The organism is Polyangium sp. y55x31 (assembly GCF_029946505.1).
Taxonomy (GTDB): Bacteria; Myxococcota_A; Polyangia; order Polyangiales; family Polyangiaceae; genus Polyangium.
Genome location: NZ_JARZHG010000001.1, coordinates 288358 through 345836 on the forward strand (window position 1 = coordinate 288358; position 57479 = coordinate 345836).

The 57479-nt window shown below is 68.6% G+C and carries 46 protein-coding genes (1 of these 46 running past the window's edge); 24 read left to right on the forward strand and 22 right to left on the reverse strand.

All coding sequences use genetic code 11. The features are described 5' to 3' along the window. Positions 1 to 184 precede the first annotated feature (184 nt). The gene (locus QHF84_RS00820) at positions 185 to 1396 is read left to right on the forward strand and encodes an HNH endonuclease (protein ID WP_281311190.1); all 1212 of its coding nucleotides are present in this window, start codon (positions 185 to 187) and stop codon (positions 1394 to 1396) included. On the opposite strand, the gene QHF84_RS00825 is transcribed toward QHF84_RS00820, so the two are convergent. The 5 genes from QHF84_RS00825 to QHF84_RS00845 form a co-directional block, all read right to left on the reverse strand. Further along, a complete protein-coding gene (locus QHF84_RS00825) occupies positions 1371 to 1868 on the reverse strand; it encodes a DUF4262 domain-containing protein (RefSeq protein WP_281311191.1) in 498 nt (165 codons plus the stop codon). The genes QHF84_RS00820 and QHF84_RS00825 overlap by 26 nt on opposite strands. Before the next feature lie 50 nt (positions 1869 to 1918). Continuing rightward, positions 1919 to 2458: an RNA polymerase sigma factor gene (locus QHF84_RS00830; protein WP_281311192.1), complete on the reverse strand. Its 540-nt coding sequence runs from the start codon at positions 2456 to 2458 to the stop codon at positions 1919 to 1921. 1141 nt (positions 2459 to 3599) lie between these two features. Further along, the gene (locus QHF84_RS00835; protein WP_281311193.1) at positions 3600 to 6674 is read right to left on the reverse strand and encodes a hypothetical protein; all 3075 of its coding nucleotides are present in this window, start codon (positions 6672 to 6674) and stop codon (positions 3600 to 3602) included. 320 nt (positions 6675 to 6994) lie between these two features. Then, positions 6995 to 9760, reverse strand: a complete 2766-nt coding sequence (locus tag QHF84_RS00840) for a hypothetical protein (protein WP_281311194.1) — start codon at positions 9758 to 9760, stop codon at positions 6995 to 6997. A 276-nt stretch (positions 9761 to 10036) separates the two neighbouring features. Beyond that, on the reverse strand, positions 10037 to 10600 hold the full coding sequence (locus QHF84_RS00845; RefSeq protein WP_281311195.1) for a dihydrofolate reductase family protein: 564 nt from the start codon (positions 10598 to 10600) through the stop codon (positions 10037 to 10039). A 349-nt stretch (positions 10601 to 10949) separates the two neighbouring features. Between QHF84_RS00845 and QHF84_RS00850 the strand changes: the two genes are divergently transcribed. Together QHF84_RS00850 and QHF84_RS00855 are read left to right on the forward strand one after the other, a co-directional pair. Continuing rightward, a complete protein-coding gene (locus QHF84_RS00850; RefSeq protein WP_281311196.1) occupies positions 10950 to 11585 on the forward strand; it encodes a hypothetical protein in 636 nt (211 codons plus the stop codon). Positions 11586 to 11702: 117 nt separating this feature from the next. Beyond that, a complete protein-coding gene (locus tag QHF84_RS00855) occupies positions 11703 to 12830 on the forward strand; it encodes a glycoside hydrolase family 5 protein (RefSeq protein WP_281311197.1) in 1128 nt (375 codons plus the stop codon). A gap of 63 nt (positions 12831 to 12893) precedes the next feature. Here the strand turns inward: QHF84_RS00855 and QHF84_RS00860 are convergent, their stop codons facing one another. Continuing rightward, the gene (locus tag QHF84_RS00860; protein WP_281311198.1) at positions 12894 to 14504 is read right to left on the reverse strand and encodes a kelch repeat-containing protein; all 1611 of its coding nucleotides are present in this window, start codon (positions 14502 to 14504) and stop codon (positions 12894 to 12896) included. A gap of 156 nt (positions 14505 to 14660) precedes the next feature. On the opposite strand from QHF84_RS00860, the gene QHF84_RS00865 reads away from it, so the two are divergent. Next, positions 14661 to 15410 (forward strand): metallophosphoesterase family protein, encoded by a 750-nt coding sequence (locus tag QHF84_RS00865; RefSeq protein ID WP_281311199.1) that lies wholly within the window; start codon positions 14661 to 14663, stop codon positions 15408 to 15410. Position 15411: 1 nt separating this feature from the next. On the opposite strand, the gene QHF84_RS00870 is transcribed toward QHF84_RS00865, so the two are convergent. Beyond that, on the reverse strand, positions 15412 to 17103 hold the full coding sequence (locus QHF84_RS00870) for a carboxylesterase family protein (RefSeq protein WP_281311200.1): 1692 nt from the start codon (positions 17101 to 17103) through the stop codon (positions 15412 to 15414). A 17-nt stretch (positions 17104 to 17120) separates the two neighbouring features. Further along, positions 17121 to 18449, reverse strand: a complete 1329-nt coding sequence (locus tag QHF84_RS00875; RefSeq protein ID WP_281311201.1) for a peptidylglycine alpha-amidating monooxygenase — start codon at positions 18447 to 18449, stop codon at positions 17121 to 17123. A 125-nt stretch (positions 18450 to 18574) separates the two neighbouring features. On the opposite strand from QHF84_RS00875, the gene QHF84_RS00880 reads away from it, so the two are divergent. The 6 genes from QHF84_RS00880 (at position 18575) to QHF84_RS00905 (ending at position 26486) form a co-directional block, all read left to right on the forward strand. After that, entirely contained in the window at positions 18575 to 20509 is a 1935-nt protein-coding gene (locus tag QHF84_RS00880; RefSeq protein ID WP_281311202.1) for an acyl-CoA dehydrogenase family protein, read from the forward strand. Further along, complete coding sequence (locus QHF84_RS00885) at positions 20506 to 21081, forward strand: hypothetical protein (protein ID WP_281311203.1); 576 nt, start codon at positions 20506 to 20508, stop codon at positions 21079 to 21081. The genes QHF84_RS00880 and QHF84_RS00885 overlap by 4 nt, the downstream gene beginning before the upstream one ends. Before the next feature lie 61 nt (positions 21082 to 21142). Beyond that, complete coding sequence (locus QHF84_RS00890) at positions 21143 to 23095, forward strand: LodA/GoxA family CTQ-dependent oxidase (RefSeq protein WP_281311204.1); 1953 nt, start codon at positions 21143 to 21145, stop codon at positions 23093 to 23095. 198 nt (positions 23096 to 23293) lie between these two features. Beyond that, positions 23294 to 24793: a GAF domain-containing sensor histidine kinase gene (locus QHF84_RS00895; RefSeq protein WP_281311205.1), complete on the forward strand. Its 1500-nt coding sequence runs from the start codon at positions 23294 to 23296 to the stop codon at positions 24791 to 24793. Beyond that, positions 24793 to 25704, forward strand: coding sequence for a pirin family protein (locus tag QHF84_RS00900; RefSeq protein WP_281311206.1), 912 nt, complete (start codon positions 24793 to 24795; stop codon positions 25702 to 25704). The genes QHF84_RS00895 and QHF84_RS00900 overlap by 1 nt, the downstream gene beginning before the upstream one ends. Next, on the forward strand, positions 25701 to 26486 hold the full coding sequence (locus tag QHF84_RS00905; protein WP_281311207.1) for a hypothetical protein: 786 nt from the start codon (positions 25701 to 25703) through the stop codon (positions 26484 to 26486). The genes QHF84_RS00900 and QHF84_RS00905 overlap by 4 nt, the downstream gene beginning before the upstream one ends. A gap of 9 nt (positions 26487 to 26495) precedes the next feature. Here QHF84_RS00905 and QHF84_RS00910 read toward each other — a convergent pair whose 3' ends face one another. After that, positions 26496 to 29207, reverse strand: coding sequence for a DUF2961 domain-containing protein (locus tag QHF84_RS00910; protein WP_281311208.1), 2712 nt, complete (start codon positions 29205 to 29207; stop codon positions 26496 to 26498). 80 nt (positions 29208 to 29287) lie between these two features. Between QHF84_RS00910 and QHF84_RS00915 the strand changes: the two genes are divergently transcribed. Beyond that, the gene (locus QHF84_RS00915; protein WP_281311209.1) at positions 29288 to 30571 is read left to right on the forward strand and encodes a DUF418 domain-containing protein; all 1284 of its coding nucleotides are present in this window, start codon (positions 29288 to 29290) and stop codon (positions 30569 to 30571) included. Here QHF84_RS00915 and QHF84_RS00920 read toward each other — a convergent pair. Continuing rightward, positions 30542 to 30964, reverse strand: a complete 423-nt coding sequence (locus QHF84_RS00920) for a DoxX family protein (RefSeq protein ID WP_281311210.1) — start codon at positions 30962 to 30964, stop codon at positions 30542 to 30544. The two genes, QHF84_RS00915 and QHF84_RS00920, sit on opposite strands and share 30 nt — an antisense overlap. Positions 30965 to 31308: 344 nt before the next feature. Between QHF84_RS00920 and QHF84_RS00925 the strand changes: the two genes are divergently transcribed. The 4 genes from QHF84_RS00925 to QHF84_RS00940 all read left to right on the forward strand — a co-directional run bounded on the left by QHF84_RS00925 (position 31309) and on the right by QHF84_RS00940 (position 35366). Then, positions 31309 to 32973 carry a thiamine pyrophosphate-dependent enzyme gene (locus QHF84_RS00925; RefSeq protein WP_281311211.1) on the forward strand — a complete coding sequence of 555 codons (1665 nt, stop codon included), beginning with the start codon at positions 31309 to 31311 and terminating at the stop codon, positions 32971 to 32973. Then, entirely contained in the window at positions 32970 to 34073 is a 1104-nt protein-coding gene (locus QHF84_RS00930) for a 3-oxoacyl-[acyl-carrier-protein] synthase III C-terminal domain-containing protein (RefSeq protein ID WP_281311212.1), read from the forward strand. Before QHF84_RS00925 ends, QHF84_RS00930 begins: the two co-directional genes overlap by 4 nt. 78 nt (positions 34074 to 34151) lie before the next feature. After that, positions 34152 to 34628 carry a hypothetical protein gene (locus tag QHF84_RS00935; protein ID WP_281311213.1) on the forward strand — a complete coding sequence of 159 codons (477 nt, stop codon included), beginning with the start codon at positions 34152 to 34154 and terminating at the stop codon, positions 34626 to 34628. A 57-nt stretch (positions 34629 to 34685) separates the two neighbouring features. Next, positions 34686 to 35366, forward strand: a complete 681-nt coding sequence (locus QHF84_RS00940) for a hypothetical protein (protein WP_281311214.1) — start codon at positions 34686 to 34688, stop codon at positions 35364 to 35366. 6 nt (positions 35367 to 35372) lie between these two features. On the opposite strand, the gene QHF84_RS00945 is transcribed toward QHF84_RS00940, so the two are convergent. Continuing rightward, positions 35373 to 36917, reverse strand: a complete 1545-nt coding sequence (locus QHF84_RS00945; protein ID WP_281311215.1) for a hypothetical protein — start codon at positions 36915 to 36917, stop codon at positions 35373 to 35375. Between the two features lie 196 nt (positions 36918 to 37113). Between QHF84_RS00945 and QHF84_RS00950 the strand changes: the two genes are divergently transcribed. Then, positions 37114 to 37992, forward strand: a complete 879-nt coding sequence (locus tag QHF84_RS00950; protein ID WP_281311216.1) for a lysophospholipid acyltransferase family protein — start codon at positions 37114 to 37116, stop codon at positions 37990 to 37992. Then, on the forward strand, positions 37989 to 38915 hold the full coding sequence (locus tag QHF84_RS00955; protein ID WP_281311217.1) for an SDR family oxidoreductase: 927 nt from the start codon (positions 37989 to 37991) through the stop codon (positions 38913 to 38915). The genes QHF84_RS00950 and QHF84_RS00955 overlap by 4 nt, the downstream gene beginning before the upstream one ends. A 44-nt stretch (positions 38916 to 38959) precedes the next feature. Here QHF84_RS00955 and QHF84_RS00960 read toward each other — a convergent pair whose 3' ends face one another. From QHF84_RS00960 to QHF84_RS00980, 5 genes are all read right to left on the reverse strand, one after another. Next, the gene (locus QHF84_RS00960) at positions 38960 to 39652 is read right to left on the reverse strand and encodes a DUF4215 domain-containing protein (RefSeq protein WP_281311218.1); all 693 of its coding nucleotides are present in this window, start codon (positions 39650 to 39652) and stop codon (positions 38960 to 38962) included. Between the two features lie 44 nt (positions 39653 to 39696). After that, positions 39697 to 40179: a hypothetical protein gene (locus QHF84_RS00965; RefSeq protein WP_281311219.1), complete on the reverse strand. Its 483-nt coding sequence runs from the start codon at positions 40177 to 40179 to the stop codon at positions 39697 to 39699. A 204-nt stretch (positions 40180 to 40383) separates the two neighbouring features. Further along, entirely contained in the window at positions 40384 to 41991 is a 1608-nt protein-coding gene (locus tag QHF84_RS00970; protein ID WP_281311220.1) for an FAD-binding oxidoreductase, read from the reverse strand. Next, the gene (locus QHF84_RS00975) at positions 41984 to 43129 is read right to left on the reverse strand and encodes an AI-2E family transporter (RefSeq protein WP_281311221.1); all 1146 of its coding nucleotides are present in this window, start codon (positions 43127 to 43129) and stop codon (positions 41984 to 41986) included. The genes QHF84_RS00970 and QHF84_RS00975 overlap by 8 nt, the downstream gene beginning before the upstream one ends. A 355-nt stretch (positions 43130 to 43484) precedes the next feature. After that, positions 43485 to 44279, reverse strand: a complete 795-nt coding sequence (locus tag QHF84_RS00980; protein ID WP_281311222.1) for a MopE-related protein — start codon at positions 44277 to 44279, stop codon at positions 43485 to 43487. Positions 44280 to 44509: 230 nt separating this feature from the next. On the opposite strand from QHF84_RS00980, the gene QHF84_RS00985 reads away from it, so the two are divergent. Further along, entirely contained in the window at positions 44510 to 45676 is a 1167-nt protein-coding gene (locus tag QHF84_RS00985) for a hypothetical protein (protein ID WP_281311223.1), read from the forward strand. A 133-nt stretch (positions 45677 to 45809) separates the two neighbouring features. Here QHF84_RS00985 and QHF84_RS00990 read toward each other — a convergent pair whose 3' ends face one another. Together QHF84_RS00990 and QHF84_RS00995 are read right to left on the reverse strand one after the other, a co-directional pair. After that, a complete protein-coding gene (locus QHF84_RS00990; protein WP_281311224.1) occupies positions 45810 to 46925 on the reverse strand; it encodes a hypothetical protein in 1116 nt (371 codons plus the stop codon). A 34-nt stretch (positions 46926 to 46959) separates the two neighbouring features. After that, the gene (locus tag QHF84_RS00995) at positions 46960 to 48141 is read right to left on the reverse strand and encodes a saccharopine dehydrogenase NADP-binding domain-containing protein (protein ID WP_281311225.1); all 1182 of its coding nucleotides are present in this window, start codon (positions 48139 to 48141) and stop codon (positions 46960 to 46962) included. A gap of 60 nt (positions 48142 to 48201) precedes the next feature. On the opposite strand from QHF84_RS00995, the gene QHF84_RS01000 reads away from it, so the two are divergent. Together QHF84_RS01000 and QHF84_RS01005 are read left to right on the forward strand one after the other, a co-directional pair. Then, positions 48202 to 48969, forward strand: coding sequence for an NAD-dependent deacylase (locus QHF84_RS01000; RefSeq protein WP_281311226.1), 768 nt, complete (start codon positions 48202 to 48204; stop codon positions 48967 to 48969). Between the two features lie 186 nt (positions 48970 to 49155). Beyond that, positions 49156 to 49956 (forward strand): hypothetical protein, encoded by an 801-nt coding sequence (locus QHF84_RS01005; protein WP_281311227.1) that lies wholly within the window; start codon positions 49156 to 49158, stop codon positions 49954 to 49956. A 353-nt stretch (positions 49957 to 50309) separates the two neighbouring features. On the opposite strand, the gene QHF84_RS01010 is transcribed toward QHF84_RS01005, so the two are convergent. The 3 genes from QHF84_RS01010 to QHF84_RS01020 form a co-directional block, all read right to left on the reverse strand. After that, the gene (locus QHF84_RS01010) at positions 50310 to 51971 is read right to left on the reverse strand and encodes a protein kinase (protein WP_281311228.1); all 1662 of its coding nucleotides are present in this window, start codon (positions 51969 to 51971) and stop codon (positions 50310 to 50312) included. Between the two features lie 85 nt (positions 51972 to 52056). Then, positions 52057 to 52761 (reverse strand): NAD(P)H-dependent oxidoreductase, encoded by a 705-nt coding sequence (locus QHF84_RS01015; RefSeq protein WP_281311229.1) that lies wholly within the window; start codon positions 52759 to 52761, stop codon positions 52057 to 52059. Between the two features lie 59 nt (positions 52762 to 52820). Continuing rightward, positions 52821 to 53789 carry an ornithine cyclodeaminase family protein gene (locus QHF84_RS01020; protein WP_348652830.1) on the reverse strand — a complete coding sequence of 323 codons (969 nt, stop codon included), beginning with the start codon at positions 53787 to 53789 and terminating at the stop codon, positions 52821 to 52823. Positions 53790 to 53899: 110 nt separating this feature from the next. Between QHF84_RS01020 and QHF84_RS01025 the strand changes: the two genes are divergently transcribed. The 4 genes from QHF84_RS01025 (at position 53900) to QHF84_RS01040 (ending at position 57448) form a co-directional block, all read left to right on the forward strand. Continuing rightward, on the forward strand, positions 53900 to 55243 hold the full coding sequence (locus QHF84_RS01025) for a hypothetical protein (RefSeq protein WP_281311231.1): 1344 nt from the start codon (positions 53900 to 53902) through the stop codon (positions 55241 to 55243). A gap of 452 nt (positions 55244 to 55695) precedes the next feature. Then, entirely contained in the window at positions 55696 to 56625 is a 930-nt protein-coding gene (locus tag QHF84_RS01030; RefSeq protein WP_281311232.1) for a tetratricopeptide repeat protein, read from the forward strand. Then, positions 56622 to 56858: a hypothetical protein gene (locus QHF84_RS01035; RefSeq protein ID WP_281311233.1), complete on the forward strand. Its 237-nt coding sequence runs from the start codon at positions 56622 to 56624 to the stop codon at positions 56856 to 56858. The genes QHF84_RS01030 and QHF84_RS01035 overlap by 4 nt, the downstream gene beginning before the upstream one ends. 311 nt (positions 56859 to 57169) lie before the next feature. Continuing rightward, on the forward strand, positions 57170 to 57448 hold the full coding sequence (locus tag QHF84_RS01040; RefSeq protein ID WP_281311234.1) for a hypothetical protein: 279 nt from the start codon (positions 57170 to 57172) through the stop codon (positions 57446 to 57448). 16 nt (positions 57449 to 57464) lie between these two features. On the opposite strand, the gene QHF84_RS01045 is transcribed toward QHF84_RS01040, so the two are convergent. Beyond that, positions 57465 to 57479 carry the 3' end of a hypothetical protein gene (locus QHF84_RS01045; RefSeq protein WP_281311235.1) on the reverse strand. 129 nt of this gene lie beyond the right edge of the window, so 15 of the gene's 144 nt are visible here — the last part of the coding sequence; its start codon lies off the right edge, out of view; it ends in the stop codon at positions 57465 to 57467.

Sequence of the window (57479 nt, forward strand, 5' to 3'; positions counted from 1 at the left end):
GAACGCGATCGGGGACACGCGAGACGGACGCTTCGTCCACTGACAGGGAATGTCCCACCGCAAGAGGAATCTCTTGCGCAGTTCCTACCTCGCCATGCACAAGGATCGTCAGGAACAACGCAGGCTCGCGCACAGCGCCGCGGGGGTGGCTCGGTGTGGCCTGCGACGACGGGAGGGTCCTTCCATGGCCTGGCTTCCATCGATCCGTCCGATGAGCGGAAAGCTCTCGGTATTTCTCGCTTTCGCAGCGGCATTGATCGCGCTCCTCTCCGGCTGCACACAGCCGCCGCCGCGGCATCCAGAGATCCACGTCTGCGCGCGCCCGCCGGAGATCCCGGAGGGCGTCGCGACCTGGTCCATTTCGGGCTCCGGGACGCTCCTGTGGACGCAGCGGGAGCTCGCAATGGGGAGGGCCCATGACAGCCCGCTGTACGTCCTGGATCTCGATGCGCCTGCGAGCAGCGTCAAGTTATTACCCATTCCCTACAACCACCTGAAATGCCCCCGGAGGCCTTTGCCGCCGCCCCGGCTCCCGGCGGCGAAGAAGCCCGTGGTGGCGCGGAAGGTGGAGGCCCCCAAGAAGGAAGCCCAGAAGTCGACCGTGGCGGTGAAGGCGCGGCCGCAGCCGATCCAGAGAGCGCCCGAGCCGGAGGAGGCGCATCGGACACGGACGCGGGTCGTGGTGCGACAAACGCGGGCGGCGGAGGCTCCGGCGACGGTCTCCCGGGTGGCGCACCGCGAGGCGAGGTGTCCGAACGATCCGGGGCAAGTCCGGCGGACGCGGAGCACGGGGGAAGCGTGCAGCGCTGCGGAGAAGTCGACGACGGTGAGGCCGCGGCCGGCGGTGCGCGCGGCGCGTGTCGGGGATGGCGAGGGGACGGAGGAGCCGGCGCCCATCGAGCCACCTCGCCCTGCCGATGGGCAGATCCGGGATTGGAACGTGCGGGAGCCGGAGGTCACGGGGCTACCGGCGGAGCGGGCGAAGGAGTGTCTTGCCAACCTGTGTCACGCGCGGCACCCTGGCTTCGTTCCGAAGGGGAAGGAGGGAAGCGGAAAGGCGGCGGGGCCGCGGGAGGGGCAGGCGTGGTCGAAAGGCGTACAGGATCCGCCGCGGGGTTCCGCGGGAGGACCGAATGCGGGAAAGCCGTTTACGCGGCGTCAGAAGGCCGAAACCCAGGGCGGGAATGCAGCAGTCAATGGCGGCCAGACGCGATGCACCACCTGCGGACAGCCGACGGTGCCTGCACAGCAGAGTCGGAAAGGGGTCGCGCCGCCCCGGAACGAATCACAGACGGATCACATCATACCGAAAGCAAAGGGCGGAAATACATCCCCCGAGAACAGGCAAGTGCTCTGCCGAGACTGCAATCTCAAGAAGGGGGATCGGTATCCATGAGCCCCAGGACAGTCTGAGTCGAATCATCGAGCACGCAATCCGGGTCCCACGGAAAGCGACCCGCCTGATCCGGCCAGACGACCTGAAGCACCGGGAACTCCTTTCCACGGTAGAACCAGATCGCACAACCCAGGTGCGCGCGGTACTCCTCCCATTTCATCGTGACGAACCGAACGTCACGCTCCTCGAGCACATTGGAATCGCACATCCCATGGTCGAACCGCTGCCCGGCCCTGATGCGGCTGCCCAGGCCGTTGATGATGGACTGGGCAGTGGAAAAAGGTAAACCCACGACGATGAGCTCGGGATGCCCGAACGTGTGGAATAACCCGATGGAATAGGACCAATCCGGACCTCCCGAATCGTCTTCGATGGTCCTTCCAACGTGGATGATGTGCCATCCATGCGTCTGCACATCGTGCAAAAGCTTGCGGTCGCCTTCGTCTTCAGGGGTAGGTAACGAGTCGCGCATCTTCCCGGTGCCGGGTCATATCACAGGCAGAGCGGGAGCGGGCACGGAGATCACGCGAGCGCGAGCGTCTTCAGGTGCTCCCGGGCGAGATGCAGGCGGGCGTAAGCGGTTTTCGTCTTGATGCCGAGCGCTTCGGCGATCTCCCGGATCGAACGGCCCTCCAGGTACGGCATCACCACCGCGCGGATGCGCGGGCCGATCTTCCAGAGGAACCGCTTCAGCCGGAACAGCCCATACATCGCCTGCAAGAGCGTGTCGGGCGACGATGGGAGTTCCTGCTCGGGATAGTCCTCCCCGAGCCCCACGAAGACCTCTCGCTCGTGACGCGAAAGCTTCCGATAATTCCTCGCGCGGTTGAGCCCGATCACCAGGAGCCACGGACGGGCCTGCTCCGGCGTGACGAGACATTCGAGGCGTCGCCAGGCCGCGAGGAAGACCTCTTGCACGACGTCGTCCACGTCGCGGGATGGGATGGCCTGGCCGAGAAGAAGGCGGCGCAGGAAATCGCGGTGTTCGAGGTAAAGGCGCCCGAGGAGGGCGTGTGCCGCCGTAAAGTTTGCCGGCGGCGGATGGAGCGGTATCGTGGTCATACTCATGACTCCGGTGTGTTCGGGGTTGTGGGGAGACGCCGGTCGGTGATGTGAGCGCCGGCTGGCGTCGCTTGTTTTGTCTCATGGGTTGGCGGGGAATGCAATGGGGAAGTGCGGGGAATGGTTTGGCTTGAAGGAACCTGGATCCGCAAGGGATTGCGAGGCGGGGCCGCGTGAATGAGAGGGAGATCTCGGCTGCCGCTGCCGCTGCCGCGACCGCTGCCGCGACCGCTGCCGCTGCCGCTGCCGCTGCCGCTGCCGTTGCCGTTGCCGTTGCCGTTGCCGGTGGAAGGCGTGCCGCCGTGGGGACGGCACGCCCGGGTCATTACCGGCGTGTGAGGCGGTGCAGGGTGGCTATGATACGGTCGATCGTATCGAGCAGGTTTTCGTCCACGTTTTCAAGGTAGCCGAGCGCTTCGGCTACCTCTAGGCTGCGCGTTCATGCAGCCCGAATGCCCGCTCTGCGTGGTTTCGCTGGGAGAGCATCCCTATCGAACTGCCCCCGACCGTACGTTCCGGCGCAAATGCGACAGGTGTGGGCTCGACTGGATCGAGGACACCCCGGACGAGTGGATCCGGCATTCCGACGCTGACGCGTATCCCGGACCGTCCGACCCCTCCCTCCCCATTGTCGTTCGTCCCGCGCTGGGCTGTTGGTTCCCGCTCTTCGGGCTTCTTGCGTTCGTCTGTGCGGCGCTCACTGTCACGTTCATCGTCGAAGCGATCTCTGGATCCCTCACGTGGTACCAATGGATCGCGCTCGTCGTCTGCGTACCCGTTTGCCTCGTGGTCACCGTGGCGACCCTGGGTGTATGTACCTCGACCCTTTTGCGGCTCGTCTTCCCCGCAAGGTTGGATCTATCCGGTGACGTCATCTGGATTCGCTTGGAATCCGGATGGGCCCGGAGGACCGATGCGCGCGTGAAGAAATCGGCCATTCGAACGGTCGAGCTTCGTGGCTGGCAGCACGGTCTGCGAGAGATATGGGTGACGCACGAGTCCGGCCTCGCGTTTCGCGCGTTCGGGCCCAGGATGCCAGAGGAAGCCGAGGAGCTTCGAGCACGGATCTCCCGATGGATCCGGGGCCCGCTCGTGTGATCGCTGCCGCTTCCCCCAGTCCCCGAAGCGAGTCATCCGTCGCTCACGGATTCTCGTCCTCAATCCACGCGCACGCGAGCTTCCGCACCGCACCTTTCGGCGCGTCGACCGCCCCGCCCTCGGCGCGGAGACCAGCCAGATCAGCGCGCACGAACCAACCCTCGGTATCGTCCTGCCCTTCGAGATGGACGCCGACGCGGCTGACGCAGGCGTTTTGCTCGGTCACCCGGACATCGAACGTCGCCGACTCGGTGGCGAGCTCCTTGCCCTCGAACAGCACGCGCAAGGGCGGCTCGTTCGCGTGCAGCGTGAACGTCATCCCCGCGGCGCCCGCCTTGCACGACGGCAACCGCTCCAGCACGAGCGGCGTGGGGAGCCGCTTCCACGCGACACCGTCGAGCAGCGGCGGAACCGCGGGGTTCCCCTTCGGGATCGGCACGAGCCCAAAACGCTGGAATGCGCCTGCGAGCACGAGCAACGGGACCCCCTTGGCGCTCGGCTCCCCGACGACCATCCGGGCGCGGTAATACAATTCGAAGTTGGGCAGTTGCGCGATCGGCACCATCGGCTTGCCCTCGAACCAGACGAAGAGCTGATGGGCCAGGATCCCGGCAATGGGCGCGCCGGGCCCGCCGCCAAAGGCCACCTCGCGCAGGGAGGACGTGTTCCCCGCCATGTGCCGATCGTCGAGGACCCTCGTGTTGTGCACGAGACCCGGCTCGACCGCGCGCATTCGCCGATAGCCCGGCCCCATCGCGCCCGGCGGCAAGGACGAGTCTCCCACGATGACGCGGAACACTTCGCCCTTGCCCGCCGCGCTCAGGCGCACGAGAGCGCCCGCGTAGCTGGAGAGGTTGCGCGTGTCCCCGTAGGCGTCTTGCGGGCCCTTGAAGACGGCGCGCGCGCCACTGGGGACGCCGCCTTCGTCGCTCGGCTCGCTGAAGACGCCGCTCACGTAGGCAATGGCCCGGCCGTCGCGCGAGGCGACGCCAGCGACGTGCGCCTCGTGGAGATCCACCCGCATCCGCACATTCTGCCCCGGCTTCGGGTGCATGAGCCGGAAGCGCTTCACGTGGTCGTCGAACGTGGGCGCGGCGCCTTGCCAGGTGCGGGGCCGGCTCCCGATCTCGTCGGGATCCAGCCAGCGGAGGAACCATCGGCGCGGCGGTTGGTCCCCCGGCGATTTCGGCTCGGGGGCGCCCTCCACGAACAGCGCCATCGCGCCCAGCGACTTCCCGACATCGGGAGGGCCGTCGTCCTCGCCCGAGCTGGCGACGGTGTCCTCACGGTGGATCACGCCGCCCTCCGGCGACAAGCCCGCAGGGAGTTTTACGTGGGTCAAGTCGGTCCACGTCTCATCGCGCGGGGACAAACTGCTCGGCGCTGCGCCCGCGTCCCGGCAGGAGAGCGCATATCGCTTGCCGAGCCGCGGAGGCGGCGCCTCGGCCGTGATCGGCGGCTCGGGCGCATCCACGGGAGACGCGGCCTCGGCGCCCCACCCGAGGCGCAGGTGATCGCCGAGGATCGCGCCGATCTCGCCCACGGCGAACGCTTTTTCGGGTTCATTGTTCCACCCCATCGACAGGCGCACCGCGCCCGCGTCGCCGCGGACGAAGCGGAGCGCCTTGGGCTCCGCGAGCATCGCGTGCACGCCTGCGGGCGCCGGAATCTCGCTCCAGGTCATTCCACTGTCGGTCGACGCGAGCACGCCTTGCTCCGTCAGCGCAATGCCTTTGCCACCATGAACGCGCGCCGCGAACGCGCCCGGGACGCGCACGACACGGGCCGCTCCGCCGCCGAGGGGCTGGGCGACGGCGAAAACCCCCTCCTTGTCCCGGGCGAGGAAATGGAGCACGTGCGCGGCGTCCTCCTCGATGGGGCCGAAGGCCGAGAGCACGGGCCCATCGAGGGGCGGGAGCGCTTCTTCTTCATTGGATCCCGGGGCCACCACGACCACGCGCGGCGGCTCCTGCCCGGATTCGGGGTTCTTCAGCATTGCGACACGCCCGTCCGCGAGAGGGCCTGCGCTCTCGGGCACGTGCGAGGCGTCGAGCGAAACGTTGCGCCATTCTCCGCTCGGCTGCCGCGCGGCGACGTCGGCCGTTTTGGAGCCGGGAGCAAAGGCCAGCACGCCGCCGCTCGACGAGACGCGCAGCTCGGTCGCCGAGGGAGGGACGGTCTCTCGGGGCCCGAGCGCGAGCTTGCCGTCCTCGACCTTCCCCCGGAAGACGGAAGTGAGCGCGCTGTGAAGCTGGTCGCGTGGCCTGCAGCCGACCCAGACATCGCGGCCCGCGGATCGGAGGTCGCACCAGGGGATGTGCGCGGGATCCACGCCGGGGATGGCGGCGACCACCGTCGCGGCCGCCGTGGCCAGATCGAGATGCAAGACGAGCCCGTTCCACGCGATCCACGCGCCGCCGTCGGGTGCCGCGACGCCCGCGAGCGCCGCGGTCGCCATCGGATCGTGGTCGAGGTCGACGAGCAGTTCGAGCGGGATCGAGCCGTCGGGCGCCGGCAGGGCCTTGGGCGCCTCGGTCGACGCCGGCGCGCGGGGCGTTTCGGTTTCCTCTTCCACCCCGTCGAGCTTGCCGGCCTTGATGTCGACTTCGAGCAAATCGCTGACATCGAGCACGACGCCCGGCGGACGCTTGCTCCGCGGCCGCTGCCAGGTCGCGCCTCCGTCCCGGGTCACCCAGGCGCCAGAAAGCACCAAGATGGCCGCGCCGTGGAGCTCGTCCTCGAAGGCGACGCTCGACAGGGGATAGTCGGGCAACGTCGGGGGCTGCGGCGTCTCTTTGCCATCCTCGACAGAGAAGAACCGGGTCGGGGCAAAGGGCATGTCGCTCGTGGCAACGACGACGAGCCCCGGCATGGCCTGGATGCTCGATACCGGCGTTCCAGGGGGCAGGAGCCGTCTCCCGGGGCCGAGGGGATCGTCGAAGCGATAAACGACGTCCCCTGCGCGTCCGACGAGGCGCGGCCCCTGCGCGGTCGGGACGACGAGGAGCTGAGCGAGCGGCATCGGCAACTCGGCGGTCTGCCAGCGGGGCGTGCCATCCGCGGCGAGCAAGAGGCGCCGTCCCCCGACGAGCCGGAGCGTCCCGCCGGCGACGGGCACGGATTGGTTTCGTTCCCCGGAGACGAGCCAGCGCCAAGGGGAAAGCGGAGGCGCAGGCGCAGGCGGCGTCTTCGCAACGATGCGGGGCGGAGGCGCGGGTGCAGGCGGCGCCGAGCACGCGGGGAGGACGGTCGCGTAAAGGATGGCCGCGGCTGAGAAGGAGCGGGCGCGCGATGGCATGAATGGGGGCACGGTAATCGAATCGCCCGGAAAAAGGGACGACGAAAGCGGACGCGGTCGCGGTCGCGGCAGCGGCAGCGGCAGCGGCAGCGGCAGCGGCAGCGGTCGCAGGACGGACGCTCAGGTACGTCGCTTAGATATCAACGTCGACGGCGGCGAAGAAGGAGGCCGATGCCGACGAGTGCGAGCCATCCGGCATTCCCCGAGGAGCGCGTGTCGACCGCGCATTGCACACCACCGCCACCGGGAGGGACATCCGCGCCGCCGCTTCCGCCGCCTATACCACCTGCACCACCTGCACCACCTGCACCGCCTGCGCCGCCCGCACCACCTGCTCCGCCAGCACCACCTGCTCCGCCAGCACCACCTGCTCCGCCAGCACCACCTGCTCCGCCCGCACCGCCTGCGCCGCCGCTTCCGCCTGCGCCTCCTACGCCGCCGCTTCCGCCTCCGCCGCCGCTTCCGCCGGCCCCACCCGCGCCGCCGCTGCCGCCGAGCGGATCCAAGAGCCTCGCATGGGCACGGCGCGCGCTGTACGGCGCCGGGGATACGTAGCGCGTGTACGCCACCAGCACCCTGCCCCCGCCCGGCGCGAGGGCCACGGCCCCCTCATGCTCCGGCGCCATCGACAGCGGGAAGCTCGCCCCCACGCTGCCCTGGGGATCGATCTTCGCGGCGTACAGATCGAGCGACCCGGGATCGGCCGCGTTCGTCAGCGCGTGCCAGGCGAGGACGTAATCCGTTCCGTCGAACGCCACCGCCGAGCTGTCGAAATCGGCGCCCATGCCGGCGACGAGGACGCCCTGCGGATCGAGGATCTGTCCCGCGGGGTCGACGCGCCCCGCCCGCACCTCGTTGCCCTGGTGCCAGACGACGAGGTGATTTCCAGCGCCCCCGCCGCTGACCTGCGCGGACCGAACGGAGTCGCCCCCCGAGACGATGGTGAGATCCGCGCTGTCGAGCAACGTGCCCAGGGTGTCGACACGGCGCCCCCACACGCCGTTGTCCTGGTGCCAGACGACGAGGTAGTTCGTCCCGTTGTAGGCGACCTGCGCCTGCTGGGGATAGTGATGCTGATCGGCCAGCCCCAGCACCGGCGCGACCGGGAGCAGGTCGTGGTCGAGCAGCACGCCGGAGAGGCCGATATTCTCGAGCTCGCAGCCGTTGGCGAAGACCAGCGTGCGAACGCCGTCGCTCGCGGCCGTCGCCCTCAGCCGGTTGAAACCCTGGCCGCAGAGCGGGATCTGCACCGGGGTCGCGTCGAGCAGGGCGCCCTGGGGGCTCACGCGCACGGCCTGATAGGGGTTATCGTTGTCGATGTACTTGCGCACGAAGATCACCACGAAGTTCGCGCCGTCGAAGACCACGGTGGCCTCGTCGAAGGGCAGGCCCGTGATCGCGATCGGCGTGGCGTCGAGGACCTGCCCCGAAGGCCCCACGCGCACCCCGTAGAGGCCTTGGCCGTCGATGTTCGGCTCGCGCGAATCGCTCCAGATGACGAAGGAGGTCTGCCCGTCCGAGGCCGCGCCGAGCACCTCCTGCGCGTTGCCGTGCGTCGAGAAGGTCCGGGACTGCGTGTCGATCGGCGGGGCCATGCCCGAGCCGAAACGCCTGCCCACGACCGGCGTGCTGCTGGTCTCCGACGTCCACGTGGCCAGCACGCCCGCGCCGTCCGAGGCGAGGGCCACGTCCACGCCCGTGTCGGGCAGGAGCTGCACAGGCACCGTGAGCGTGCCGTCCTGCGCGAGGCGTGCATGCTCGACGCGCGTCCAGAAGTTTCCGCCATCATCCGTGCCGTCGCGGCTCCACGCGATCCGCGTGCCCGCGCCGTCGGGGGCCACGTCGAGCCGGTTCATTTCTTCGAATTCGACGTACTCCGCCGCGACCATGATCCCGCTGGGATCAACGACGGTGCCCTGCGGCGAGACGCGCGTGGCGAAGATCTGCTCCTCGCCCACGTCCCAGTCGAGGTTGTACCAGGCGACGACGTGGTTCTGGCCGTCGAAGCTCGTGGCCAGGTGGGGGGAGCGGCAGTCGGTGGCCGGGAGGGAGCTCACCGCGATGCCCCCCGGATCAAGCACGGTGCCCTGGGGCGTGATGCGCGCGCCGCGCACCGTGGCGTCGCCCGAGGAGGCGGCCCAGACGACGAAATGGTTCGTCCCGTCGAAGGAGACGTCGACCGGGCTGCAGACGTCGGCGGGCACGTAGATCCCGCCCGGATCGAGGACCGTCGCGTCGGGCGCGACGCGCGCATAATAGAAGCCGCCCATGGGATCGCTCTGGATCGCCACGCGGCTCCAGGCGACGAAATAATGGGTCCCGTCGAAATCGACGGACGGAGGGCCCAAGAGCTCGAGCGGCATGCCTCCGATATCGAACCCGCCAGGGTCGAGCACGGCCCCGGCCTGGCTGACCCGCACGCCGCGGACCTTCCTGTTCTGCACGGTGACCACCAGGTAATTGGTCCCGTCGAAGGCGACCGCCGGGGAATACGGCCAGCCGCTGTAGGGATCGCCGTACCAGTCGTCGAGCAGCCGAATGCCATACGGATCGAGCACCGTGCCGTCCTGCGCGACGCGCGTGCCGTAGAGGATCGGGCGGGAGGTGCGCAGGTCCGACCAGGCGAGCAGCCATTGCCCACCGCCGAACGCGGCCTGCGCTCTCGATCCCGGCGCGGCCGTGAGGACGGGGGTCGTGTCGAGCGGAACCTCGGGGAGGAGAACGAAGTTCTGCGCATGGGTGGGTACACGCGGCGCGTCGAGGACGTCGTCGGAAAGACGCCCCGCCGAGGGCGTGGCGGAGTTCTCGGAGGAGCCGCAAGCCGTGAGCAGGCCGAGCAGGGGGACGAGGGCGCGGAGGTATACGGAGGACGCGCTTCGCGAGCGCCGGAGCCTAAGCAGGTTCATGGGCGCGACCCTACCAAGAATCGCTCTCCTGCTGAAAGAACCGGGCCCGCCGCATTCATGCTATGCCCCGGTGGACGCGAGGCGCGTGGTAGCACGGACGGGTCGCCGTGCTGGAGTGGTGTCGACGAAGCCGCCGAGCCGGCTGATGATCTTCTGCCAGATGCCCGGGTGTATGGTGGCTGATCGATGGTCTCTGGGCGGCCGAAGGTGTCGGCATCGTCGGCGGCGCGCCGAAGTGCTGCAAGACGTATTCCGGACAGACGGGCGCGACGGGGGCTAGTTCGACCGCACGCGATAGCGAAGGTGGACGACCCCGTTAGCGAATCGGTGTTCGTCGAGGAGCGCAAGGTCGATGCGCCCGTGGGTCGGCAGCGCCGGGTTACGCCCGCCGAGAATGACGGGCCAAACGATCAGATGGCACTCATCGACCAATCCGGCTTCGAGTGCCTGTGCCGCAAGGTTCGGCCCTCCGACGAGCACATCGCTGGGAGCAGCCGCCAACATGTCGCGCACGGCGCCCGGATCGAAGCGGCGTTCGAGCCGGGTCTTGGCCGTGGACACTGTGGTCATGCTCGTGGAGTAGACAACCTTGTCTGCCGCTTGCCAGACGCTCGCGAAGGCGCTCATGAGGTCCGACCGCGCCGCCAGCGAGGCGTCGGTTTCCCACACGGCCATCGTGTCGTACATGCGCCGCCCATAGAGGTAAGTGCCGGCCGACCGCATGAGGTCGGTCGTGAACGCGAATACCGCTTCGTCAAATTTGGCCCAGTCGAAGGCGCCGGTGTCATCCTCGGTGTAGCCGTCGAGTGACATGTTCGATGCGTAGATCAGCTTTGCCATGGCTCCCTGAATTTCCTAGCTCTCTACGATCAGGTCAAGCGTGAGTTCGGGATTGGCGCTCTGGATACGGCGGGCGCTCCGCAGGAAGACGCGCGGCCGATGAGACCAGCTCCCCGCGCGGCCGCTCTGCTCGTTTTCGGCTGCGCGTCCCCACCGGCACCTTCGTCGCCGACGCCACCGTCCACCGCAGCCGCGCCCGAAGTCCCCATCACGCCGACGCCGACGCCGACGCCGACGCCGACGTCGGCGCAGACGCCGCCCACCACAAGCGCGATGAAGGTCCCGACCACGCTCGGATGGCGCCGGCTGACCCCATCCGGGGTCGCGAGGCGATTGGAACTTCGACATCATGTACGGCCGTCTCGCGCGCCTGTCCTTCGAGGAGTACCGCGCCGTCGACAGGAAAACGCTGGGCGAAGCGTCACCGGACGCACACGAACACGAGCAAGCGATGCGCGACGTCGCCGCCCAGGCGCACGCGACGATGAACGATCTGACGCTCCTCTTCGGCAAGCCGAGCAGCGTTCGAGAGCTTTGCCCGCGTCCCCGGCGCGATCTCGCTGCCGGCGAGGACGGCCACGTCGATTGCGTTGCCATCGTCGAGCACGATCTGACTCCTGTCGATTTACCGGACGCCTTCGCTCCCCTGCACGTCGACAGTCTGGTGGGGGTCGGACTCTTCTTGTTGATAGGGATCTCCCTCGTCTTTGGCGGTGTGCAGTCCATCCGCGTCACGAAGACGAACGAAGAGGACGCGCTGCGATTGCAGCGCGCAGGCGTTCCGTGCTGGGGGCGCGTGGTGACCAGCCGGCTCGGCACCGTCGCGCGAAAAGTGGGCTTCCAGCGCTGGATCGACCCTATCACACGACGACCATGCAGGATTGCTGCATGCCCACCTGCGCCTGGAAGAACAACGTCAAGAGCCCGACCGTGGACGGTTATGACTCGTTCTATTCGTGCCGGAGCGACGGCAAACCGGTCGTGAAACAATAAACGAAGGACAACGGCGCCCGGCGGAGCACCACGGGTTCAGGGTGTTTCCGCGCGGTGTGTCTTGCAGCCCGCCGCGGATCAGGGCAGCGTGGCGGTCGGAGGCGATTCGATGCGCGCGCTGTGGCCTACGCTGTTGTGGATTCCCCTGGTTTCCGGCTGCATCCCGCGGGGCTCGGCCCGGGACATCACGCCGAACCCCGCCGGCGTCGCGCAGTCCGCGCCGTTCGAGGGCTTCCGGCGCGGCATCAACCTGGGCAACGCCCTCGACGCGCCGAACGAGGGCGCGTGGGGGGTGACGCTCGACGAGCGCCATTTCGAGATGGCGGCCGCCGCGGGCCTGGATCACATCCGGCTGCCGGTGCGCTTCAGCGCGCACGCCCAGGTGAGCGCGCCGTTCACCGTGGACGCGGCGTTCCTGGAGCGCGTCGACTGGGCGCTCGATCGGGCGGCGGCGCGGGGCCTGTCGGTGATCGTCGATTTCCACCACTACGAGGAGCTGATGAAGGAACCGGCCGCGCACACGGCGCGGTTCCTGGGGATCTGGACGCAGCTCGCCGAGCGCTACGCGAATCGCCCCCCCAGCGTGGTGTTCGAGCTGCTCAACGAGCCCAACGGAAACTTGAACGCCGACATCGTCAACGAGATCTCCAACAAGGCCATTGCCATCATCCGCGCGAGAAACCCCACGCGGCGGATCATCGTCGACGGGTACTTCTGGGCCTCGGCCGATTGGCTGGACGAGCTCACGCTGCCCAAGGACGACCCCCACCTGATCCCCACGTTCCACATGTACCAGCCCATTCTCTTCACGCACCAGGGCGCGCCGTGGATGGCCCCGGAATACGGCACGACCGGGATCGTCTTCCCCGGCCCGCCGGCCGCGCCGCTCACGCCCGTCTTGGCGGCGCAGCAGGTGGGCTGGGTGAACGATTGGTTCAGCCGCTACAATACGCTGCCCCTGTCGCAGAATCCCAACGGGCCGGCCGGTGTGCGGGCCGAGTTCGAGAAGGTGGACCGCTACATCCAGGCCACCGGGCGCCGGGTGTACATGGGCGAGTTCGGCTGCATCGACAACGCGGATCAGCCATCGCGCGCGACGTATGTGCGCCTGATCCGGCGCGAGGCCGAGCTGCGCGGCATTGCCTGGGCATACTGGGACGACGGGGGCACCATGAAGGCGATGGACGTGAAGACCGGGAACTGGGTCACATACCTGCAGGATGCGCTCTTGCGCTGACGCTCGTGCGGCCCGGGAGCAGGAGCGCCATCGCCTTCTGCACCGAGAGGGATTGCCGAAACGTCAACGGCGACGGCGGCGAAGGAGGAGGCCGACGCCGACGAGCGCGAACCACCCGGCATTCCCGGAGGAGCGCGTGTCGACCGCGCATTGCGCGCCGCCGCCACCGGGAGGAATGTCCACGCCGCCGCTTCCGCCGCCTATACCACCAGCACCACCCGAGCCGCCAGCTCCACCTGCGCCGCCGGCGCCGCCAGCACCACCCGAGCCGCCAATTCCACCCGAGCCGCCAACTCCACCCGCGCCGCCGGCGCCGCCTGCTCCACCTGCGCCGCCTGCTCCACCTGCGCCGCCGGCTCCACCTGCGCCGCCGGCTCCACCTGCGCCGCCGGCTCCACCTGCGCCGCCGGCTCCCCCCTCACCGCCCGCGCCGCCGGCCCCACCGGCTCCGCCAGCTCCGCCTGCTCCACTCCCACTGCCATCCACGCACACGCCGCCCATGCAATCGCCGCTCGCGCATTCATCGCCGATCACACACGAAGCGCCGAGCGCGGCATTGCCGAGCGGGTAGAGCTCCACACTCGCCACGCTCGGATCGGAGAACAGAACACTCGTCTGTCCGCCGGCCACGAGCAGACCGTGCCCCGGCACGAACGTGGCCGTGTGCCGCCAGCGCTGCCCCGCCATGGGCGGCAGCAACGTCCACGTCCCCGTCATGGGATCATACACCTCCACCGACGTGAGCGCCGCGCTGCCACTATTGCCGACGCCGCCGGTGACGATCACGCGCCCGCTCGGCAGCACCGTCATCGTATGCCCCCACCTCGCCTCGTTCATCGGCCCGACCTCGACCCACGTATTCGCGGCCGGGTCATGGACTTCTGCCGTCGCCGTGGTCGGAAGGCCTCCCGCGACGAGCACCTGGCCGTCCGGCAAGAGCGCGGCCGTGTGCCGCTGGCGAGCCGTGTGCATCGGCGCCACGAGCGTCCACGTGTCGGTCGTGGCGTCGTAGACCTCGGCCTCGGCCCTGGTCGATTGAACGTCATCGCCTTCGTCGCTCGGCACCCACGCCCAGCCGCCCGCGACGAGCACGCGCCCGGAAGGCAACGTCGTCGCCGTATGGCTCGCGCGGCCTTGATGCAGGTTCCGAGCGAGCAGGGTTTGACCCATGCGATCATAACGGAGCGAGTCCTTCCACGTGTCGAAGTCGGCGAATCCACCCGTGAGGAGCACATCGCCGTCCGGGAGCACGCTGAGCGTCGGGTCGGTGCGAAAGGTCTGCGCGAGCAGGGGTTCCTCGGTCCAGGTATCGCTCACGGGGTCGTACGTCTGGACCTGGTCGATGTCGCGGAGCAGCCACAAGCCATCCGGGAGCAGGGCCGCCGTCACGAAATACATCGAAGGCGCGGGGTTTCGCGGCGTCCACGTCCCGGTGGCCAGATCGAGCGCCTCGAGCAGGGTGGGATCCCCCGGGCCCGGGTCCCCGCCGGCGGCGATCACGCCAATCCCCGGGAAGAACGTTGCCGCATGACCGTGGCGGGTCACGCCCATGTCCGGCAGGCCCTGCCAGAGCGCCGAGGCGGGGCCCTCGGGCGGCGCGGCGAGCGCAGGGGACGAAACGAGCGAAAGGACAAGGGGCGCGATGCAAGCAATGAAGGGTTTACGATGGTGCATGGATCTCCCCATGGATGTCGAGATAAGCCCCCCCGTTCCTGGTACGACGAGCGGCCACCGTGCATGGGCCAGGTGAGGACGTCAACACGAGAGCAAGCAAAAGCAGAAGCTTCCCCCTTGCCTTCCCCGAGAATCCCTGCTGCTCTCCCCGCCCTCATGCCCGGCCGCACCTTCGCCATCGGCGACATCCACGGCGATATCGACGCCCTCCTCCGCCTCCTCGGCACCCTGCCCCCGCTCGACGCCGCCGACACCCTCGTCTTCGTCGGCGATTACCTCGATCGCGGCCCCCGCTCGGCCGACGTCATCGCCCTCCTCCGCGCGCTCCCCTCCCAGACCCCCGCGAAGGTCGTCACCCTCCGCGGCAATCACGAGGACGGCTGGCTCCGCGTCCTCGAGCGTGGCTGGCCCGAATTCGTCATTCCGGCGCCGAACGGCTGCCTCGCCACGCTGCGCTCCTTCCTCGGCAGGCCGCCGCCGGCCGAGGGCGAGGGCATGGCCGACGACGAGGTCGAGCCGCTCTTCAAAGGCACGTTTTTCCCGCCGGACGTCGTCGAATGGATGCAGGCGCTCCCGTACTGGTACGAGGACGAGCACGCCATTTACGTGCACGCGGCCCTGCCGAAGGGACCGAACGGCTTCGAGCACCCGTCCACCACGCAAAAGAAGCTCGCGATGCTCTGGTGCCGCGACGACGACTTCGTGCGCGAGTACCGCGGCAAGCTCGTCATTTTCGGGCACACGGCCACGAAATACCTCCCGCCCGAGCTCTCGGACTACACGCCCGAGGACAAGGAGGACGCGTGGGTCGGCCCTTGCGTGATCGGGATCGACACGCGCTGCGGCAAGGGTGGGTATCTGACGTGCGTGGAATTGCCGTCGGGGCAGGTGTACGAGTCGCGCTGAATCAGGGGGCGGAGACGATCTGCTCCCAGGCGTCGCACTGGGCTTTGCGTACGCCCTCACCGCTCGAAATGGGCGTGTCGAGCACGATGTGCGTGTCCTTCTGCGCGTCGTATTGCGGCCACGGCGCGGCGCCGCTGCCGTTCGGATCACCCGTCGCGCCGAACCGCCCCCAGTAGCCCATCATCGCGTCGGAGAGCGCGACGTCCTCGGCCGCGGGCGTGAAGAGCGGGATGTCGGTCAGCGTGTGGAAGACGTAGAGCAGCTCGATCGCGTGGGCCGCCGGGCTCTCGCCTTGCGCCGTCTTTGCCCGTTGCGTGAAGAAGTACCGGTAGACGGGCTCGCTCTGGCTCCCCGCGACCGCGCGCGCGATGCTCCGGTTCGGGCAGTTGAAGCGCAGATCCGAATACAACGCGACGAGCGCGTCCTGGGGCGTCGGGTAATCGCCGACCGGATACGCGGCGAGGACCTGGGGCGCGAGCGGGCCGAACGATTGGTTGACGACGGCCTCGTATTGCGCCGGCGTGGTGACCTCGATGGCCATCCCTTTCGCGAGCTCGTCGCCGTTCGTGCCGATCACGAGCGGCACGTGGTTGTGCTCGCCCGCGGAGAACGTGGCCAGCGTCGCCTTGGGCAGGACGTACCCGTCGATCACGGGGCCGTACTTCCCGGCATCCGCGCCGACCGAGACGCTGCCGATCCCGATCGAGCCCGGCAGCTCCGTGAGCAGCTCCGCCGCCGTCTTGCCTCGCAGGCAAGCGAGTTTGTCCGCCGCGCTCCCGCAGGACGATTCCGCGACGCGCTCGCTCATCGCCGCCTCGGCGTCCTCTTTCGGCGTCGACGTCGTGCCCCCGCTCTCGGCGAGCGCCGCGGAGAAGAGGCCTTTCGCGAGCGGCGAGGCCATGAGCGTGAGCGTGTCGAGCGCGCCCGCGGATTCGCCGAACAAGAGGACCCGCTTGGGATCCCCGCCGAACGCGGCGATGTTCTTCTGGACCCATTTCAGCGCGGCGATCTGATCCTGCAGGCCGTAATTGCCCGACGCCTTGTTCGGCGACTCCGCGGCGAGCTCGGGCAACGCGAGGAAGCCGAGAGCGCCGAGGCGATAGTTGATCGTCACGACCACGGCCTTCTGCGATTCGGCGAGGTCCTGGCCATTGTAGATCGGGGCGCCGCCGGCGAGGGTCTCGCTGCTTCCGCCCTGGATGTTGCCGCCGCCGTGCACGAAAAACAGGACCGGCAAGGGCGCGCTGTCCGCCGTGACGTCGGGGGCCCAGACGTTGAGGGAGAGACAATCCTCGTCGCCGGTGGGCGCCTTGGTCTTTTCGTCGATCTGCGGGCATTTCGCGCCGAACGCGCTCGCGTCCCGCACACCTTCCCAGCAGGCGGCGAGCTCGGGCGGCTTCCAGCGAAGGTCCCCCGTGGGCGGCGCGGCGTACGGAATGCCGAGGTACACCCAGCTCGCGCCTTCCAGGCTGCCGCGGACGAGGCCGCTGTCCGTGGCGACGATTCCAGGATCCGAGGGTGTCTCGACGACGCAACGAGCAGAGTCGCCGCCGCTGCCACCGTTGCCGCCGTTGCCGCCGCCGCCACCGCTGCCGCCGCTGCCGCTGCTGCTTTCGCCGCCGCCGCAGGCGACGAGGGCGGCCGCGAGCGGGGCGCAGAGGGCCCAGGCCGAACGTCGTTTGCCGATTTTCATCGCGGGCTCCTTCTTTCTCAGGGCGCGGCCTGGCATTCCGAGCTGACCGCCGGCAACCCCCAGTGCCAGTTCGGGAGCTGGACCCGCGGGTAGTAGGCGGCGAAGACGAAGCACATCTCGCTCGACGTGTCCTCGCCGAAGGTCACGTTCGAATTGCCGGGGTTTTGCCAGAAGCAACGCGTGGTGATGATGTCGCCGGGGCTGATGGTGGTGTTGGCCGCGTCCCAGGATTGATCGTCGAAGCTCCACGGATCGCGGTGCGTCAGCTCGACGGCGGCGCCGTTCACAGGCTTGTGCTCAGCCGAGATGACCTTGCCGAGCTTGTGCATGTGCGGGCCGATCGCGAAGGTGTTGAGCTTCGGGAAGCCCGCCGGGACCGTGAGGTTGCAGCTCAGGTCGAGCTCGCTGTGCGCCGGGATGTTGATCTTCGTCGTGCCGAACGCGAGGATGTCCGCGTCGTTCGGGCGCAGGTCCGTCGTCGTGCACAGGTCGAACCCGCTCTGATCCTTCTGGCCGTCGAGCTGCGTCAGGTTCGAGTAATGCATCTGGATCATGTAATGGCCCGTGCCCTCGATCGGCAGGCCCGCCGCGGCCGGCAAGACGAGCGCCTGCGCGCCGGGCGCCCACACGCTCACCAGGCGCCCGCCCCCCGAGTCGCCCGCGCCACACGGCGTCGGCGTCGTATCGTAGGCCGTCGGCACCTCGTACAGGAGCATGTGATGGACGATGACGTCGTTGTCGACGGCCGGCGCGATCGTCGTGATGTGCCGCTTCGATTGCACGACGGCGTCGGCGCCGAAGCATACGTACGCGTCCTCCGTGAGCTTCGGCATCGTCCACGCGGTCTTCGGCCGGAGCAGGACGTCGGGCGTGCAATCGAGCCCCGATCCGCCGCCTCCACCCGCGCCGCCCGTGCCCGAGCACGAATCGGCCGAGGCCCCGGGCGCGCCGGCGGCGATCCACGCGTCGAGCACGTCCTGCGAGCCCGCGTCGAGCAGGCCTTTCGGCGGCATGGGCCGCATCGCGTCGTGGGTCCGCTCGCCCACGAGCTCGTAGACCTTCCGCGAAGGATCACTCTGCGCGCCCGCGTGGAAATCGGCCGCCGTCACGAGGGCCATCGGCGCCCCGTACTTGGGCGGGGCCGAGTGGCAGATCTGGCAATTTTCGGCCACGACCTCGGCCACGTCGCAAGGCAGCTCCGCCCCGCCGCCCATCCCGCCGTTGCCGCCGCCGCTGCCGCCCGCGCCGTTGCCGCCACCGCCCGTCGTCGCCGCGCCGCCGCCGCCGCAGGCCCAGAGCAGGATCGGAATCAGGACCACGCCGGCTCGCAATCGTGTGTTCGTCATGAGGTGCTCCGTTCTTGCGCCCCATCAGACACCGAAGGCGGCCCGAACGTAAAGTGCGCAGGCAGATCCGGCCGGTGTATCATCCGGCCGCCCGGGCGAGGCGCCGGGTGAAGGGTGCGAGGGCGATGGCGAACTTCTATCGAGACAACGAGGATCTACGCTTCTACGTCGAGCGCTGGATCGACTGGGAGCCCATCACGCGCGCCACCGAGCACGACTTCCGGAGCGAAGGCGGCCCGCAGAACCTCGGCGAAGCCCTCGATCTCTACCGCGACATCCTCGACATGCTCGGCACGTTCGCCGCCGAGGAGATCGCGCCGCACGCGGCAGAGCTCGATCGCGAAGGCGTGATCTTCCGGGACGGCGAGGCCTCGTTTCCGCCGCGGCTCGCGTCGATCTTCGAGAAGATCCGCAGCATGGAGCTCCACGGCCTGTGCCTCCCGCGCGAGCTCGGCGGCTCGAACGCGCCGGCGATGCTGTATTTCATCGGCACGGAGGTGCTCGGCCGCGCCGACGTCTCGGTGATGGCGCACCACGGTTTTCACGGCGGCATCGCGCTCGCCATGCTGATGTTCTCGATGCGGGAGGGCACGAGCGAGATCGATCCGGAGACGGGGCGGATCCTCCGGACGCGCTTCCGCTCGTACATCGACGAGATCGTCCGCGGCGAGGCCTGGGGCTGCATGGACATCACCGAGCCCGACGCGGGCAGCGACATGGCCCGGCTCCGCACACGCGCCGAACAGGACGCCGCCGGGAACTGGTTCGTCACGGGACAAAAGATCTTCATCACCTCGGGCCACGGCAAATACCATTTCGTCATTGCGCGGACCGAGGAGCCGAAAGACGAGTCCGATCCGTTCGCGGGCCTCGGGGGCCTGTCCATGTTCCTCGTCCCGACGTACGAGGACCTGCCGGACGGCACGCGACGGCGGATCGTGACGATCGATCGTGTCGAGGAAAAACTCGGCCATCACGCGTCCGTGACCGCGGCGCTCTCGTTCGACCGCGCCCCCGCGCACCTCATCGGAAAACGCGGCGATGGTTTTCAGTACATGCTCACGATGATGAACAATGCCCGCATCGGCGTGGGCTTCGAGACGCTCGGCCTGTGCGAGGCGGCGCTCTCGCTCGCGCGCGGGTATGCGGCCGAGCGGCGATCCATGGGCAAACCCATCGAGCAGCACGAGATGATCGCCGATTACCTCGACGAGATGCGCACGGACATTCAAGGAGTCCGCGCGCTCGCCATGCACGGCGCAGTGCACGAGGAGCTCTCGCAGAAGAAATCCCTGCGCCTTCAATTCGGATCGCTCCCGGAGATCGAGCGCGCCCGGCTGGAGCGCGAGATCAAACGACACAAGCGCGAGGCGCGGCGCGTGACCCCCCTCGTAAAATATCTCGGGGCGGAGAAGTCCGTGGAGATGGCGCGGCGGGCGGTCCAGATTCACGGCGGCGTGGGGTACACGAAGGATTACGGCGCGGAGAAGCTCCTGCGCGACGCGACCGTGATGCCCATCTACGAGGGCACGAGCCAGATCCAATCCCTCATGGCGATGAAGGACGCGCTCTCCGGCATCCTGAAGCGCCCGGCCGCCTTCCTGCGCCGCGGCGCCGAGGCGCGGCTCAGGAGCGTATCGGCGCGGGATCCGCTGGAGCGCAAGCTCGCGCGGATCCAGGTGCTCTCGCACGCCGCGCAGCAGCACCTCGTCATGCGGACCGCCGGCGACAAACTCGGCGACGCATTACGTTCGCCCGCCCGGTCCTGGTCGGCGAAGCTCCTCGGGAGCTGGGACCCCAAGCGCGATTTTTCGTATGCGATGCTGCACGCCGAGCGGCTCACGCGCCTGCTCGCCGACGAGGCGATCGGCGAATTGCTGTTCGAGCAAGCGATGAAGCACCCCGAGAGGCGCGAGGTCCTCGCGCGGCACCTCGAGCGCGCCGAGATCCGCGCGCGGCACCTCGCGGACGCCATCACGACGACCGGAGATCGCCTGCTCGCCTCGCTTTCCGGGTCGGACGAGGCAACCCCGGCCGCGTCGGCGAAGGCCGCGGGATGAAAAAAAAGGCGCGCGTGTTCGTCCTCGCCCTGCTCGCGATCGTCGGGCTCACGCTCTTCGCCATCGCGCTCACCCGGGCGAACGTGGGCCTCTCCGGCCCGCACACGACACGCGCGTCCTCCGCGACGCTCGACAAACCACTCGAAGCCGCGATCGAATTCAAGCTGCGCGAGGCGCGGCTCGCCACGGTGGAGGAAGCGCTCGAGCTCTCGCTGCGCCTGACCGGCGCGCGTCTGCATTTCGGCCTCGGGCACCCGACGCGGCTCTCGTTCGGCGCCGAGGAGCGCGAGGGCAACTGCATCGAGTACGCGCACCTCTTCGCGCGGATCTTCGACATGGCCGCGGCGCGCTCGAAGCTCTCCGCGCGGGCGTACGTGGTGCACAGCGCGCAAGCCGAGGTGTTCGAGAAGGTCGTTCCGCTGCCGGGGCTCCGGGACCACGACTGGGTCGTGATCGAGGACGACACGCCGGGTGAAAAAAAACAGTGGTTCGTGGATCCCGCGTTCGAGGACGCCTGGCTCGGCTGGGATTTGACACACAATGTCAAAGGGGACGTGAAGGCCGGCCGGTGACGTGCGTCCTCCCGGTGCTCCGGGATTGACGTGATCCTGGACAATCGGTAGCGTCCAGAGAATGGTCGCCCCTAGCCTCGAAACACCTTCGCTCCTCGACCAATCTCCGAATGCAGCGCCCACCGAAGGCGCCTTCCCTCCCCTCGACGAGGCCGCGCTCGCCGCGGGCCCGACGAGCCGGCGCAACTTCCTCGCCGGCGGCATCGCCGCGGCCGCGGCCCTCGTCGGGCGTGACGCCCTCGCCCTCGTGGGTCCCGCCGACGAGCCGGTCTTCCGGATTCACCCGGCCATCGGGATCGCCCGCGTCGGCAACGCCCCTCCGGACACCTTCTTCATCGGCCCCGAGATCCCGGGCCAGCCGCCGCTCGGCGACGCGCCGGGCACCGCCGTGGCGCCCTACAAGGTCGACGGCAAGATCAAACCCCAAGCCGCCCGGTTCCGCATTTTCGAGTATCGCTGGATCAACGGCACGCTCACGCCGATCCGCGAGGTCACGCTCGCCACGCCCGGCGTGCTCAATATCACCTGGACCGCGCACCTCGCCAATAAGAAGGCGTCGTTCCACAAGTTCTACGGTATGGCCGGCGAGAAGGGTCCGCCCGGGCCGCTGCGGAATGCTTCGGTCGCGGATCGACGCTCGCTCGAAATCGACTTCGGCCCGCGCACGATCAGCGGCTCCTCTGAGGGGCCCGTCAAATTCCGCGCGGGGACGAGCGCCGATCCCACCCAGGAGTCGTGCCCGCTCGACGTGAACGGCGAGCCCGTCATCAAGTACCTCGGCCAGCTCCGCACCGACGCCGAGGGGCGGCTCATCGTGCTCGGCGGCAAGGGCCGCGCCCGCTACAACACCGCCGAGCCCCCGCCGATGCCCTCGTACGCGAACAACGACGGCTGGTTCGACGACATCTCCGACGGCCCGGTGACGGCCGTGGTGACCATCGAGGATAACAATGGTGATGTGCGGGAGATCCCGGTCGACGCGGCCGGCGGAGCGTGGGTGCTCGTCGGCCCGCCCGATTTCGCGCCGCACGTGACGAGCGCAGTCACGCTCTACGACATCCTCTACGACATGGCCGTGCGCGAGCTGCCCATCCCGCTCGACAACGCGCTCTACGATCCGGGTGGCCCCCTCGCCCGGATGCGACAGCTCGCGGCCGATTACCAGCCCGAAGGCCCGGTGGAGTTCCCTAATTTCTTGCCGGATTTCACGACCGAGATCCGGTCCATCTTCTCGCGCGGGGGCGGCTACCGCTGGGTCATCGAGTCGGCGGGCGACTCGTCGCATTCGGCCCTCTTCGGGCCGAACGTGGGGGATCCCAGCCCCCAATACGCGCCGATGCGCAAGGAGCTCTTCGGGGCCATGCGCGAGCCGAACGGGGCGCCGAACGCCAAGGGAAAGGGGACCATGCCGTTCTTGCTCGGCGACGACCCGTACAACAACCAGGCGCCCAAGTACGAGCAATGGCTGACGGTCACGCGGACCCAGTTCGGGCTCCTGCGCAACTGGGCGAACGGCCAGTTCGTCCCCGGCCCGGTCGCGGTCCCGCCCGAGGGGATCACGGCGCACGGCCTCGATCGCGCCCAGCTCGAGGCCGCCTCGGGCGGCGCGTTTTTCCCGGGCATCGAGGTCGGCTGGCAGATCCGCAATGCCGCGCTGTTCATCGAGCCCTTCCGGCTCGATCTCCAGGCGACGAGTGGTTACTGGGGCGAGGAGGAGCCCATCGGGCCGGGGCACTTCTCGCGGCAGATGGCCCTGCCCTGGCACGCCGATTTCACGGATTGCGCGGCCGAGGGCCAGAAGGGCTGGTGGCCGTCGATACGGCCGGACCACGTCATCACGACGCCCGGATCCACCACGCGCGAGGACTGGGCCCGGGCCACCCACAAGTTCAAGTCCGGGAAAAAGAAGGTCCAGCACGAGGACATGGTCGACAACTGGTACAAGTTCGGCTTCGTCGTACGGCAGCCGGACAAGACGCAAATCGAGACGGAACGCGCGGCGAAGATCCCCTGAGCTTCCCTGCCCCGGCCCCGCCCGTGCGTCCGGCGGACGCACGGCGCGGGCCATGTGCGTTCGCCGGGGATCGCATTACGTTCGTCACCCGAACGCGGGATACGAGAGGGATGAACCGAGCGATCGGCGATTCCGTACACAGGGGAATGCACGTCCATGGGGAGGACCATGTGCCCGCCGGGCCGGCGGGTGCGACCGATGCGCCACCTCGCGAGGAGCCTCGCGGGCGTGGTCCTGGACGCGTATTTCTCCGATAGCCGAAAGCGGCGCGCCGAGCGGGAGCTACGCGAGGAGATCCGGATCAACGAGACACTCCAGCGCATCGGCGCCGCGCTCGCGGCCGAGCTCGATCTCGACAAGCTCGTGCAAAAGCTGACGGACGAGGCGACCGCGCTGACGGATGCGCAGTTCGGCGCGTTCTTCTATGCAGCCCAGAACGAGGCCGGCCAGACCTTGACGCTCTACACGTTCTCGGGCGCCGCGCGCGAGACCTTCGAGCGCGTCCCCCTGCCCCACAGCACCTCGCTGTTCGGACCGACGTTGCGGGGCGAGCGGACGGTCCGCCTCGACGATGTGCACGCGGATCCTCGCTACGGGAAGGACCCGCCGTACCACGGGTTGCCGGAGGGCCATCCGCCGATCCGGAGCTACCTCGCGGTCCCCGTGGTGTCGCGCTGCGGGAAGCCTCTCGGGGCCCTGTTTTTCGGGCACGCCGAGCCGGGTGTGTTCACGGAGCGGGACGAGCGGCTCGTCGCCGGGATCGCCGGGCAAGCGGCCGCCGCGATCGACAACGCGCGGCTCTACAGAGCCTCGCAGGACGCGCGCCGGCAAGCCGAGGAAGCGCACCGGCAGGCCGAGGAGGCGCGCGCGCAGGCCGAGGAGGCGCGAGGGCAAGCCGAGAAGGCGAACCGGCTGAAGGACGAGTTCTTGAGCCTGGTCTCGCACGAGCTGCGCACGCCGATCACGGCGATCATGGGCTGGACGCAGGTCCTCGCGACGCGCGAGTGCAACGCGGAGACGCGCGCCCGCGCGCTCGCCGCGATCGACAGGAACGTCCGCGCGCAGATGCGGATCATCGACGATCTGCTCGACGTCTCGCGCATCATCACCGGCAAGCTCGGCCTCTCGCAGCGGCTCACGGATCTCGGGGACGTCGTCCGCGCGGTGATCGACGTGGTCCGCCCGGCGGCGCGGGCGAAGGGCATCGAGCTCCACGTCACGCCCGAAAACCCGGCCATCCCGGTGTTCGGCGATCCGGATCGGCTGCGGCAGATCCTCTGGAACCTGCTCGCGAACGCCATCAAGTTCACGCCGCGCGGCGGCCGCGTCGAGGTGGAGATCAAGCGCGACGAGGGGCTCGTCTACATCATCGTGCGCGACACCGGAAAGGGGATCAGCGCCGCGTTTCTCCCGTACGTGTTCGATCGTTTCCGTCAAGCGGACAGCTCGGCCTCGCGGCCGCAGGGTGGGCTCGGGCTCGGCCTCGCCATCGTGCGCCACCTCGTGGAGATGCACGGCGGCACCGTGACGGCCGAGAGCGCGGGCAGTGATCACGGGGCGACGTTCACGGTCACGCTTCCCCTTCCCGCGGAGGCGCGCGACACCTGCCACGATGGCGAGTCGAAGACGGGCGACTATCGCAGCGAAGGTTCGCCGAGGTATGCTGCCGCCGTGGAACACGTACCGAGGAGAACCTGATGAGCCGCCATCTCGACGCGGATCCGGAGTGCAAGGGTGGAGACGGCGGGATCGATCTCGTGATCGAAGGGCGCCCGCGAGATCTCGGGGGCTTCGTGGTGCGGCGGGTCTTGCCGTCGATGATGCGACGCCTCGTCGGGCCGTTCATCTTCTTCGATCACATGGGCCCCGTCGATTTCGCGCCGGGCGAAGGGATCGGGGTGCGGCCGCATCCGCACATCGCGCTCGCGACGATCACGTATCTGCTCGAAGGCGTGTTCGTGCATCGTGACAGCCTCGGCTCCGAGCAGCCGATCCGGCCGGGGGACGTGAACTGGATGGTCGCGGGGCGCGGCGTGGTGCACTCGGAGCGCACGTCGCCCGAGGTGAAGGCGAGCGGCGGACGGATGCACGGGATCCAGACGTGGGTCGCGCTGCCGCAAAAGGACGAGGAGATCGAGCCGCGCTTCGAGCATCACCCGCGGAGCACGATCCCGATCGTGAAGCGGCCCGGCGCGATCCTGCACGTGATCGCGGGGACGGCGTACGGCGCGACGTCCCCGACGGGCGTCCTCTCGCCGACGCTGTATGTGCACGCGGAGCTCGAAGCGGGCGCGACTTTGCCCGTGACCGACGAGCACGAGGAGCGCGCCGTGTACGTGGTCGACGGCAGCATCACGTGCGGCGGCAAGACGTTCTCGGAAGGCGCGATGATCGTGCTCCACCCGGGCGCCGAGGTGAGCATCCGGGCGAACGAGGCGACGAACGTGATGCTCGTCGGCGGCGCGAAGATCGAAGGGGAGCGGTTCATCTTCTGGAACTTCGTTTCGAGCTCCAAGGAGCGCCTCGAACGAGCGAAGGCCGACTGGCGCGAGCAACGTTTCCCGAAGATCCCGGGCGACGACGTCGAGTTCATCCCGCTGCCCGAATGAACCTGCGACGCTCCCCGAGGAGCCTCACGTACGATCTCGCCTGGGCCTCGGTGCGCCTCGGGGTCGCGTTTCTGCCGGCGATCCTGTTTCCCTCGTGGCTCACCTGGACGGTCACGGTGCTGCTCGTCCTCGGGGTCGTCTTCTTGATCGTCGCCGCGTTCATGTATTCGTACGTCGCGGCGTGCCCGGGGTGCGGCGGGACCGTGCAGGGTTTGTCGCAGAAGATCGATTGCGTGGGGCACTCGTGCGGCCATTGCAAGCGGTTCGTCGAAGTGGAGCGCGGGCGCCTCGTGCTCACGCCTCCGGATCGGGCGAGCGACGCGCCTTCGTTCGGCGTGCTCTTGCGGGGATCGCCGGGCGAGCTGCCGGCGATCTGCTGCACCTGCGGCGCGCCGTCGACGCGGACGCAGGGGTTTGCCGTGGCGGGTGTTTCGCTCGACATACCCCATTGCGACAATCACGAGCCTTCCGCGCGGCTGCGGAAGGCGGCGGGGCGGGTGCGGCTCGAGGTCGCCTCGCTCCGCTTCGCGCAGGCGCTCGGGGAGCGGGACGGGCTCGACATCGTCGGCAACGACCCGTACAGCGATGCGCCCGCGCGTGTTCCCTGGCTCTCCGCCCTCGGGGGGATGGCGCTCACGGGGCTCGGGTTCGTGATCGTGCGGCAGGAGCTGCCGTCGAAGGAGCTGCTCGCGGGGCTCGCCGCGAGCGCCGGCGCGTTCGTGCTCATGCATTTCGTCGTGGGCGCCGGATTCGTGGTCCGCAGACGGCTCGTCCGGAATTGAGGCGCTCGCTCAGAGGCCGAAGAGCTCCTGCAGGAAGACGCCCCCCTGCCCCGCTCCTGCGTGCGTGAAGAACAAGCGGCCTGTGTTGAAATCACCTCCCTCGGCGATCCACTCGGCCGCGTGCGCGGAGAGGCGCGCGATGGGCTCGCTCGGGAACGAGAACGGCGAGCGCGAGCGATACACGAACGTCGCGTCCCAGGCCGTCGGGTAACTCGTCACCGTCAGGTAAAACCAGCCGTTTCGTTCGAACACGAACGGCGACTCGGTATGACCGCTGTCGTGCCGGATCGTGTCGGGCCCGAGCGTCAAGGCCATCTTCGGCTCGCTCCACGTCGCGAGGTCGAGCGACGTTCGATACGCGACGCCGCTCGCGCGGTGCTCCCTGGACGCGCAGCGCGTGTAATAGACGACCCAGAGATTCGCGAATCGAACGAGCATGGGATCACGGGCGACGCAGATGTCCTCGAAGAGCGTCCCTCCGGCGCGCGTGAAGCTCATCCCGTCGGTGGAGCGCGCGATGCGGAATCCCGTGCGGTCCATGTCGCGCGCGCCCACGTGGTACATCATGATCATGCTTCCGTCGTGATCGCGGGCGAGGTGGGGCGCCCAGATCCAGGGCTCGCCGCCCTCCGCGCGGAGCGTGAAGCGCTGGGGTGAAATCGAAAAACTCGGCGAGGTGGCCTCGTACCAGCGCGTGGGCCCGGGGCCGTCTCCGAGCGCGTGGACGAACGCGCGCTCGTCGAGGCCCTGGTAGGGTTCTTCGTGAAAGATGCCCGTGAGCAACCATCGCCCATCGGCGAGCTCGATCAAGGAGTGGTCGTTGACGTAATGGCGGCCCTCGGGCAAGGACCCGGTATCCAGAATTTTCACCGGCTTTCCCTGCGAGAGCGTGGGCAATCCGGATCCCGTGAAATACTGCAAGCGGTAGCTGCTCTCGCTGAAACGTTCGGGGGATCCCGTCCCGTCGATCTCCAGGGCGGACGCCTTGCCGGCCGCGCATGTCCCGGGAGGAAGCTCGATCCAGAGCGCGTCCTCGGCGAACGCGCGGTTTGAATTCTGTTGGGATTCGAAGAATCCGCCGACGTCTTTTCCATCGAGCCGCACGCGCGCTTCCTGCGGGCCGCGGGATTGCGTGTATGCGCGGACGAGCAGGAGCGCGCGGGCGTCTTCGGACGGGCAACGCAGGAGGATTTTCGTCACGCCGCGGCGCTCCCGCACCGGGAACGTCCAGATGGGAGTTTCACGCTCGGCGTCGACGGCCGAACGACCGAGACGCGGGGATCGGATCGACGCCACCTGCTCCCCGAGCACGCGCATCCCGGAGAACACGTACGCGAGCCCGAGGGAACGCACGCGCAGCGGCGTGTAGGCGCCCGTGGGGCCCACCTCGAAGCCGAAGCGCATGCCGGAGCGGCTCACGATGGGGTCGGGCACGTGCAGGCGGTAGAGGGAATGCTCGAACTTCGCGTGTTTCCACTCGTCCTCGGGATCCGTGACGAGCAGCCGGAGCTGGCCGCTCAGCGGATTCGCGTGGGCCCCGAGGAAATACCAGCCGCCATTGTAGTAGTCCTCGGTGCCGGTCCCGTGCTGCGCCGGGGAACGCATCCCGTCGGTCCGGATCATCTCGTCGCCCTCCAGATACTGCCGGTCGCCGCGATTTCCCTCGTCGAGGTTCTCCAGGAGCGCCACGAACTGGAGGGGTTCGTCGCTCTCGAACATGGTCATGGTGGTCTCACGCCCTGGCGCCGCCTGATCGCGGTATTGCGCGGCGAGCCGCACGCCGGGGCGGGCCTCCGCGAAATCGGCGGCGACCTTGATGTCCTCGATCGGATCCTCGGACGCCGCTTCGATCGTGAGCGCTTCGCCCTCGCCGAGCGGAATGGGCAAACGCGTCGCGACCCGACCGACGACGCCCGATTTCCACGCGGCGTGGAGCGCGCTCCGGAACGTGACCCACCCTTCGTCGACCGCGTCCCTCTTGCCGGCCAGGCCAAAAAAGAAGGACGCGGGCACCGGGGGCTGCTCCCCGATGCGCACCCGGAGATCCCCGAGGCGCGCGGCCGGGAGCTCGACGAAGAGCCGGGAGATCGTGGTCGGGCCCGTGGCGAGAATGCGGTTCGCCCCGGGTCCGAGCGTGGTTCCCGGGCCCAAGGCCGGCGGGTTTTCCGTCCAGTCCTCGCTCAGAAATCGGGAGAGCGTCTCGGCATCCGGGCCGGCCGCGGATCCGGGCCCCTCGCGATAGGTGATCTGATGATAAAGAGGGACGCCGCGATACCGCACCTTGGCCTCGCGGGAATACGCGAACGGCACATAACTCGTGTATGCGCCGGAGCTCGCGTCGACGCCGAGGACGAGCGGGGCCTCGTAGGGGCCACGTCCCTCGAAGAAATCACGGGGGTCTCCCCGAAATGCGGTTTGACCATCGACCTCGATCCAGAGCTCCTGGCCGTCTTTTTCGAGCTCCTTGCGGGGCGCCGTGATCCAGATCCGGGTGATCCTTCCCTCCCCGCGCGCATGAAAAAGGACTCGATATTCCCCTTCGACGGCCACGCCCGCGCGAAATCCATCGTCGTTGCCCCCCGCGGGATCGTGCGTGGTCATGCTCCTCGTGATCCACCCCGGATGAAAGGTGAGGAGCTCGGAGAGGACCGGGGAGATGGGCCAGGAAACCGCATGCGGGGCGATTGCAAGGGCCGCGCCGAGGAGGCTCTGGAGGGGCATGCGGCAAACCTAATGTGATCCCCGCTGGAATGGTGCCGGGCGCCTTGCTCGCCCGAGACACGAACGTGTATGCTGCGCCGATGACGGAGACCGGTCAGGGGGAAGCCGAACCGACGAAAACGAATTCCACGGAGCTCGCGCCCGCCGCCCCCGCGGAGCGTGTCGAGGTCCTCGACGTGTTACGCGGCTTCGCGCTTTACGGCGTGCTCCTCGCGAACACCGTGCCGTGGTTCAGCGGCCTCGCGTTTTTGCCGCGCGACGTGGTCGTCCCGCGGGCCGACACCGCCGACAAGGTGTTCCTCTTTCTGCTCGGGCTCTTCGTCGACGGAAAGGCGATGGGGCTCCTGACCATGCTGTTCGGGTTGGGCTTCGCCGTGCAGCTCGAGCGCTCCGAGGCGCTCGGGCGCAGCGTGGTGCCGCTGCATGTCCGCAGGATGGCCGCGATGGCGCTCATCGGCGTCTCGCACGTGCTCCTTCTCTGGTGGGGCGATGTCCTGTGGGGGTATGCGATCGCCGGCTTCGGCCTCCTTTTCTTCCGCCGCGTGCGGGGCCCGAGGCTCCTCGCATGGGGGCTCGTCTTCACGCTCGTACCGAGTTTCGTCTCCTCGATTCCCGCGGTCTTCGAGGCCCTCCATTCGTATGTCCCCGCGCCGCCCGACTTCCCGGCGTTCCGGGCGCAGGTTTACGCGGCCATCACGGGGAGCGATCGCCGATTGCTCACCGTGATGCACGTGAAGCAGGCCATCTATCACGTGGGCTTCATCTCGTTCTGGTACTTCCTGTGGCTCCTCGGGCGATTTCTGCTCGGCGCCTGGGCCGGCAAGGCGCGGATATTTCAAGATGCCGAGGCGCGCCTCCCGTTCTTCCGCAAGCTCCTCGGCTTTGGCCTCGGCTTCGGCCTTCTCGGCTCCGCGATCCCGCCCGTGCGCCAGATCCTCATGCGCAAGGGCGTCGTGATTCCGGAGTGGGCCGGGCTCGCGCTCGTCCTTCCGACGGAGATCGGGGTCATGCTGCTCGCGGCCGGATACGCGGCCGCGGTGGTCCTCTTGATGCAGCGGCCCTCGTTCCGTCGCGTCCTCCGGATCCTCGCGCCCGTCGGCCGGATGCCGCTCTCGACCTACCTCGGCCAGAGCCTCGCGAGCACGTTCGTCTTTTATGGCTGGGGGCTCGGGCTCGCGAGCCGCGTGATCCACGCCTGGTGGGCGCTCCCGATCACGCTCGGCATTTTCACGCTGCAGGTGATCTTCGCGCACGCGTGGCTCGCGCGCTTCCGCTTCGGGCCCATGGAGTGGGTGTGGCGCTCGATGGCCTACGGTCGAATGCAGCCGCTCCGGTTACCGGCGCGGCAAGAACAGCTCGCGTAGACGCGTATCCCGCAAGAAAAGCCCGCCCCAGATGAATGCGGCGACGTACACCGGAAACAGGACGTGGCTGAAGAGCGGATTGCCGACCCGCACGTGCGTCGCGACGGCGCCGCCGAGATACCCCGTGAGCAATACCGCCCCGAGAAACGACGTCCGCGGAATCACGTAGGTCACGACGCACGCGAGCAGGAGCGTCCCGAGGCTGCGCGCCAGCTCCGGGGGAAAGCCGAGCGTTTCGTGCGCCGAGAGCACCTCCGGCGGCGCCATCAGCTTGATGGCGACGTCGAAGAGCAGGAACGCCACCGCGAGGCCGCTCAGGATTCGCCCCGTCCAGGCCGTCTTCGTCGACACGGGTTCCATGGGGCGCTCGGACGCAAAAACACTCGTCACCATCGTCGTTCCTCCTCGGGTTCGGCTTTCCGTTTCGGGTTCGGCGGCCCGGTGCCCCGCGCCGCTCGTACACCCCATGGACCAGCCGACCCCGAAAAACTCATCGGTCCCCCGAAAGATTTTTTACGCGCGCCGATTCGGCAAACTCCACCGATCGAGAGGAGGGCGGTTTGGATGTCGTGCAGGCGGGCATCCCGGCTCACCTCGCGCGCGTGGAGCCGCTGACGACCGTCGAGCAAGTTTGAGCCGTACCTGAGCCAGGCGTATGATTGCCCGTCCGAGCATCCCTCATGAACCACGCACCTCGACCTCTCCCTCCCGTCGGACCCGGGGCGCCCCGCGCGTCCGTGTCCGAGGTCCTGGCCGCGTTCCTCGCGCGCCTCGGTGTGGAGGTCGCCTACGGGCTCGGCGGCGGCTCCATCGTCCCGTTCTGCCACGCGCTCGCGCGGAGCCGGGTGCGCGTCCTGCACTGCCGCCACGAGTCCGGCGCGGCGTTCGCGGCGCTCGAAGACAGCCTCGCCCTGGAGCGCCCGACCGTGGTCTTCGCGACGGCCGGCCCCGGGATCACGAATGCGATCACGGGGCTCGCCGCCGCGCGCATCGAGGGCGCGAAGGTCGTGCTCGTCTCCGGCGGGACCTCAGCCTCGCAGCGTGATCGCGGGGCCGCGCAGGAGACGACCGCGAGGACCTTGCCCGCGGGCCTGCTCTCCGATGGCCCCCTCTTCCACTACGCGACGACCCTGGAGCATCCTTCCCAGTTGCCGGTGATCCTCCGAAGGCTGGCCGTCGGGGCGCGGGCCGTGGAGGGGTTCGTCGCGCACATCCATTTGCCGCTGAGCGTGCAAGAGGCGATCTTCGAAGGCCCGGCCCTGACCGATACGGAAGCGTTGCCCGGCCCGGCGCCCTCCGCCGAGGCGCTCGATGCCGTGACGAAGATCCTCACGGAAGAGCCTTGCGCGCTCTGGGTGGGCTTCGGCGCGAGGAAGGCCGTTTCGCGGGTCCGCGCGCTCGCCGAGCGGCGCTCGATGCTCGTGATGTGCTCGCCGCGCGCGAAGGGCATTTTTCCCGAGGATCACCCGCTCTTCGTCGGGACCACGGGCGTCGGGAGCCACGCGCGGGTCGCGTCGAGCCTTCAGGCGGCGGGCATCCGGCGCACGCTCGTCCTCGGCACGCGCCTCTGGGAATGCACGTCGTTCTGGCGGCAGGACCTCGTGCCGCCGGGCGGTTTCGTTCATGTGGACGTCAATCCGGCGGTCTTCGGCGCGGCGTATCCTTCAGCCGCGACGGTCGGCGTGCAGGCCGAGATCGGCGCGTTTCTTTCGGCGATCTTGCCGCGACTGCCGGCGCATGCGGGAGCGACGCCCGCCCTGCCGCCATTGCCGCGGACGGCGCCGCTCGCTCCGCTCACGGAAGGGGCCGTCCGGCCGCGTTTCCTTTTCGAGGCGGTGCAGCGCGTCGTGGTCGAATCGTCCGACGCGGCCGTGCTCACGGAGGCGGGCAGCGCATTCGTGTGGGGCAACCACGTGCTCCGGTTCCAGGAGCCGGGGCGATATCGATCGGGGCTTCATTTCGGATCGATGGGCCACGCGACGACGGGCGTGCTCGGGGCCGCGCGCGCGCGGGGCAAGGCGGCCGTGGCGCTCGTCGGCGACGGGTCGATGCTCATGCTGGAAGAGGTCAGCACGGCCGTGCGGTACGGGATTCCGGCGGTCTGGGTGGTGTTGAACGATCGTCAATACGGCATCGTCGAACACGGCATGCGTGCGTCCGGGTACGATCCGGTGGAGACCACGCTGCCCGATACGGATTTTTCGCTCGTAGCAAGGGGACTCGGGGCGCTCGGCGCGAGGGTCGAGCGAGAGGAGGAGCTCGAAGCGGCGCTGGGGGAGGCGCTCGCGGCGGGAAAACCCTTCGTGGTGGACGTCCGGGTGGATCCGGAGGAACGACCGCCCATCACGAGCCGTGTTCGAAGCCTGGAGGCGCAAACCGCCAAGGAGAGCTTTTCCCCATGACTACCTCCGCAGGGATGCGATCGCTCGCCATCACGTTCCCCGGTGGCATGAAGACGAACGATTACTGGCGCCGCCACCACCCCGAGATGCTCGGCGCGACCGTGGAAAAACGAAACGTCTGGGCGGCGCCCGAGGAGCCGCGCGAGGCGCCGGACGCATTCGATGCCGAAATGGCGAAATACCTCGACGACCCGTTCCGCGGCGCCAAGGAGCGGCGCGTGCTCCTGCCGCACGAAAACGCGATCCAGCTCGAGACGCGCGCCGCGGCGATGGCCCTGGAGGCGGCCGAGCTCGCGCGCTCGGAGGTGGATCTCGTCATCGCGTGCTCGCTTTTTCACGACGGGATGGGGATCGGCCATGCCACGTTCCTCGCCGGCGAGCTCGGGCTCACGTCGGCGGCGTGGAATTTGGAGACCGCGTGTTCGGGGGCGTTCGCCGTCTTCGAGACCGCGTGTGCGCTCGTACGCGCCGGGCAATATCGGAACGTGCTCGGCGTCGTCTCGTGCACGTATTCACGATCCGTGGAGGAGCACGATACGATGTCGTGGTTCTCCGGCGACGGGGCCGGGGCGTTCGTGGTCTCGGAGGTGCCCGCGGATGAAGGGCTCGTCGCCTCGGCGATGCTGCACAGCGCCGAGACGTGCAAGGCTTTCTTGCTCGACGTCGTCGACGATCCGCACCGCAAGAAGCAGGTGGTGCGGCTCCGCTCGGATCGGAGCGCGAGCAAGGTCCTGCGCCAGGTCTCCGAGCCGTATCTGCGAAAGACGGCGGACATGGCCCTGCAGAAGGCGGGGCTCCGGATGTCGGACATCGACTGGCTCGTCGTGAACACCCCGACCGCGTGGTATGCCTCCTTTTGCGCGCGTGTCCTCGATTTCGATCGGGCGCGCACCATCGACACGTTCCCGCGGTACGCGAACTGCGGCCCTGCGCTGATGCCCGTGAACCTGTACACGGCGGCGGCCGAGCTGCCCATCCGGCGCGGGGATCTCGTTTTGCTCCACACCGTGGGCAGCGCGTCGAGCTCCGGCTCGGCCATCGTTCGCTGGGGAGACGTGGCGCTCGGCCCCGCGCCGGGTCTGCCCGTCGAGGTTTTGTGACGTTCGCCGGCGGTGCCCCCGGACACGCCTTCTACGCGGCGCTTTTCCGCGGACGATTCTCCTGCTAGCGTCCGAGTCGTGGAGATCGTCTACGACCAACCTGCCGTGGCCATGGGGTGGCGTCCACCCGTGCTCGTCGTGTTGTGGAAGCAAGCGCCGACGCTGCAGGCGGCCGTGCAGGTGAACGAGCGCGGCTCGAAAATCATGTCGGCGCATCCGGGCGGGAGCATCTTCGTCGTGATCACCAGCGCCGACCACGGCGCCCCCGAGCGCGCCGCGGCGAACGCGCTCGGGCAGGCGACGCGCGCGCTCGAGAAGCACATCCTCGCGCACGCGTTCATCATCGAGGGCCAGGGCCTCAAGGCCGGCGCGATCCGCGCGACCGTGAAGACGCTGCAGTCGCTCACGCGCGTGATCTTTCCGTGGACGATCGCGTCGACCACGGAGGAGGGCATTCTGTGGGTGGCGCGCAAGGCGAAGTTCCTCAGCGAGGAAGAGGCGCAGGTGATCCTCGCGGACGTCAAGGCCATGAAAGCCGCAGCAGCGAAGGGCTGAACGAGGCGATTGCGCCAGGCCGTTGACGCACCGGTGCGGGGTGGGTAGCGGGAGGCCATGGCAGCTCGGTACCGTTCGTTCATTCCGAAGACCGCGATCGAGCGTGTGCTCACGTGGCACCCGAACGGGGCGAAGCAGCGGGCCGAGTATCTCGTCGGCGACGAGGTGGTCGGCGAGCGCCATTTCTTCGAGACGGGCGAGCCATGCTCGGAAAAACCCCTCCGGCGAGGAAAAACGCACGGGACCGAGTACGATTGGTACGAGCCCGGTGTTCTCACGTTCGCGGAGCCGCACGTGGATGGTCTGCCGCACGGGACCGCCAGGCAATGGATCAACGGGAAGCTCGTCGGGACCTACAAGATGGTCCGCGGGACCGGAATCGATCTCTGGTGGCAGCTACGCAGCGACGGCACGCGGCACCTCTCGGAGGCGCGCTACCTCCGCGACGGGCATCGGGAGGGGTTCGAATGGTGGATCGAGGAGGATGAGCGCCGTGTCTACGAGGAGAGCCATTTCCGGAAAGGCCTTCTGCACGGCATCGAGCGCCAGTGGAACCGGAAAGAGAGGCTGCGGCGAGGATATCCGAAGTACTGGGTGAACGGGAAGCAGGTCTCGAAGCGGGCATATCTCGCCGCCTGCAAACGAGACCCGACCCTGCCGCCATTCCGGGAGGAAGACAATGCCCCCGAGCGCCAGTTCCCTCCCGAAATCGTGAAGGTGCTCGGCCCGAGGGCATGACGAAAGCTAAACCGCGCCGCGCTCGCTCGGAATGCCGAGCTTGTTCGAGCGCGCGGCCTCGAGCGAGATCGTGAGCTGCTCCTCCAGCGCGTCGAAGATCGTCTCGACCATGCCAATGGCCACGTCGCGCTCGCCCGTGGTGATACGCTCGCTCGTGATGAAGGCCTGGCGCGGGAGCCGCTCGCCGCCCGCCGCATGCGCCACGTCGTGCCGGTCGCAGAGATAATCGAGCCGGATTCCCCGCTCCTTCTCCACCACCTCCGCGAGCTTTTTCACGTTCTCGAAGAACGCGTGCCCGCTCGCCTCGAGCGCCGCGACGAACCAGAACAGCATCGCCGGATCGCGGTGGCCCATGGCGAGCTTCGCGAACGTCGCGAGGTTTTTCCGGTGCGTCTCGACCTGCGGATCGAGGAACAGGAACTTCAGCGTGTCCTTCGCCTTCCAGCCGAGGACCTCATCCATCCCGAGCGCCTGCCAGTCGTGCAGGAAGAGCGCGCTGTGCGTCTCCAGGTCGTCGCACCATTCATTGATGCGCCGCTCCTTCGGCGTGCTCGGTTCGGGAAAACGGACCGCGTATCGGTTGATGTCGCGGTAGCCCATGATGTCGGGCACCCAGAGCGGGAGGAAGCGCATGAGCTTTTCGCGCGCGGAGACGCTCGCCTCGTCGCGCAGCCATGCATAAAAAGGATGCCGCGCCGCCTGCGCCTTCCGCTCCTCGATGACCCGAAGGACGTCTTCGTGATAAAGCGCCATGGGCCCTTCGAGCTCGACCTCGTACGAAGGCCGCTCCCGCGGCTCGGTTTGCGCGCGAGGCACGGCGGCCTCCTCGCGCCGCCTTTTCGGGAGCACACGCGGCTCCATGTACGTGCGCCCGTATTCCAGGAAGCAATCGTGGACCTCTTCGAAGAGGTCGAACATGCGGTTCGCCAATCGCATCGCCAGCGGGCGCTGCCGCTCGTCGAAAACCTCGTCGTCGAAGACGCCCTTGGATCCCCAGACGAACCCCGGCTCCCGGTCGAGGTGATGATTGCCGAAGTAGATGTACCGGAGCCCTGTCTTCGCCTCGATCTCGCTCGTCACCTTCGCCATGTGGTAGAAAAACGCGTTCCCCGCGGCCTCGCCGGCCTCGGAGTGCGCGAAACGGACGAGCGGATCCCCCGCGTCCTCGACGTCGAGCCGGCCGAACTCGAGGACGAAATAACGGAATCGCTCGTTCTCCTTCGAGAGGAAGAGCCACCAGAGCATGTCGCTCGCGCGAAAGCCGAGGCGCTCGTCGAGCTTCATCTTGCTCCAGTCCTCGAGGAAGAGCCGCGAGTGGGTCTCGTCCTCGCGCGTGCCGCCGTTCAACGCCTCCTCGAAGCGGTTCCTGGGCTTCTGGAAGCGGATGAAATACCGGCTCGCGTCGCGAAAGTTCATCACGAACACGGTCATGATGGGCGCGATCAGGACCTTCTCCTCGAGCGGCACCGCGTCGGAATGCAGCCAATCGAAGAACGGGTGCGAAAGGATGCGCTCCCACCGGGCCGCCTTGAGCTTCATGAACTCCTTCATTGTAGGCCTCCTTTGCCTTGGGTCCGATCGAGCGAGTCTATCACGAGCAGAAATCGAAGGAGGCACCCGAAGAGCCGTCGAAACAGCCAACCGATAGAGTCAGGCGCGCTGCCCCACATCGCCGTGCGTGATCTCCCCTTGCGTCGTGCCTCCCCTTCCGCCTATTCTCCCTCGCCCCCTCCGTCTGGAGAAACCTGTGTCCCTGCTCATCGATCCGGAGATCGCCGCCCGCGTCGACCGCCTCGAGCTCCCCTTCAACGCCTACGGCGTCGATCCCTACGGCGCCTCGAAGAAGCACCTCGCTCGGCTGTTCACGCTCCTTCGGTTCTTCTACCGCCATTACTTCACCGTCGGCGTCGAGGGCATGGAGCACGTCCCCGTCCGCGGCCGCGCCATGCTCGTGGGCAACCACTCGGGCGGGATCGCGATCGACGGCGCCATGGTGATCACGTCCTGCTTCTTCGAGCTCGAGCCCCCTCGGCTCGCCCAGGGCATGGCCGAAAAGTTCATGGCCCAAACGCCTTTCATGGGGCTCCTGGCCACGCGCGGCGGGCAGCTCACCGGTCTGGTCGAGACGGCCGAGCACCTCTTGCACGACGAGCGCCTGCTCATGATCTTCCCCGAGGGCGCCCGTGGCACGGCGAAGCTTTATCCCGAGCGCAACACGCTCGTCCATTTCGGATCGGGCTTCATGCGCCTCGCCATGAAGACCGGGACGCCCATCATTCCCTTCGGGTTCGTCGGCGGCGGAGAGGCCATTCCCACGATCGCGAATTCGTATGCCCTCGGAAAACTCCTCGGCGCTCCCTACATCCCGATCACGCCCTGGGGCGTCGCGCTCCCGGCGCCGGTGCGGCTCGAGCTCACGTATTCCGCGCCCATGAGGTTCGAAGGGACGGGGACCGAGGAGGACGAGGTCATCGAGGGGTACGTGGAGCAAGTGAAGCAGCGGATCGCCGGCCTCATCGAGGTGGGCAGGGAGCGGCGACGCAAGGCGCTCGCGTGGTCGCGCGGGGCGGAGGACGAGGCCCGAATCGAAGGTGAAACGGGCGGCACGAAGGAGGAGCAGCGATGAGGGTTCTCATTCCCGGTATCGGGGGCGTGCTCGGTCAGCGCGTCGCGCGCCGCCTGCTCGAGCAGGGGCACGAGGTCATCGGAATCGATCGCCGGCCATGGCCCGACGCGCCGCCCGGAATCGAGCTCCACAACGTGGACATCCGCAAGCGCGCGGCCGAGGACGTCTTCCGCAAGCGGCGGCCCCAGGCGGTCATTCACATGGCCACGGTGACGCACCTCGTCGAGAAGACGGCCGAGCGTTACAAGATCAACCTCGGCGGCACGCGCGCCGTCTTCGAGCATTGCCGCGACTGGGGCGTCGAGCACGCAATCTTCGTCGGAAGGCACACCTATTACGGCGCGGCCGCCGATTCGCCGCTCTATCACAAGGAAGAGGATCCGCCGATGGCGGTGACGACCTTCCCGGAGCTCTCCGACCTCGTCGCGGCCGATCTCTATGCGTGCACGGCGCTCTGGCGGCTGCCGAACATGGTCACGACGGTCCTCCGCATGGTGTACACGCTCGGGCCCACGGGGCACGGGACGCTGGCCACGTTCCTGCGCGGGCGGCACGTGCCGATGGTGCTCGGCTTCGATCCGCTCTTCCATTTCATGCACGAGGAGGACGTCACGACGGCGATCTGCCTCGCGCTGGAGAAGCGGGTGCAGGGCGTCTACAACGTCGCCGGGCCGCAGCCGGTGCCGCTCTCCGTGGTCGTTCGCGGGACGGGGCGGACGCCCATTCCGCTCCCCGAATTCGCCTTCCGCGCCGCGCTCGGCCGGTTCGGTTTGCCTCGCCTGCCGCCGGGCGCGCTCGCGCACATCATGTATCCCGTCGTCGTCGACAGCGAGGCGTTCCGCGCGGCCACGGGGTTCGTCCACCAGGTGGACGAGGTCCGGGCGATGGAAGAATTTCGGAACGCATTCCCCGTGCGGGGATAGCAGCCTGTGGAATCATCGTCGCGAGCGCCCCGCGGGGAAACCTTTCACTGACAAACGCCGCCCAGGCACTTGCCGCCCAGGCATTCGATGCCCTTCGTGCACGCCTGACCGGCGATGTTCTTGCAGGCGCCCTTGCCGTCGCAGACGGAGATGCCGCCGCCGCACGTGCGATCCTCGTGGGTCTCGTTCTCCGGGACGTAGGCGCAAATGCCCACGGAGCCCTGTAGGTCGCAGCGGACACACGCGGCGCCGCAGACCTCGTTGCAGCACACGCCGCCCGAGCAGAAGCCGGTCGCGCAATCGCCTTCCTTCCCGCAACCGAGGCCCTGGGTGCACGGACCACAGGAGCCGCCGCAGTCGACGTCGGTCTCGTCGCCGTTGCGGAGGCCGTCGCTGCAGCTCACGCACGTGCCCAGCACGCAGGACTCCCCCGCCGCCGCATTACATTGCGGTCCGCACTTGCTGCGCGCGCCCGGGAGCGCCTCCTTGCAGGACCAGCAGAGCTCGACCTCGCACGCCGTGTCGCAGCCGTCGCCCGGCGCCGTATTGCCGTCGTCGCACGCTTCCTTGCCCTGGCGGACGCCGTCCCCGCAGCGCGACTCGAGCGCGCTCACGCCCAGGTCGGGCCCGGACGGCACGAGATCCTCGAGGTATTCGCCCTCGACCATGCACCCGTAGCCGGAAAGTGCACAAGCCACGATCCACAAGAAATCCCGTCCAACGTGTTTACGCGCCATGACGACCCACCCCCAAAAAAGTCAGAACCGGATGTACGCCTCGGTCAGAAGAGAACCTGAACGCCGAGGAGCCCGCCCTGGTAACGCACCACCGCCTGAACCCCGGGCGCCTTCCCCTTCGCGGTCTGCACGTCGTCTTCGACGTTGATGGCATAAAGGGCCGTCCCGAAGCCCGCGACGCCGGCGCCAATGAACGACAGGATCGAGGCGTTCGCGAGGAACGCCATGTCGCGCTGCATGTCATTGAAACCGCCGGGGCAGGTCCGGCAGGGCTCGGCCCGGAGCCGCTCGCTCTCCGCGTCGAGCGTCGCCGCCGCGGCGCCGAGCCCAATGCCGAACGAAGCGAAGAGCACGGTCGCCGCGACGCCGCCCTCGACGACCTCCTCGGGGCTCCTGTCGGGCGTGATGGGCGGCGGCACCGAGACCTCCCAGGGCTCACGGCAGAGCCCGTTCGTCGAATGGCAGAGCCCGCCCGCGAGGACGAGGAGCGATAGAATGCCCCGCACGACCACGCGCCCCAAACCCATTTCAACGCTCGGGGCTACGCTCGGACGAGCCGAGCTGCGCCCCAAACCCCTCGCGTTCTCACGAGAATGCATCGTTCCCCCCATGAAGGCCAATCTCTAGCACCCACGGGGGGGCCATACGAGCAAATGCTCGCGGCGCGGCGCGCTCGCGCGGCCTACGTCCGGCGCGCGCCTCGCGATTCGTCTGTCGAGAAAAACGAAGTTTCAGCGTTCTTCGGGGTCGAAGAGCGCGCCGGGGTTCATGATTCCGGCAGGGTCGACGGCGCGCTTGGCGGCGCGGAGCGCGGCTTCGAATGGCTCGGGCCGCTCGGCGCGAAAGTAGGGGCGGTGCACGCGGCCGACGGCGTGGTGATGGGTGATGGTGCCGCCCGACGCGAGGATCGCGCGGCTCGCGGCGTCCTTGATGGCCGCCCACGTCTCGAGCTCGTGACCGTCCCGCGCGGGGCCGAGGAACGTGTAATACGGCGCGGGTCCGTCTGGATACACGTGGGTGAAACGTCGCGCGAGAACGCCGCCGCCCAGAGCGCGCTGCATGGTGGAGAGCACGGCCTCGTGAACGGCGCGGTCGAGCGACTCGAATTCGTCCCACGTACACGCCGTCTCGAACGTGTCCGCGAGGACGCCGAGGGAGACCAGCGCACTCTGCAGGTACGGCGCCCGGAAAAACGATTGCTTGTACGTGGCCTGCGCCCGCGCCCCTTCGCCGCGCTCCTCGCGCAGCACGGGTCCTTCGGGACAAACGCCGCCCGCCTCGGCCGTGATGGCGAGGGCCCTGTCCATCGAGGGGCCGATCGGGTGATCCGCCGATTCGAAGGCGAGGAGCAGCACGGCCTCGCCGTCGACGAAGACGCCGCCGAGCAAGGCGTCGGTCCGATCGAGCAACCGGCAATTCGAGGGATACAGGCCCGATTGCGCGAGCATGCGGCAGGCGTTCACGCCATCCGAAAAACGCGAAAACGTCACGCTGGCCGAGGCCCGGTACCGGGGACGCGCCTGCAAGCGCACCCAGGCCTCCGTGATGACGCCGAGGATCCCCTCGGAGCCGAGCACGAGCCGATCCGGGCTCGGCCCCGCGCCCGAAGCCGGGAGCCTGCGGCTCGCCCAGGTGCCAGCCGGCGTGATCATCCGGACGGAGGAGACGAGGTCGTCGATGTGGGTGTAAAGCGTCGCGAAATGCCCGCCCGCGCGCGTCGCGATCCAGCCGCCGAGGGTCGAGAACTCGAAGCTCTGCGGGAAATGGCGGAGCGTGAGCCCGTGCGGGGCGAGCTGCTCTTCGAGGACGGGGCCCGTCGCGCCAGCCTGAATACGCGCCGATCGCGAGATGGGCTCGATCTCGAGCACCCGGTCGAGCTTCCGCATGTCGAGCGAGACCACGCCGCGCGGGCGATTCCCGACGTCCGCCTCGACGCCGCCGACCACACTCGTGCCGCCGCCATACGGGATCACGGCGATGCCCTCGGCCGAGCAATGAGCGAGCAGGCGCTCGATGTCCTCCTCGGAACGGGGAAAACTCACCCAATCAGGGGCGACCGAAAAATCACCGCGGTAGGCCCGGACGATGTCGCGATAACTCTTGCCGTACGTGTGGAGGATACGGTCGTTCGGCGCAGCCGAAGAAATCTCCGAAAGGGACGCGGGGGGCGCGACGCGCGGGGGCAAGAGGCGCACCGATTCGAGGGTGGGCAAGGGCCGCGGAGAAAACTCCCGGCCGAGCAGGCCGCCGACCTGCATGGCGAGCGCCTGCCGGCCCGATTCGTCCGGAAAAGCGTCCGCATATCCCCACGCCCAGAAGCTCCGCTCACGCTCACCCATCACTCTTCGGCTCCTCCGCGTCCAGCGCGGGCTCGGCGCTCGGGGGCTCGACCGGCGGATCGGCCGGCGGATCCGCAGGCGCATTCGAATCGAGCAGCATGGCGATCCAGCGCGTCTTCTCGCTGCCTTCGAGGAGAATACGCGCCACCATCGTGAGGGGAACAGAGAGGAACATGCCCGCCGGCCCCCAGAGCCACCCCCAGAAAAGGAGGGAAAGAAACACGACAGTCGCCGACAACCCAAGCCTGCGGCCCATCCACGCAGGTTCAAGGATGTTGCCGAGCACGGTATGCACCACGAGAAACCCCGCCGAGACAGCGAGAGCCCGCCCCGGGCCATGCGAGAGGAGCGCAAAGAAGACAGGTGGCGCCCCTGCGATGATCGCGCCAACGTTGGGAATGTAGTTCAAAAGGAAAGCAACGAGGCCCCAGAGCAGCGCAAAATCCACGCCGAGGATATAGACGATGAGCCCCGCAAGGACGCCAACCGCGATGCTGACGACAGTCTTGATGAACAGGTAGTTCTGCACATCGCCCACAATCCCAGGGAAGAGCCCCACATAACCGCCCCGCTCACCCGCAAGGACCCGGAGCTTGCGCGAGAACGTGCGCGACTCGAAGAGCATGAAGCCAAGGATGAGCAGGACGATGAAGATGTTCGAGACGAGCCCAGCGAGATCACGGATCATCCCGGCCCCAAACGAGAGCATGGTGCCAGGCGAGATCATCTGCGTGATGGCCCCCCGAGGGACATGGATGTTGTGCGCACGCAGCCACGTCGTGAGCTCCGCAGCGATGATGTCGAGCCGAGCCTGGTAACGAGGCACAGCCTCCCCGAACTCAGTCGCCGACCCCGCAACAACAGACGCCCCCGCACTGAGGACAGCGATGTTCGCAAGGAGGACGAGCGTGGCAGCAACCGGCTCAGGGACGCGGCGCTTCTCGAGCCAAGCCAGAGGCGGAGCGCTGACGACGGCAAGCAAGAGCGCCATCATGATCGGCACGAGCACACTCGCAGCCGCATGGAGCGCCGCAACGATGACCACGAAGGCAGCGAGTTGCAGAGGTACGTCAGAGCGAGACGGGACGCGCGTGTCCAAGGCGGCCGCCATCCTAGCCGTAGAGGACGCGACGCGCACCCCGGATGCTCGCACGGCCGTTGCGCTGGGGCGTTGCCCCAGACCCCACCAGGGGCTGTCCGCCCCTGGACCCGGACCAGCGCAAGCGCTGGACTCGGGGTCGATGAACTGCGCGATGCGCAGTTCATCGAACGAGAGAGGTCAAGACCGGCGACGACGTTGCCAGCCAGGACCACAGCGCTGACGGTTCAAGCTCGAGACCGACCTCCATGGTCTTGCCACCGGCCCGCTGGAAAAACTGCGCATCGCGCAGTTTTTCCACCTGAGGTCCAGGGCTTGCCCTGGTTCGGGTCGAGGGGCGAACAGCCCCCGCGGGGCCCGGGGCAGCGCCCCGGCGCGACGCCACCAGCCCCTGTCAGGGGCAGGCGCAGTGGACCTGGGCCGTGCCGACGCAGAAGACGTCCCAGGACGATTTGCAGCACGTCTTGTCGATCAAGCAAACAGCGTTCACGCAAGGGTCGCAGAGTGGATCGAGTTTGTCTCCGGGCGTGCACGGGTCGTGCGCGCAGAGGGGCGGGCCTGCGCTGCAGCCCTCGTCGACCTGGCCGTTGCAGTCGTTGTCGACGAGATCGTCGCACACTTCGGCCTGTGGGGAGGCGGAGGGCATGCATGCGAGTGCGCCTGCGGCGCATGCGACGATCCCTGCTGCGCAGGGGCCGAGCTCGCCGGTGTCGCATGAGCCGCCGCCGCCGGGGTTGTCCTCGTCGGTGTCGCCGTCGCAGTCGTTGTCGAGTCCGTCGCAGACCTCGTCCGTGGGCGAGATCGTCGCGGAGCAGAACGGTTTGCCGCCGTCGCAGCCCGAAGTGCCCGCGGCGCACGCGCCGAGCAGGCCTGTATTGCAGGGGCTGCCGAGGTCCGCGACGTCCTCGTCGACGATGCCGTCGCAATCGTCGTCGACGCCATTGCAGACCTCGGGGGCGCCGCATGCGCCGCCGCCGCTGCCGCCGCTTCCGCCCAGGTTTTCGACGCCGCCGCTTCCGCCGCCGCCGCTGCTGATTCCGCTTCCGCCTCCGCCGCCGCTTCCGCCTCCGCTGCCCATGAGGGTTTCGTCCCCGACTGGGGGTGTCGTTCCCCGCGCGCAACCGGCGGCCCCCACGAAAAGCCCCGCCGTGATCATCGCCGCCCACACCACGAGAACCTTCTCGCCCATCACACCCTCCCCAAGTCGGCACGGGCGGAATGCCTTCGTTGGCCCTCCCGCGCCAAGCCATGCGACCCTCTACGATGCTTCGAAGCCCGTAGTGGGGGTCACCAAATGGAATTCGTGAAGATCCTTTCGAGGGTCGAGGACGGAGTTCGACCATGGGCGGGTGTCTCGAATACGTGCGCCGCGACCCTCATGGGCCTTCCCGTGCCTTCGTCCTGCGTGTACAACGAGACATGCTTCGAAACGAACTGGGCTCGATGGGGCGATGGGGGCGTGTCCTGGGCGTGATGGGCGCCCTTTCTTTGATTGCCGCTGCGTGTGGGTCGGGCAATGGCGAGACCGGCAGCGGGGGCAACGGCGCGGGGGGGAGCGGCGGCGCGGGCGCAAGCGGCGGCAACGGCGGCGCGGGCGCTGGCGGGAGCGGCGGCGGGGTCGGTGGCAGCGCCGGCAGCGGCGGCGGGGGTGGCGGCTCGGGCGGGTCGGGGACGCCGTCTGGGCTCTTCGAGGCGCCGAATCCCTGGAACAAGGATGTCTCGGCCCTGCCGAAGAACGCGGAGTCGGACGCGATCACGGGCTGGCTCGCGGACAATGGCGGCTGGGGCGCGGGCGCGTTCCGGATCGATTTCAGCATCGAGCTGCTCCAGGCCGACGCGAGCACCGAGATGCGCACGTTCGAGACCACGAACGACTTCTACGATCCCGATTGCGAGCACGTCCCCTTCCCCGTCCCCGCCGGCGGCGCAATCGAGGGCGAGCAGGGCTACGAGTGCACGAGCGACGGCGATTGCCATCTGCTCGTCGTGCATCAGCCGACGAAGACGCTTTATGAAATGTGGCGGGCGAACATCGTCGGCGGCACGTTCTACGGCGGCTGCGCGGTGACGTGGGACCTGACGAAGTCGTACCCGCCGAACCTGCGCGGCGAGGGCTGCACCTCCGCGGACGCGGGCGGCTTCCCCATCTCGGCGATGTTGTTCTCGGCGGACGAGGTGGCGGCGGGGTCGATCGATCACGCGATCCGGTTCATCCTGCCGAACGCGCGCATTCGCGACAACGTGTACGTGCATCCGGGTACGCACAGCACGGGCCCGACGTCGGGCGGCCCGAACGCCCCGCCTTACGGCGTGCGCTTCCGGCTGCGCGCGGATTATCCGCTCGACACGCTGCCGACCGAGGGAGCGCGCGTCATCGCGCGGGGCTTGCAGAAGTACGGCATGTTCCTGGCCGACGCGGGCAACATCGCGCTCACGGCGCAGAGCGATCGGTTCACGACCCACAAATGGGAAGAGGTCGGCGTGGACTCGTATGCGCTCGCGGACATCCAGCCCACCGACTTCGAGGTCGTCGACATGGGCGACCCGATTCAATGGAGCGGCGACTGCATGCTCAATCCGAAGTGACCGGCGTTCGGCCCCGGGTCACGCCTTCCGCGGCGTGCCCGGGACCTTCGCCGATTCGAGCTTCCGCGCGCCCCGGGATCGGGAAGCCAAGAGTTACCCTGCGCGTGCGCGGCGATCTCGAGCCCGTTCGACGTCAAAGCATCTCGGGGAAGTCGCTGAAGCGATCCTCGAAATGCAAGATGAACGGGTTCGTCTGGAGCTCGTAACGAAAACCTTGGATGGGCGCGATCGGGACGTCCATCGGCAGATCCTCCGTGCAGCCGCGCGTGAAGATCCAGGTCTCGATGGCCTGCCCCGTGAGGGCGTCCCGCCGCGCGACGCGGTCGAGCCGCGACCCGGACCAGGCGACGTCGGTGATGAACTTCTGCGTGCCCTGATCGAAGACGTCCCACGTGCGCAGGACGATCCGGCCCGCCTCGTAGGCAAAATCGATCGACTGATCGAGCACGCCGTCCCCTTTCGTATCGTACTCGACGCGTTCGATGAGCCCGCTTTCGTTCCAGCGGAAGTGGTAGACGTAGTCTGGCTGGCCATCGCCGTCGGAGTTGAATTCACCCCGCGAAACCCGCCCCGCCGCGAGGTCTTCGTAAAAAAAGTCGTCCGTGACGATCTGCTCGCCGTTCATGTACACGGTTTCAGCCTTCACGAGCCACTGGCTCGCCGCATAGAAGCGGCGAAACACGTACTCCTCCGTGCCGTCGCCATCGACGTCCCGCCCCGCTTCGAGGACGAACGGCTCGCCTCCGAGATGACGGTACCGCGTCACGCTGGAGAGGACCCCGTCGTTCCAGAACTCGTCCCGCTCGGGTTTGCCCGCAGCGTCGAAGAAGAACCGAGATTCGCTGTACGTGTCGCCTTCGGGCTTCGACGCGAGGTAGGTCGTGCGCACGACGTGCTCCTCGTCGTCCCATTCCCAGGTCATCTCACGGTGGGGGCTCCCGAAGCGGCCGTCCTCGACCGTCTGCGTGACGCGGCGGCCCTCCGCGTCGTAGCCGCGTTTCACGAGGAAGACCTGCTTTCCCTCCGCAGTCCGCTCGACGTACTGGAGGATGCGGCCGGCTTCGTCGTAATGGTAAACGGCCGCGAGGTGCAGCTCGTCGTCGAGGTGGTAGTCGATCCGATTCGTGCAGACCGCCCCGGGGACCGCGGATTCGTCCTCCACGGGCAGCGAATCCGCGGCGGCAGGGCCGCCGCAGCCGAACAAGGCGAGGGAGAGCAGGACGAGGAAGCAAAAACGAGGGAAAAGCATCCCCCGAGGCTACACGCCGAACCGCGCCGAGGGTTCAGCCTTCGAGCACTTCGAACCGGATCCCGGCGGCCTGGAGGCGCTCGATCAGCGCTTCGCCCATACCCGCGGCCGGGGTCACGACGCCGACGTGCGGCGGGAGCCGGTCCCGATCGAAGGCCAGGCAAAGCGCGCTCTCCGCGATCATCTTGGACGTCTCGCCATACCCGGGATCACCGCCGCTCACCCGCGTGAGCACGCGGCGGCTCGAGCTCCGGCCGCGGAACGTCACCTCGAACCAGCTCCGCGCGCGCTGCTCCGCGCTCGGGCCCTCCCCCGAGGGACGGAGCCGCGAGAGCAGCTTGCGCGCCGGGCCGATCTGCGAGAGCCCCACGACCGCGCCCATCCCGAGCGTGACACCCGCGAGCACCAGCGGCGACGAAAAGACCAGGTTGTGGCCATACCGAAAATCCGGGCCGTACACGTCGAGCGCGCGGGCGCTGCGCAGGACGATTTGCGGGTCGATCGAGGGCATGGGGCAAGCCCAGCCGCCGAGATCGGGCTCCTTGCGCACGCGCGGGCGGAGCTCCTCGACGACACGGCCTTCGGGCAGCGGATCCTTGGCCCACGGGCGCGCATTCGAAGCGGCGAAGCCGACGCCGCCCATTTCGTTGAGCAGCGATTGCCACGTGCCACCCGAGAACGAGCCCTCCGTGCGGACGAACCCTTCGAGCGTGATGGGCTCGCCCTTGGGGAGCTTCTGCACCGTGAAGAGCGCGCCGAGGTCATGCGGGATGCTGTCGAAGCCGCAGCAATTCACGATACGAACGCCCGCCTCGCGAGCCTCCTCGTGGTGCCGCTCGATCAGGCGATTGACGAAGCTCGGCTCGCCCGTCAGGTCGACGTAATCGGCGCCCTCGCGGACGCAGGCCTCGACGAGGGGCTCGCCATAGAGGGCATAAGGCCCGACGGTGGTGAGCACGACCCGGGCAGATCGGGCCATACGCGCGAGCGAGGCGGGGTCGTCGGAGCTCGCCTCGATCAGCCCGAGACGTGCGTCGCCCGGCAGGACGGACGCAAGCTCGCGCCGGACGCCTTCGAGCTTCTGGGCGTTGCGGCCAGCGAGGGCCCAGCGGAGGGGCTTCGTCCTCGACGTTTCGGCGAGGTAATGGGCGACGAGGCGGCCGGTGAAGCCAGTCGCGCCGAAGAGGACCACGTCGTATTCGCGCTCGGTCGTCATGGGCGGCTCGATACCATGGCGGGCCCTCGGGCGTGAAGGGCCGTGCTAGTCTCTCTGCTCATGAGCATCGAGCAGGCCGGAAAGCTCATCGCCGAGGCGCGATCGGTCCTGTTCATCACGGGCGCGGGCATCTCGGCGGCGTCGGGAATCCCGACCTACCGCGGCGTGGGCGGGCTCTACGGAGACCGCGTGACCGACGAGGGCATGCGCATCGAAGAGGCACTCTCGGGCCCCGTGTTCCGGCGCTCCCCAGAGCTCACGTGGAAGTACATCCACCAGATCGAAAAAGCCTGCCGCGGCGCCGCGCCGAACGCCGCGCACCGAACACTCGCGCGGCTCGAAGAGCGCCTCTCACGGAGCTGGGTGCTCACGCAGAACGTCGACGGCTTCCACCGCGCCGCAGGCTCGCGCAACGTGATCGACATCCACGGCGACATCCACCGGCTGCTCTGCACCGGCTGCACATTCACCGAGGTCGTCAGGGACTACGCCCACCTCGACCCCTGCCCCCGCTGCACCACGTGCGAAAAGGTGCTGCGGCCAGACGTCGTGCTCTTCGGCGAGATGCTACCGCGGGCGAAGATCGATCGGCTGCACCGTGAGCTCGAACGGGGCTTCGATGTCCTCGTCTCGGTGGGTACGTCGAGCCTCTTCCCGTACATCGCCGAGCCCGTGATCGACGCAGCGAGGCGCGGCGTACCCACGATCGAAATCAACCCCGAGCCGACGGTCGTCTCGCAGGCCATCGCGCTCCGCCTGCCGATGGGCGCCGTCGAGGCGCTCGAAGGCATCTGGCGGATCGTGGAGAGCAAGCCAGCCCGCACGTGATCAAGGTCGCCTGAGGCGCCTCCGCATCGGCCTCGGGTCCTCGATCGAGGACGGGAACCCTCAGCCCGCCACGCATGCACGGCCTCGAACCGCTGGCATATCGGTTGCTTGGCGCGCCGCGCTCGCCGAGAATCGCGCGAGTTCTTGGGGCACCCCATCGTGGTGCCGTGCTTGCGAGGAGAGGACATGAGGAACGTGAAGCAGATCCTGGTCGCTTTGGGGCTCGTGGCGTTCTTGGCCGGCTGCAGCGACGGCGGTAACGAAAACACGGGCGGCGCAGGCGGCGAAGGCGGCGCGGGCGGCAGCGGCGGCGCGGGCGGCGCGGGTGGCAGCGGCGGCGCGGGTGGCAGCGGCGGCGTCGATCTGCAGGCCCTCTACAAGGCTGCCGTCGTTGATGCCTCCGACCCGGAGGCGAGCGAGATCTCCGACAAGCTGACGGAGATCCGCCCGGACAACGGCGAGCTCGTGCTCGACGCGAACGGTCGGGTGAAGATGGTCACCTGGACCTCGTACACGGGCTACGACGCGCTCGTCGGCATGGAGACGAACCTCGCCGTGGAGGTGTGGGTCACGGCGGCGCCGAAGCTCGCGGACTTCTGCAAGGCGACGGGCCTCAAGGGCGCGGACCTCGACCTCCGGCTGGAGCAGCTCCTCGGCCTTCCGCCCGGGAACGGCAAGACCCGCGTCGTCGAGCTCTGGGTCCCGATGAACAGCATGTTCCGGCCCTCGCCCGATCCCGAGATCGACGACAACGTCGCGGAGCTCGACTTCCCCGCCGGCACGCCGCAGGCGCACATCGACTGGATCACCAACCTGCGAATGACCTCGTACGGGGACCCCGGGTATCCCTGGACCCAGCTCGGCTACACCTACGACTGGCTCCCGGGCGGGTCGAGCGAGGTCGGCCTGAGCGAGTTCGTCATCAACAAGGGAACGATGGTCGCGGTGGCGGCGGTGACGGGCCAGGAAGAGTACTGCACGCCGTAGTCGGGGAGGCGCCTCGCTGGGGCGTTGCCCCAGGCCCCACCGGGGCTATCCGCCCCTGGACCCGGACCAGCGCAAGCGCTGGACTCGGGGTCGATGAACTGCGCGATGCGCAGTTCATCGAACAGGCCGCATCAAGACCGGCTACGACCCTGCCAATCGAGACAGCCACGCTGCCGTCTCGACGGGCAACGCTGTCCCCCAACGGGCCCGTTGGAAGAACTGCGCACCGCGCAGTTCTTCCACCCACGGTCCAGGCCGTGCCTGGTCCGGGTCGAGGGGCGGATAGCCCCCGCGGGGTCCGGGGCAGCGCCCCGGCGCGACGTCCCCAAGCGACACACTTCCGTTCCTGCGCGCTAGCCCCACGTCCGCAAGAGGAACAGCCCCACCACGATCACCACGAGCGCGACCGCGATCCCCCAGACGAGGCGCGCTCGGCTCTCATCGCCCCGCTTCAGCGCGGCCCGCGAGCTGCGCGGGGCGACCACCTCGATCTCCCGACGCCCCGGTTTGTCTCCTGCCCCCGGCGGCAGATCCTTCTTTTCCCCGAGCACCCGCAGCCACTCGGCGAGCGCGCCGATCTCGCGCGTGATCTGGTCGAGCTGCGTCTCCGTGTTGTCAGCGATCGTCCGCAGCACGGCCGGCTCGGCCTCGCCTCGCTGCTCCTGCGCCTCGCGCAGGATCGCGCCGAGGAGCGAGAGCCGCTCCAGCACCTCGCGCATCGGGGTCATCTTGTCGCGCAGGCTCGTCACCTTGCGGGCGAGGCCGTCGATCCGGCCGAGCGCATCCTCCAGATCGCGCAGCCGCTCCTGCTGGTAGGACGCGACGAACGCCTCCAGCGCCTTGCGCATGTCGTTCGCCGCGGAGAACCGCTCCTCGGCCTCGAATGCGAGCGCCTTGACGAGCACGTGGTAGAGCCCCTCCGGCATGTACGCGGGCCGCGCGGGCGGCTCGTGCAAGAGCTTGGCGCGCCGCTCGATGATCTCGTGCACGCGCCCGTCGGTCGTCGCCGGGTACGGGACCGAGCCCGTCGCGAGCTCCCACAGGACCGACCCGATCGAGTGCAGATCCGACGCGGCGCCGATCTTCTCGCCCGTCGACTGCTCGGGGCTCATGTACGCGGCCGTTCCCGCCGTGCCGGGCATGCCCACGAGCGAGAGCGAATCGCTCTCGCCCTGCACCTGATCGAAGGCCCAGAGCCCGAGGTCGGTGATCTTGACGTCGTAGCCCTCGCGCTCCGGCACGTACCGCACGAAGATGTTCGCGGGCGTCAGATCGCGGTGCACGATGCGGTGGAAGTGCATCTTGGCCACGCCGCGCAGCACGGCGATGCCGATGCGGGCCACCTGCGCCGGCGGCAAGCGGCGCTCGATCGCGGGGAGCGAGGCCACGACCTCGGCGAGCGTCTGCCAGGGGACGTACTCGAGCGCGAGGTAGGCCGGCGCGACGTCGTCGAAGCCGAGGACGTCCACGAAGAACTGCTTGTGCTGCGCGAGCATCTGCGCCGCGGCGACCTCGCGGCGGAACATCTCCTTGAGCGACGCTTCGAGCTCCGGGGCGCCCTTCTGGATGACCTTCACCGCGACCCAGGGCCGGTCCTTCGAGGCCTGATCGTAGGCCCGGAAGACCGCGCCCATGCCGCCGCGGCCGAGCAGCTCGACGAAGAGGAAGCGGCCGCGCACGACGTAGGGCATCGCGGCCCAGCCCTCCGCGGGGCGCGGGCGCTCGCAGGCGCAGGAGAGCTGCGAGCCATCGGTGAACGTCCGCCAGCACTCGTCGCAGACGAAGAGCAGCGGCGCGGCGCCGGCCGGGGTCGCGGTGACGGAGGGCGGCGGGCCGTCGTAGAGGTGGCCGACGCCGGGGATGGCCTCGTTGCGGAAGAAGGGCGACGACTGGGCGCGGGGCGCGAGGGGCCGGCCGCGCACCGTGGGCGCGGGGCGGCTCGGAGGTGGGCTCACCACCGCGGCGCCGCCCTCGTCCGCCGGCTTTCGCTCGTCCTCGCCCTTGTCGGTCGTCACGGTCTCCGCGCCTCGCGGGCCGAGTATCTCTTGGCCTCCGGCAGAAAGCACGGGCGTTTTTCCCCGTGCGCCGCGCGCAGCGAGGTCAGGAGCGCGCGAGCCGGAACGACGGATCGTACGCGGAGAGCGGCGGATACGCGATCGGCGCGGTCGCGTCCCAGGCGAGCAAGCGCTCTCGATAGGCGGCGAGCGTGCGCACGCGATCTTGCTCGGTGCTACGCGCCGGCGCCCACGCGACGAAGGGCGGCAGCACGTCGAAGCCCACGTAGCGGAAGACGCCCTGGTTGACGGGCGCGAGCAGCATGTTCATGTCGCCGGCGAGGCCCGTCTCCTCGTACATCGTCGCGGGCCCGCCCGTGGTGACGGAGGCCATCGCGCGCTTGCCGCGCATCGTGCCGTGGTCGTACCAGCGCCCCGCGCCGTAGACGCGCTGGAAGGCGAAGACGCGATCCACCCAGCCCTTCAGGATCGCGGGCATCGAGAACCACCACATCGGGAACTGGAAGATCAGGGCGTCGCAGGCGAAGAGTTTTTCCATCTCCGCCTGGACCTCGGGCACGAAGCCGTTCGTCTCGACCGCGTGGGCCTCTTCGACCTGCTGCTTGAAGACGCTGGGGTCCTTGCGGCGCGTGAAGTTGTGCGGCCCCGAGACGGGATTCCAGCCCATCGCGTAGAGATCCGACACGACGACGTCGTGCCCCCCGCCCTCGAACGTCTCGACGGCGAGGCGCGTCATCGCGGCGTTGAAGCTCTTCGGCTCCGGGTGCGCGTGAACGATGAACACCTTCATGGCGTGGCGCTCCTTCAAAGAAAGACGGCGACCCCCCCGGGGGCGCCACGCGCATCGTATCAGCGGAAAAAGTCGAAGCCCGTCCCGACCCCGCGTTCGCGCGCGGCCGCATGCACGACCCGCGCGAGCGCGACGTCTTGCACGGCGAGCCCCGTCGAATCGAACACGGTGATCCGCGCGCCCTCGCGTCCCGGTCGCTTGCCCGCGAGGACCTCGCCGAGCGTCGCGTGGATCTGCTCGCGGCGGAGCAGGCCCGTTTCCAGGGGGACGTTCACCTCGCCGCTGTGCGTGGCCTGCTCCCAGTCGTCGATGACGACGCGACCCTCGACGAGGATCGCGGGATCGAGCTCCTGCTTGCCGTGCGCATCCGCGCCGATGGCATTCACGTGCGCGCCGTCCTTCACCCAGGCGCGCTTCACGACGGGCGCGCGCGCGGGCGTCGAGGCATTCACCACGTCCGCGCCCGAGGCCTCCTCGATCGACACGACGCGGCCACGCGCCTCCTCGGCGAAGGCGCGCGCGGCGTGCTCGGAGACGTCGGCGCAGAGGACCTCGAACGTGTCGCCATAAACCGCGCGATGCGCTTCGAGCAGCGTGCGCGCCTGCACGCCGCACCCGACGAACCCCACGGTCTTCGGCGGGCGCGGGGCGAGGTGCTTCGAGGCGATCGCGGCGGCGGCGCCGGTGCGCACGGCCGTGAGGAGCGTGGCATCCATGACGGCGAGGGGCAGCGCGGTCGCGGGATCGGTGAGGATGTACATGCCCATGACGGCGGGCAGATCGAAGCGCGCGGGGTTCTCCGGGTGGGAGTTCACCCACTTGACGCCCGCGGCGCCGTCCACGTACGCGGGCATGGCGCGCAGGTCGCCGTGGTAGGCGTCGAGCTCGAGGTAGACCTTCGGCGGCATGAGCGCGCGGCCTTCGCCATGCGCGGCGAAGGCGGCTTCGACCGCGGCGATGGCGGCATCCATCGAGAGGAGCGAGCGGACGTCGGAGCGCGAGAGAAGGATGGTTGCGTGCGGAGGCATGGGCAGGCGGGCGGTATAGATCAGCGCGCGGCTTGCTTCCATCGTCTGGCGAGCGAGGGTTCCGCAGAGAACACAGGCGCGAGCAGGGGAGCATGGTAATCTCGGCGTCGATGAGCCCTCCGGATCCCTCCCGCAGCCTCGTCGTCTCGTCGCGTGCCTTCGAGCATCCGGCCAAGACGCTCGACGATGCTGTACGGCTCTGCGACCCGTTCACGCCGCTGCATCCGAAGGAGGACGAGGATCTTCGCCAGGATCTCCAGAGCGTCCGCGGCGGCGACCGCCTGGCGCTGGTCGCGCGCAGCATCCGGCGGGCGGGGGGTGTCCCCACGTTGCACCTCCTGAGCGGCCACCTCGGCAGCGGCAAGACGACGGAGCTCTTGCGCATGCAGCGGCGCCTCGCGTCCGCGGAGGGCGGGGGCTCGCCGGTCGCGACGCTTTTCCTCGACGCCGACCATATGCTCGACCGCACGAGCGTCGACCTCGAGGACATCCTGCTCGCGCTCTGGGGCCTCGTGTACGAGCAGCACCCCGCGGCAGCCGCGAAGGTGCTCGTGCCGCTCTGGAAGAAGCAGATCGGCGATAGCCTGGGGACGGTCGTCAAGAACCTGCCGAGCGGCATTCCCCAGGCGATCCAGAAGGCGCTCGATTACATCCGCGTCCAGGGCATCGAGCAAAAGCAGGTGGTGCGCGCGTCCCTCGCGTCCGTGGTCCCCGCGCTCATCGAGGGCTTGAACCAGGCGTTCCAGACGATCCGCGAGACGCCTCCATTCGACACGTCGGAGCCGCTCGTGGTGCTCATCGACAACCTCGAAAAGCTCTCCGAGGGCCAGCGCGCGGGCGTGGAGCGGCTCTACCTCGACCGCCTCGTCGCGTTGAAGGGGCTCGACGCGCACCTCGTGCTGACGGTGCCGCTGTATCTCTGTTATGCCGCGGCCGGGGCCGGCCTGATCGGGCTTTACGGGGGCAAGGTCGTCGTCTTGCCGATGATCGAGGTGAGCAAGCGGGTAGCGCAGGGCGGCGGCGACAATCCCCTCGGCTTGCGCGCGATGGTGGAGCTCTTGCAGCGCCGCGTGCGGTTCGATCTGCTTTTCGAGGAGGGCGATCAGGCGGCGCTGCGGATCGCGCAGGCCTCGGGCGGGTGCATTCGCCATGCGCTTCGGATCGTGCTCGACGCGGTGAACGAGCACGACGATCCGCCGGTGACGGCGACGTCGGTGAACCGCTCGATGGCGGGCGTGCAGGCCGATTTCGAACGCGCCCTGCCCGAGCCTTACGTGCCCGTCCTCAGGCACGTGGCGAAGACGAACCGGTTCCCGGACGATTGCAAGGAAGAGGTGAAGCGTGATCTGTTGCGCCACCTCTTCGTGCTCGAATACCAGAACGGCGATCCCGAGCCCTGGTGGGCCGTGCATCCGCTGGTCCAGACATGTCGGAAGTTCCGCGAGCACAATTGACCCGGCCGGGGCCGCTCGCGCGGCTCACGGAGGAATCGGAGCATCGCCTCGACGTGCTGCGGCGTGGGATGCGGCGCTCGAAGTCGTTCGCGCTCTTCGTGGTGCTGGCGTCGGACGCGGCGCGGGCGGAGGTGCTGTGGCGGCTCCGGGAATGGAGTGGTCGGGATGGGGTCCCGGAGCTTTTGTTTTTTTCGTGGAGGCAGGACGCGGCGCGGGAGCTGGATCGGTTTCTTGCGGCTGCCAATCGAGAGAGCCCACTGGCAGGAGCCGTGGTGCCGTATGCGGAAGTGCTGCTCGACGCGGAGGGAGGGCGGGCCCTCGCGGAGCTGAACATGGGCCGCGACATGCTCGGACGGCTCATTACGGGGCCGCTCGTGCTCGTGGTGCCGGCGTCGCGCGCGGGGGAGCTTGCGCGTGCGGCGGAGGATCTGTGGGACGTGCGGGCGGGGACCGTGGTCGTCGAGGCGGAAGCGGCGGCGGACGCGAAAGCGGACGCGAAAGCGGACGCGAAAGCGGACGTGGACGCGGGCGTGGACGCGGGCGTGGAGGGGCAAGCGAGCCATCTGCGAGAAATCGAGGCATCGGGGGAGGTTGCGCCGGGGGCACTCGTGGATGCCTGGGTGAGAATTGGTGATGCCTTTTTCAAGGCGACCTTGTACGACGAGGCAATACACGCTGCGAAGGAGGCGGAGCGTCTTGCGCGGGGGGTGGGATATACGGGAGGGCTCATCCACGCATTGGTCCTTCGTGCGGGCGTACTCGAAACGACCGGCCCGTTCGAGGAGAGCGTGAGGGTGTCGAGGGAAGCGCTGGCTCATTCTAGGGTCGTGGGAATGCGGGGGGTCGAGTCGGCCAGCCGCTTCATCCTGGCAAGAGCGTTGCGTCGCGGAGGCCAGTCCGAGGAAGCGCTGCAACACTTGGATGCAGCCCTCCACGACCTCGAAGGTATCGACATGCCCCGCGAACGCGCCTTCATCCTCGGCGAGATTGGCGACATCCTCCAAGCTCGCGGGCAGCTCGACGACGCCCTGCGCATCCAGAAAGAACAGCTTTCCATCTTCGAGCGCATCGGCGAGGATCGCGCGCGCGCCATGACCCTCGGCCGGATCGCCAACATCTTGCAGGCGCGCGGCCAGCTCGACGACGCCCTGCACATCCGGCAACAAGAGCAGCTCCCGGTCTTCGAGCGACTTGGCGACGTGCGCTCGCTCCTCGTCGCCCGTACGAACCTCGCCCAGGACCTCCTCACCCGCAACGCCCCCGGCGACCGCAACGAAGCCGCCCGCCTCCTCCGGCTCGCCCACGCGGAAGCGGAGAGGCTCGGCCTGCCGGAGGCGGAGCACATCCGCCAGATCCAGCAGAGCCACAACCTCCCCACTTGAAAGCGCTCGCGCGGGTCCTGGTCGCCGGGCAGACAGCCCGCGACCTCCAGGCGAAGGTCGGCGACGTCAGGGCGGACGTGAGCGACCTCCGGGCGGACGTGAGCGACGTCCGGACGGACGTGGGCAAGGTCCGGGCAGATGTGGGCGACGTCCGGGCAGACGTGGGCGACGTCCGGGCAGACGTGGGCGACGTCCGGGCGGAGGTCGAGGGACCTCCGGTCGTCGTTGCGTGAGCACCTGGGGGGGATGGCGGAGCTTCGGCCGGACGTCGCGGCATGTCCTGCCGGAGAGGATCGAGCTCCTGGCAGATGTGATGGACCGCCGATCGGACCTGGATGAGCTCGTCCCGGAGGTGGCGGACCTCCTGTCGGAGGTCGATCGGCGTCCTGTCGGAGGTCATGTGACCTCCGACAGGACGTCGACGTATCACCGATCGGAGGTCGATCGACCTCCGATCGATGATCCGTTGTGGGACCCCCGATGAACTTTTTGCCCCCCATCCCCGACTCGTGCTCTTCCATGTTGCAAGGGAGGACACCCATCCATGCACCATCTGCCGTTCACGCCCCTCGGCGCGCTGGAGCTCGCGGGACGATTCGAGCGGCTCTCGCTCGGAGAAGGCGCGCGCGACGTCGAACCCGGCGGGGCCACGAGCGCCTCGGCGGCGATTCGATGGTGGGCGACGCGGTTCTGCGCCGTCTCCGCTGCTGGGTATTTCACGGCGTACGATACGGCGCCCATCGAGGAGCCCGAGACGACGCAGTCCTGGCTCGGCATCCTGCGCGCGACGTTCCACGTGCCGGTGGAAAGACTCGTGCGCTGACCGAGAGACGAGAGAATCAGGCCCGGACAAC

Bases quoted from the DNA above. Each gene is read 5' to 3' on its own strand.
- QHF84_RS00820 (WP_281311190.1), top strand. From the start codon at position 185: ATGGCCTGGCTTCCATCGATCCGTCCGATGAGCGGAAAGCTCTCGGTA.
- QHF84_RS00825 (WP_281311191.1), bottom strand. From the start codon at position 1,868: ATGCGCGACTCGTTACCTACCCCTGAAGACGAAGGCGACCGCAAGCTT.
- QHF84_RS00830 (WP_281311192.1), bottom strand. From the start codon at position 2,458: ATGACCACGATACCGCTCCATCCGCCGCCGGCAAACTTTACGGCGGCA.
- QHF84_RS00840 (WP_281311194.1), bottom strand. From the start codon at position 9,760: ATGAACCTGCTTAGGCTCCGGCGCTCGCGAAGCGCGTCCTCCGTATAC.
- QHF84_RS00845 (WP_281311195.1), bottom strand. From the start codon at position 10,600: ATGGCAAAGCTGATCTACGCATCGAACATGTCACTCGACGGCTACACC.
- QHF84_RS00850 (WP_281311196.1), top strand. From the start codon at position 10,950: ATGTACGGCCGTCTCGCGCGCCTGTCCTTCGAGGAGTACCGCGCCGTC.
- QHF84_RS00855 (WP_281311197.1), top strand. From the start codon at position 11,703: ATGCGCGCGCTGTGGCCTACGCTGTTGTGGATTCCCCTGGTTTCCGGC.
- QHF84_RS00860 (WP_281311198.1), bottom strand. From the start codon at position 14,504: ATGCACCATCGTAAACCCTTCATTGCTTGCATCGCGCCCCTTGTCCTT.
- QHF84_RS00865 (WP_281311199.1), top strand. From the start codon at position 14,661: ATGCCCGGCCGCACCTTCGCCATCGGCGACATCCACGGCGATATCGAC.
- QHF84_RS00870 (WP_281311200.1), bottom strand. From the start codon at position 17,103: ATGAAAATCGGCAAACGACGTTCGGCCTGGGCCCTCTGCGCCCCGCTC.
- QHF84_RS00875 (WP_281311201.1), bottom strand. From the start codon at position 18,449: ATGACGAACACACGATTGCGAGCCGGCGTGGTCCTGATTCCGATCCTG.
- QHF84_RS00880 (WP_281311202.1), top strand. From the start codon at position 18,575: ATGGCGAACTTCTATCGAGACAACGAGGATCTACGCTTCTACGTCGAG.
- QHF84_RS00885 (WP_281311203.1), top strand. From the start codon at position 20,506: ATGAAAAAAAAGGCGCGCGTGTTCGTCCTCGCCCTGCTCGCGATCGTC.
- QHF84_RS00890 (WP_281311204.1), top strand. From the start codon at position 21,143: ATGGTCGCCCCTAGCCTCGAAACACCTTCGCTCCTCGACCAATCTCCG.
- QHF84_RS00895 (WP_281311205.1), top strand. From the start codon at position 23,294: ATGCGCCACCTCGCGAGGAGCCTCGCGGGCGTGGTCCTGGACGCGTAT.
- QHF84_RS00900 (WP_281311206.1), top strand. From the start codon at position 24,793: ATGAGCCGCCATCTCGACGCGGATCCGGAGTGCAAGGGTGGAGACGGC.
- QHF84_RS00905 (WP_281311207.1), top strand. From the start codon at position 25,701: ATGAACCTGCGACGCTCCCCGAGGAGCCTCACGTACGATCTCGCCTGG.
- QHF84_RS00910 (WP_281311208.1), bottom strand. From the start codon at position 29,207: ATGCCCCTCCAGAGCCTCCTCGGCGCGGCCCTTGCAATCGCCCCGCAT.
- QHF84_RS00915 (WP_281311209.1), top strand. From the start codon at position 29,288: ATGACGGAGACCGGTCAGGGGGAAGCCGAACCGACGAAAACGAATTCC.
- QHF84_RS00920 (WP_281311210.1), bottom strand. From the start codon at position 30,964: ATGGTGACGAGTGTTTTTGCGTCCGAGCGCCCCATGGAACCCGTGTCG.
- QHF84_RS00930 (WP_281311212.1), top strand. From the start codon at position 32,970: ATGACTACCTCCGCAGGGATGCGATCGCTCGCCATCACGTTCCCCGGT.
- QHF84_RS00940 (WP_281311214.1), top strand. From the start codon at position 34,686: ATGGCAGCTCGGTACCGTTCGTTCATTCCGAAGACCGCGATCGAGCGT.
- QHF84_RS00945 (WP_281311215.1), bottom strand. From the start codon at position 36,917: ATGAAGGAGTTCATGAAGCTCAAGGCGGCCCGGTGGGAGCGCATCCTT.
- QHF84_RS00955 (WP_281311217.1), top strand. From the start codon at position 37,989: ATGAGGGTTCTCATTCCCGGTATCGGGGGCGTGCTCGGTCAGCGCGTC.
- QHF84_RS00960 (WP_281311218.1), bottom strand. From the start codon at position 39,652: ATGGCGCGTAAACACGTTGGACGGGATTTCTTGTGGATCGTGGCTTGT.
- QHF84_RS00965 (WP_281311219.1), bottom strand. From the start codon at position 40,179: ATGGGTTTGGGGCGCGTGGTCGTGCGGGGCATTCTATCGCTCCTCGTC.
- QHF84_RS00970 (WP_281311220.1), bottom strand. From the start codon at position 41,991: ATGGGTGAGCGTGAGCGGAGCTTCTGGGCGTGGGGATATGCGGACGCT.
- QHF84_RS00980 (WP_281311222.1), bottom strand. From the start codon at position 44,279: ATGGGCGAGAAGGTTCTCGTGGTGTGGGCGGCGATGATCACGGCGGGG.
- QHF84_RS00985 (WP_281311223.1), top strand. From the start codon at position 44,510: ATGCTTCGAAACGAACTGGGCTCGATGGGGCGATGGGGGCGTGTCCTG.
- QHF84_RS00990 (WP_281311224.1), bottom strand. From the start codon at position 46,925: ATGCTTTTCCCTCGTTTTTGCTTCCTCGTCCTGCTCTCCCTCGCCTTG.
- QHF84_RS00995 (WP_281311225.1), bottom strand. From the start codon at position 48,141: ATGACGACCGAGCGCGAATACGACGTGGTCCTCTTCGGCGCGACTGGC.
- QHF84_RS01000 (WP_281311226.1), top strand. From the start codon at position 48,202: ATGAGCATCGAGCAGGCCGGAAAGCTCATCGCCGAGGCGCGATCGGTC.
- QHF84_RS01005 (WP_281311227.1), top strand. From the start codon at position 49,156: ATGAGGAACGTGAAGCAGATCCTGGTCGCTTTGGGGCTCGTGGCGTTC.
- QHF84_RS01015 (WP_281311229.1), bottom strand. From the start codon at position 52,761: ATGAAGGTGTTCATCGTTCACGCGCACCCGGAGCCGAAGAGCTTCAAC.
- QHF84_RS01020 (WP_348652830.1), bottom strand. From the start codon at position 53,789: ATGCCTCCGCACGCAACCATCCTTCTCTCGCGCTCCGACGTCCGCTCG.
- QHF84_RS01025 (WP_281311231.1), top strand. From the start codon at position 53,900: ATGAGCCCTCCGGATCCCTCCCGCAGCCTCGTCGTCTCGTCGCGTGCC.
- QHF84_RS01040 (WP_281311234.1), top strand. From the start codon at position 57,170: ATGCACCATCTGCCGTTCACGCCCCTCGGCGCGCTGGAGCTCGCGGGA.